48 protein-coding genes, 2 tRNA genes and 1 riboswitch (1 of these 51 running past the window's edge) are annotated in these 57,671 nt (G+C 42.2%); of the genes, 34 read left to right on the forward strand and 16 right to left on the reverse strand.

Translation table 11 applies throughout. The annotated features are described in order from the left end of the window. Window positions 1-35 precede the first annotated feature (35 nt). The 7 genes from L2703_RS04460 to L2703_RS04490 all read left to right on the forward strand — a co-directional run bounded on the left by L2703_RS04460 (window position 36) and on the right by L2703_RS04490 (window position 7,632). Window positions 36-111, forward strand: a tRNA-Glu gene (locus L2703_RS04460). Window positions 112-143: 32 nt separating this feature from the next. After that, window positions 144-219: transfer RNA gene (locus L2703_RS04465), tRNA-Ala, on the forward strand. Window positions 220-1,052: 833 nt separating this feature from the next. Next, window positions 1,053-2,072, forward strand: coding sequence for a TRAP transporter substrate-binding protein (locus L2703_RS04470; RefSeq protein ID WP_248969932.1), 1,020 nt, complete (start codon window positions 1,053-1,055; stop codon window positions 2,070-2,072). A 63-nt stretch (window positions 2,073-2,135) separates the two neighbouring features. Beyond that, window positions 2,136-2,792 (forward strand): TRAP transporter small permease, encoded by a 657-nt coding sequence (locus L2703_RS04475; protein WP_248969933.1) that lies wholly within the window; start codon window positions 2,136-2,138, stop codon window positions 2,790-2,792. After that, a complete protein-coding gene (locus tag L2703_RS04480; RefSeq protein ID WP_248969934.1) occupies window positions 2,792-4,189 on the forward strand; it encodes a TRAP transporter large permease in 1,398 nt (465 codons plus the stop codon). Before L2703_RS04475 ends, L2703_RS04480 begins: the two co-directional genes overlap by 1 nt. Before the next feature lie 270 nt (window positions 4,190-4,459). Continuing rightward, window positions 4,460-6,256 (forward strand): sensor histidine kinase, encoded by a 1,797-nt coding sequence (locus L2703_RS04485; protein ID WP_248969935.1) that lies wholly within the window; start codon window positions 4,460-4,462, stop codon window positions 6,254-6,256. A gap of 2 nt (window positions 6,257-6,258) precedes the next feature. Next, window positions 6,259-7,632 (forward strand): sigma-54-dependent transcriptional regulator, encoded by a 1,374-nt coding sequence (locus L2703_RS04490; RefSeq protein WP_248969936.1) that lies wholly within the window; start codon window positions 6,259-6,261, stop codon window positions 7,630-7,632. 18 nt (window positions 7,633-7,650) lie between these two features. Here the strand turns inward: L2703_RS04490 and L2703_RS04495 are convergent, their stop codons facing one another. The 3 genes from L2703_RS04495 to tesB all read right to left on the reverse strand — a co-directional run bounded on the left by L2703_RS04495 (window position 7,651) and on the right by tesB (window position 10,568). Next, a complete protein-coding gene (locus L2703_RS04495; protein WP_248969937.1) occupies window positions 7,651-8,886 on the reverse strand; it encodes an MFS transporter in 1,236 nt (411 codons plus the stop codon). 393 nt (window positions 8,887-9,279) lie between these two features. Next, window positions 9,280-9,678, reverse strand: coding sequence for a YbaY family lipoprotein (locus L2703_RS04500; protein ID WP_428848644.1), 399 nt, complete (start codon window positions 9,676-9,678; stop codon window positions 9,280-9,282). Between the two features lie 26 nt (window positions 9,679-9,704). Beyond that, on the reverse strand, window positions 9,705-10,568 hold the full coding sequence (gene tesB / locus L2703_RS04505; protein ID WP_248969939.1) for an acyl-CoA thioesterase II: 864 nt from the start codon (window positions 10,566-10,568) through the stop codon (window positions 9,705-9,707). 209 nt (window positions 10,569-10,777) lie between these two features. On the opposite strand from tesB, the gene L2703_RS04510 reads away from it, so the two are divergent. Continuing rightward, window positions 10,778-11,671, forward strand: coding sequence for a 1,4-dihydroxy-2-naphthoate polyprenyltransferase (locus tag L2703_RS04510; RefSeq protein WP_283107801.1), 894 nt, complete (start codon window positions 10,778-10,780; stop codon window positions 11,669-11,671). 73 nt (window positions 11,672-11,744) lie between these two features. Here L2703_RS04510 and gndA read toward each other — a convergent pair whose 3' ends face one another. Together gndA and L2703_RS04520 are read right to left on the reverse strand one after the other, a co-directional pair. Continuing rightward, the gene (gndA, locus tag L2703_RS04515; RefSeq protein ID WP_248969940.1) at window positions 11,745-13,274 is read right to left on the reverse strand and encodes an NADP-dependent phosphogluconate dehydrogenase; all 1,530 of its coding nucleotides are present in this window, start codon (window positions 13,272-13,274) and stop codon (window positions 11,745-11,747) included. A 245-nt stretch (window positions 13,275-13,519) separates the two neighbouring features. Then, the gene (locus tag L2703_RS04520; RefSeq protein WP_248969941.1) at window positions 13,520-15,442 is read right to left on the reverse strand and encodes a propionyl-CoA synthetase; all 1,923 of its coding nucleotides are present in this window, start codon (window positions 15,440-15,442) and stop codon (window positions 13,520-13,522) included. Between the two features lie 317 nt (window positions 15,443-15,759). Between L2703_RS04520 and L2703_RS04525 the strand changes: the two genes are divergently transcribed. The 8 genes from L2703_RS04525 (at window position 15,760) to L2703_RS04560 (ending at window position 24,375) form a co-directional block, all read left to right on the forward strand. Continuing rightward, a complete protein-coding gene (locus L2703_RS04525) occupies window positions 15,760-16,170 on the forward strand; it encodes a MerR family transcriptional regulator (RefSeq protein ID WP_248969942.1) in 411 nt (136 codons plus the stop codon). 126 nt (window positions 16,171-16,296) lie between these two features. Then, complete coding sequence (locus tag L2703_RS04530) at window positions 16,297-17,466, forward strand: isovaleryl-CoA dehydrogenase (protein WP_248969943.1); 1,170 nt, start codon at window positions 16,297-16,299, stop codon at window positions 17,464-17,466. 86 nt (window positions 17,467-17,552) lie between these two features. Continuing rightward, on the forward strand, window positions 17,553-19,160 hold the full coding sequence (locus tag L2703_RS04535; protein WP_248969944.1) for a carboxyl transferase domain-containing protein: 1,608 nt from the start codon (window positions 17,553-17,555) through the stop codon (window positions 19,158-19,160). A gap of 37 nt (window positions 19,161-19,197) precedes the next feature. After that, window positions 19,198-20,013, forward strand: coding sequence for an enoyl-CoA hydratase-related protein (locus tag L2703_RS04540; protein WP_248969945.1), 816 nt, complete (start codon window positions 19,198-19,200; stop codon window positions 20,011-20,013). Beyond that, window positions 20,013-22,043 carry an acetyl/propionyl/methylcrotonyl-CoA carboxylase subunit alpha gene (locus L2703_RS04545; RefSeq protein WP_248969946.1) on the forward strand — a complete coding sequence of 677 codons (2,031 nt, stop codon included), beginning with the start codon at window positions 20,013-20,015 and terminating at the stop codon, window positions 22,041-22,043. The genes L2703_RS04540 and L2703_RS04545 overlap by 1 nt, the downstream gene beginning before the upstream one ends. Beyond that, complete coding sequence (locus L2703_RS04550; RefSeq protein ID WP_248969947.1) at window positions 22,044-22,934, forward strand: hydroxymethylglutaryl-CoA lyase; 891 nt, start codon at window positions 22,044-22,046, stop codon at window positions 22,932-22,934. It begins immediately after the preceding gene. Between the two features lie 66 nt (window positions 22,935-23,000). Continuing rightward, window positions 23,001-23,705 (forward strand): CoA transferase subunit A, encoded by a 705-nt coding sequence (locus L2703_RS04555; protein WP_238102931.1) that lies wholly within the window; start codon window positions 23,001-23,003, stop codon window positions 23,703-23,705. 13 nt (window positions 23,706-23,718) lie between these two features. Next, window positions 23,719-24,375 (forward strand): 3-oxoacid CoA-transferase subunit B, encoded by a 657-nt coding sequence (locus L2703_RS04560; RefSeq protein ID WP_248969948.1) that lies wholly within the window; start codon window positions 23,719-23,721, stop codon window positions 24,373-24,375. Window positions 24,376-24,429: 54 nt separating this feature from the next. Here L2703_RS04560 and L2703_RS04565 read toward each other — a convergent pair whose 3' ends face one another. Next, a complete protein-coding gene (locus L2703_RS04565) occupies window positions 24,430-25,287 on the reverse strand; it encodes a universal stress protein (RefSeq protein WP_248969949.1) in 858 nt (285 codons plus the stop codon). A 267-nt stretch (window positions 25,288-25,554) separates the two neighbouring features. Between L2703_RS04565 and L2703_RS04570 the strand changes: the two genes are divergently transcribed. Further along, window positions 25,555-26,748: a cation:proton antiporter gene (locus L2703_RS04570; protein ID WP_248969950.1), complete on the forward strand. Its 1,194-nt coding sequence runs from the start codon at window positions 25,555-25,557 to the stop codon at window positions 26,746-26,748. A gap of 555 nt (window positions 26,749-27,303) precedes the next feature. Continuing rightward, complete coding sequence (locus L2703_RS04575; protein ID WP_248969951.1) at window positions 27,304-29,094, forward strand: acyl-CoA dehydrogenase C-terminal domain-containing protein; 1,791 nt, start codon at window positions 27,304-27,306, stop codon at window positions 29,092-29,094. Between the two features lie 79 nt (window positions 29,095-29,173). Here L2703_RS04575 and L2703_RS04580 read toward each other — a convergent pair whose 3' ends face one another. Then, window positions 29,174-29,752 (reverse strand): thymidine kinase, encoded by a 579-nt coding sequence (locus tag L2703_RS04580; RefSeq protein WP_248969952.1) that lies wholly within the window; start codon window positions 29,750-29,752, stop codon window positions 29,174-29,176. Window positions 29,753-30,014: 262 nt separating this feature from the next. On the opposite strand from L2703_RS04580, the gene L2703_RS04585 reads away from it, so the two are divergent. Then, window positions 30,015-30,164: a hypothetical protein gene (locus L2703_RS04585; RefSeq protein ID WP_248969953.1), complete on the forward strand. Its 150-nt coding sequence runs from the start codon at window positions 30,015-30,017 to the stop codon at window positions 30,162-30,164. A gap of 9 nt (window positions 30,165-30,173) precedes the next feature. Here the strand turns inward: L2703_RS04585 and L2703_RS04590 are convergent, their stop codons facing one another. The 3 genes from L2703_RS04590 to L2703_RS04600 form a co-directional block, all read right to left on the reverse strand. Then, the gene (locus L2703_RS04590; RefSeq protein ID WP_248970078.1) at window positions 30,174-31,733 is read right to left on the reverse strand and encodes a Na+/H+ antiporter NhaC family protein; all 1,560 of its coding nucleotides are present in this window, start codon (window positions 31,731-31,733) and stop codon (window positions 30,174-30,176) included. A 76-nt stretch (window positions 31,734-31,809) separates the two neighbouring features. After that, window positions 31,810-32,024: riboswitch (Lysine riboswitch) on the reverse strand. 269 nt (window positions 32,025-32,293) lie between these two features. Continuing rightward, window positions 32,294-33,217 (reverse strand): electron transfer flavoprotein subunit alpha/FixB family protein, encoded by a 924-nt coding sequence (locus L2703_RS04595; protein ID WP_248969954.1) that lies wholly within the window; start codon window positions 33,215-33,217, stop codon window positions 32,294-32,296. 1 nt (window position 33,218) lies between these two features. After that, window positions 33,219-33,968: an electron transfer flavoprotein subunit beta/FixA family protein gene (locus L2703_RS04600; protein ID WP_248969955.1), complete on the reverse strand. Its 750-nt coding sequence runs from the start codon at window positions 33,966-33,968 to the stop codon at window positions 33,219-33,221. Between the two features lie 437 nt (window positions 33,969-34,405). Here L2703_RS04600 and L2703_RS04605 point away from each other — a divergent pair, with 437 nt between their 5' ends. The 12 genes from L2703_RS04605 to L2703_RS04660 all read left to right on the forward strand — a co-directional run bounded on the left by L2703_RS04605 (window position 34,406) and on the right by L2703_RS04660 (window position 45,402). Further along, window positions 34,406-34,816, forward strand: a complete 411-nt coding sequence (locus L2703_RS04605; RefSeq protein ID WP_248969956.1) for an H-NS histone family protein — start codon at window positions 34,406-34,408, stop codon at window positions 34,814-34,816. Window positions 34,817-34,955: 139 nt separating this feature from the next. Continuing rightward, window positions 34,956-35,351, forward strand: coding sequence for an Rcs stress response system protein RcsF (gene rcsF, locus L2703_RS04610; protein ID WP_248969957.1), 396 nt, complete (start codon window positions 34,956-34,958; stop codon window positions 35,349-35,351). 107 nt (window positions 35,352-35,458) lie between these two features. Continuing rightward, window positions 35,459-36,238, forward strand: a complete 780-nt coding sequence (gene tsaA / locus L2703_RS04615) for a tRNA (N6-threonylcarbamoyladenosine(37)-N6)-methyltransferase TrmO (RefSeq protein WP_248969958.1) — start codon at window positions 35,459-35,461, stop codon at window positions 36,236-36,238. A 4-nt stretch (window positions 36,239-36,242) separates the two neighbouring features. Continuing rightward, a complete protein-coding gene (locus L2703_RS04620; protein ID WP_248969959.1) occupies window positions 36,243-36,854 on the forward strand; it encodes an acyltransferase in 612 nt (203 codons plus the stop codon). Window positions 36,855-36,971: 117 nt separating this feature from the next. Continuing rightward, complete coding sequence (locus L2703_RS04625; RefSeq protein ID WP_248969960.1) at window positions 36,972-38,687, forward strand: proline--tRNA ligase; 1,716 nt, start codon at window positions 36,972-36,974, stop codon at window positions 38,685-38,687. 671 nt (window positions 38,688-39,358) lie between these two features. Then, window positions 39,359-40,486 (forward strand): patatin-like phospholipase family protein, encoded by a 1,128-nt coding sequence (locus L2703_RS04630; RefSeq protein WP_248969961.1) that lies wholly within the window; start codon window positions 39,359-39,361, stop codon window positions 40,484-40,486. Between the two features lie 730 nt (window positions 40,487-41,216). Next, window positions 41,217-41,639, forward strand: coding sequence for a copper resistance protein NlpE (locus L2703_RS04635; RefSeq protein ID WP_248969962.1), 423 nt, complete (start codon window positions 41,217-41,219; stop codon window positions 41,637-41,639). Window positions 41,640-41,733: 94 nt separating this feature from the next. Then, window positions 41,734-42,621: a glucose-1-phosphate thymidylyltransferase RfbA gene (gene rfbA, locus L2703_RS04640; RefSeq protein ID WP_248969963.1), complete on the forward strand. Its 888-nt coding sequence runs from the start codon at window positions 41,734-41,736 to the stop codon at window positions 42,619-42,621. Beyond that, window positions 42,608-43,171 carry a dTDP-4-dehydrorhamnose 3,5-epimerase gene (rfbC, locus tag L2703_RS04645; RefSeq protein WP_248969964.1) on the forward strand — a complete coding sequence of 188 codons (564 nt, stop codon included), beginning with the start codon at window positions 42,608-42,610 and terminating at the stop codon, window positions 43,169-43,171. Before rfbA ends, rfbC begins: the two co-directional genes overlap by 14 nt. A 4-nt stretch (window positions 43,172-43,175) precedes the next feature. After that, window positions 43,176-44,207 (forward strand): dTDP-glucose 4,6-dehydratase, encoded by a 1,032-nt coding sequence (gene rfbB / locus L2703_RS04650; RefSeq protein WP_248969965.1) that lies wholly within the window; start codon window positions 43,176-43,178, stop codon window positions 44,205-44,207. Then, on the forward strand, window positions 44,204-45,085 hold the full coding sequence (rfbD, locus tag L2703_RS04655) for a dTDP-4-dehydrorhamnose reductase (RefSeq protein WP_248969966.1): 882 nt from the start codon (window positions 44,204-44,206) through the stop codon (window positions 45,083-45,085). The genes rfbB and rfbD overlap by 4 nt, the downstream gene beginning before the upstream one ends. Window positions 45,086-45,240: 155 nt before the next feature. Beyond that, a complete protein-coding gene (locus L2703_RS04660; RefSeq protein WP_041413129.1) occupies window positions 45,241-45,402 on the forward strand; it encodes a hypothetical protein in 162 nt (53 codons plus the stop codon). Window positions 45,403-45,550: 148 nt separating this feature from the next. Here L2703_RS04660 and L2703_RS04665 read toward each other — a convergent pair whose 3' ends face one another. Beyond that, a complete protein-coding gene (locus L2703_RS04665; protein WP_248969967.1) occupies window positions 45,551-46,948 on the reverse strand; it encodes a magnesium transporter in 1,398 nt (465 codons plus the stop codon). Window positions 46,949-47,099: 151 nt separating this feature from the next. Between L2703_RS04665 and L2703_RS04670 the strand changes: the two genes are divergently transcribed. Next, window positions 47,100-47,585: a glutathione peroxidase gene (locus tag L2703_RS04670; protein WP_248969968.1), complete on the forward strand. Its 486-nt coding sequence runs from the start codon at window positions 47,100-47,102 to the stop codon at window positions 47,583-47,585. A gap of 1,777 nt (window positions 47,586-49,362) precedes the next feature. On the opposite strand, the gene L2703_RS04675 is transcribed toward L2703_RS04670, so the two are convergent. The 5 genes from L2703_RS04675 to L2703_RS04695 form a co-directional block, all read right to left on the reverse strand. Continuing rightward, complete coding sequence (locus L2703_RS04675; protein WP_248969969.1) at window positions 49,363-51,150, reverse strand: M1 family metallopeptidase; 1,788 nt, start codon at window positions 51,148-51,150, stop codon at window positions 49,363-49,365. Between the two features lie 659 nt (window positions 51,151-51,809). Continuing rightward, a complete protein-coding gene (locus L2703_RS04680) occupies window positions 51,810-52,781 on the reverse strand; it encodes a PstS family phosphate ABC transporter substrate-binding protein (RefSeq protein WP_248969970.1) in 972 nt (323 codons plus the stop codon). Between the two features lie 298 nt (window positions 52,782-53,079). Next, on the reverse strand, window positions 53,080-54,375 hold the full coding sequence (gene phoR, locus L2703_RS04685; protein ID WP_248969971.1) for a phosphate regulon sensor histidine kinase PhoR: 1,296 nt from the start codon (window positions 54,373-54,375) through the stop codon (window positions 53,080-53,082). A gap of 167 nt (window positions 54,376-54,542) precedes the next feature. Next, window positions 54,543-55,232, reverse strand: a complete 690-nt coding sequence (gene phoB, locus L2703_RS04690) for a phosphate regulon transcriptional regulator PhoB (RefSeq protein ID WP_238102909.1) — start codon at window positions 55,230-55,232, stop codon at window positions 54,543-54,545. Window positions 55,233-55,419: 187 nt separating this feature from the next. Then, window positions 55,420-56,364, reverse strand: a complete 945-nt coding sequence (locus tag L2703_RS04695) for a porin (protein ID WP_248969972.1) — start codon at window positions 56,362-56,364, stop codon at window positions 55,420-55,422. 326 nt (window positions 56,365-56,690) lie between these two features. Here L2703_RS04695 and rdgC point away from each other — a divergent pair, with 326 nt between their 5' ends. Together rdgC and L2703_RS04705 are read left to right on the forward strand one after the other, a co-directional pair. Continuing rightward, window positions 56,691-57,602 carry a recombination-associated protein RdgC gene (gene rdgC, locus L2703_RS04700; protein ID WP_248969973.1) on the forward strand — a complete coding sequence of 304 codons (912 nt, stop codon included), beginning with the start codon at window positions 56,691-56,693 and terminating at the stop codon, window positions 57,600-57,602. Window positions 57,603-57,611: 9 nt separating this feature from the next. Then, a protein-coding gene (locus L2703_RS04705) for a glutathione S-transferase family protein (RefSeq protein ID WP_248969974.1) crosses the window boundary here: on the forward strand, window positions 57,612-57,671 show its 5' portion. The gene runs 498 nt beyond the window's last position; only the first 60 of its 558 coding nucleotides appear in the window; its start codon is at window positions 57,612-57,614; its stop codon lies beyond the right edge, outside the window.

A 57,671-nucleotide genomic window follows, 5' to 3' on the forward strand; every position in this document is an offset into this window, starting at 1 on the left:
TATTCACTCGATACAGAGTATAACGTATCAACTGTGTCCCATTCGTCTAGAGGCCTAGGACACCGCCCTTTCACGGCGGTAACAGGGGTTCGAATCCCCTATGGGATACCATTTTTAAGTTTTAGTTGTTAATACTAGAATTTGGGGTTATAGCTCAGCTGGGAGAGCGCTTCGCTGGCAGTGAAGAGGTCCACGGTTCGATCCCGTGTAGCTCCACCAATTAATTGGTACCAAATGCATTAATATGCATAATAAAAAAACCACCGGAAGGTGGTTTTTTTATGTCTATTTTTATATTCCTACTGCGCCACTTGTACCATTACAATCCACATATAAAACCGCTAATACCAATCAAGATAATGTAAGTGATCAGAAATTGCGTAGGAAAAATCGCTTTGAATAATACAGCAAGCGAGTTGTTCTACCTTCAAAATTGCTAACGATGCTACAAGCGATGTTATACCATTACGCATTAATAAGTGACTACTCAGAATGCGTCCAGCAGTTTTTGATTAAGGCGTCGCTATGCAGTAATAGTTGTTCCCTTTCAAATAGCGAGAACGTAAAGCAAAAGCGGCTGGGGCATTCCTTTCAGGCGAGTTTTAAAAGGGCTTATACTGCGTTGCATGACTTCGAAAGAGAATCACTATTCATTCAGTCATTCGCCTTGTTTAAGCCCTTTTAAATTCTCGCTGAGAGATCACTTGCTAACGCGCAATGGTATTAGCCAGTAAAATAGTCACATTTTTGTGCTGATGGTTATAGTCCATTGTGCGTTAATAAGTAATTACTGATTAATGCAGATTACTATAAATGTGTGACTTTCCACCCATATAAACAATGCAGCTGTGTGACAACTGACACATTAAATAGCTCTTGGCTGAGGGCGAAAAAAATTAAAACGTACAAAATCATGGTGTTACAAAAAGTTAACATTATGGCCCACTGCTTGCTATGTTTTATACATCCTCATAACGCGTTTATGGTGCACTTGTGCTGGAATAATTGCCCACCGTGAGGAATATATAACACTAAAAAAGGAAGCTAATCTCATGAAAAATAATACAAGTACCTTTACAAACCCGCTAAAGTCCATTGCAAAACTGGCGACTATCGCCTCTATTCTCGCGGCAAGCTTTAATGTTTTTGCCAAACCCACAGAAATTAAATTTTCACATGTGGTGGCCGAAAATACGCCCAAAGGGCAAATGGCCCTTAAATTTAAAGAACTTATTGAGCAACGTTTACCAGGCGAATATGTTGTTAACGTATTTCCGAACTCACAGTTATTTGGTGATAACAATGAGTTAGCAGCATTACTGCTAAATGACGTACAGTTTGTTGCTCCGTCATTATCTAAATTTGAACGCTATACCAAAAAACTACAAATATTTGATTTACCTTTTTTATTTGAAGATATGGCAGCAGTGGATCGTTTTCAACAATCAGAATCAGGTCAAAAACTACTCAACTCAATGAACCGCAAAGGCATTGTTGGTTTAGGGTATCTTCACAATGGCATGAAACAGTTCTCTGCTAATGACCCACTCACTCTCCCAAAAGATGCTAAGGGTAAAAAATTCCGTATTATGGCATCAGACGTTATTGCAGCTCAATTTGATGCAGTTGGAGCCATTCCTGTTAAAAAACCTTTTTCTGAAGTCTTTACCTTGCTACAAACACGCGCCATCGACGGCCAAGAGAACACTTGGTCAAATACTTATTCAATGAAATTCTACGAAGTACAAAGCCACATAACCGAAAGTAATCATGGCGTTCTGGATTACATGGTTGTGACATCTAATACCTTCTGGAAAGGCTTGCCTGCGGACAAACGAGCAGTATTTAAAGCCTCTCTCGATGAAGCCATTGCGCTGGGTAACAAAATTGCAGCAGAAAAAGACAATGAAGATAAACTAGCTATTTTAGATTCAAAACGATCGGAGTTAGTAACATTAACCCCCGCAGCTCGTCAACAATGGGTTAATGCAATGAAACCTGTTTGGGCTAAATTTGAAGATCAAATTGGCAAAGACATGATTGATGCTGCACAAGCTGCAAACACTAAATAGTCTTAATCCTTAATCAGGTACTGAACTTAACAGATCAGTACCTCCCTTTCTTATTCAAGGAGTATGACCGTGATTTCCAGACTATTTGGTTATTTTGAAGAAGGTTTTCTCAACCTACTCATCACTATGATGACCTTGCTGGTATTTGGCGAAGTGATTGCGCGCTTTTTCTTTAATACCGGTTTTTTATGGATACAAGAACTGACATTAACCTTATGCGGCTGGTTTGTTCTTTTTGGTATGTCTTATGGTGTAAAAGTCGGTGCACACATTGGTGTTGACGCCTTTGTGTCTAAACTCTCAGGTAAACCACAAAAGATTGTGGCCATTTTTGCATGCTTATGTTGCCTTGTTTACTGTGGGCTATTTTTAAAAGGCGCTTGGGAATACTTAAGCCAAATGTACCAAATTGGTATTCCAATGGAAGATATCGACTTTCCTGCATGGTTAATCCATCAGTTAGACCCAGATGATGCATGGGAAACCTGGCGTATCGATGTAGAAGATGGCGCCGTGCCTATTTGGTTGTCTCAAAGTATCTTATTGATTGGTTTCTCAATGTTGACCTGGCGATTTATTGAGTTATTTATTGCCATTTTAAAAAATCAAGCAGTTGGGTTTCAACTTGCTGATGAAGCAAAAGATAGCATGCACCTCATCGATGAAGCGGCAAAATCAATATCATCAGAACAAAAAAAAAATGATAAGGACACCAAATAATGACTATTGCTACATTATTTATCTCCCTACTTATCTGCATGATGATAGGTATGCCTATAGCTATCGCGCTAGGCTTTTCAAGCATGCTAACCATTTTGCTATTTTCTAATGACTCACTTGCCTCAATAGCATTAAAGTTATACGAATCAACATCTGAACATTACACATTACTGGCTATTCCATTTTTTATTCTCTCTTCAGCCTTTCTTTCTACTGGGGGCGTGGCAAGGCGGATAATTGATTTTGCTATGGACAGTGTTGGCCATATCCGCGGCGGGTTAGCAATGGCATCTGTAATGGCATGTATGTTATTTGCAGCGGTCTCAGGCTCATCTCCAGCAACAGTTGCAGCCATTGGCTCTATTGTTATTGTCGGTATGGTTCGTGCTGGTTACCCTGAAAAGTTTGCGGCCGGTGTGATTACCACCTCTGGCACACTAGGGATTTTAATCCCACCGTCAATCGTCATGCTGGTTTATGCCGCAGCAACAGAAGTGTCAGCGGCCAGAATGTTTATGGCAGGCCTAATTCCTGGCTTGATGATGGGCTGTATTTTAATGGTTGCCATTTACATTGTCGCGCGGATTAAAAAACTGCCTTCACGCCCGTTTCCAGGCATCAAAGCGCTTACCATTTCTAGCGCGAAAGCAATGGGAGGGTTAGCCCTCATTCTCATTGTGCTTGGATCTATCTATGGTGGTGTTGCTAGTCCTACTGAGGCTGCTGCCGTAGCATGCGTCTATGCATACTTCATTGCTGTATTTGGTTACCGTGATATTGGGCCCCTAAAAAATGTCGCGTGGCGTAACAACCAAGAGTCCATTACAGGGGCTTTACTGCGTAATATCGGTTACATGTTACTGGCCGTATTAAAAACACCTGCCGATAAAGAAATCCGTGATGTTGTGCGTGATGGCGCTAAAGTGAGCATTATGTTGTTGTTCATTATCGCCAATGCCATGTTATTTGCCCACGTATTAACAACAGAGCGCATTCCACACATCATTGCTGAAATGATTGTCGGTTTAGGTTTACCTGCATGGGGATTTTTAATTATCGTCAACTTACTGCTACTGGCTGCAGGTAATTTTATGGAGCCATCGGCAATATTGTTAATCATGGCCCCCATTTTGTTCCCAATTGCGACACAGTTAGGCATAGATCCTATTCACTTAGGGATCATCATGGTGGTTAACATGGAAATAGGCATGCTAACCCCCCCTGTCGGGCTCAATTTGTTTGTTACAGCAGGAATAACAGGCAAAAGTATGGGATGGGTAATACAATCATGTTTGCCCTGGTTAGTCTTGTTGTTAGGCTTCTTAATCTTAATTACCTACATTCCGCAAATATCCTTGTTTTTGCCAGAATATATCGACAAATTAAACGGCTATTAACTTGATATAATTTATACTATGAACGAGTCTTAAGTTATTGAGGCTCGTTTTTTCATCCAAAAGTTGTGTATCTATGGTGTTAAATGTTCACATTCAGTACGTTAATATCACAAATCAGATGACCTTTCGGCCACGACGATGGTGTAAATATATTTGATTAGGTTAACTAAAAAACAAGCCATACATTACACATTTACAGCTTCAACTAAGGTACATTCTATTAAGGTAACGAACCGATTTATCCCCCAATAATCACTCACGGTATGATGAATGCTTTCATTTTCTGCAATAAAAAAAACTAAAGTGGTCATAAGCATATTATTGCTTATTGGGTTACTACTGACACTTAGGATCACTCACTGGTATTTACTCGATCAAGGCAGCAAAACCATCGCCAAGCAGTCTGAAAAACAACTCAACGAATTAGTGATCTTTATCGATAATGCGTTGGCGCATTACGAAAATATCCCTGCTGTATTGGCGAAAAATCCTATTTTAGAACAAGGTTTACTCGATCAACAAAACCCTGCAACAATCAGTTCACTCAATGCATACCTGTCTGAATTACAGCAAGTCACAGAATCATCGGACATATATCTCACCGATGCATTGGGCGTTGCCATTGCAGCAAGCAACTGGGATAAGCCCAACTCATTTATTAATCATGATTACTCATTTAGACCTTATTTTATTGAGGCTATCTCAGGTAGATCAGGCCGTTATTATGCTGTCGGCACATCGTCTAATAAACGAGGCTTTTATTTTGCCAATCCGGTTTATCATAAAAATGTTGTTATTGGTGTGGTGGTTGTGAAAGTAGATATTAGCCAAATTGAACAACAAAGCACTGGTATCGCTATTGCTAGCCAATACGAATTTATGATCAGCGATCCAGATAACATTGTATTTTTATCAAGTGTTAGTAGTTGGCGTTTTAATTCATTAAGTCCATTGTCGCAAGCCAAGCGTTTCGCATTAAACTCATCAAAACGTTATGCCAACATGCCTATTGGCGAGCTAAGCTTTAAGCCTGCATTTATAAAGGCTGAGCCCAATCAAACTCAGGTTTACCAAATATCATCTTATGAAGGAAATGAACAATACCTAGAGCGTCATCAATTGATGCCTAATGCAAATTGGAGTGTGCATATTCTGGCACCTATGAAGCCCTTATATGAATCACTGCCCCCGATAATGTTACTCGCTGCAACGTTATATCTGTTATTAGCCTTGTTCATTGTTTACAGCTTAGAGCGGAGAAAAAACTTTTTCAGAATGCGCCAAGCACAAAACCAACTTGAGCAGCGTGTTAAAGAACGTACACTTGAGTTAGAACAAGCCAACACCCAATTAAAAGACACTCAAGACGAGCTTATTCAGGCAGCCAAACTCACTGTAATAGGTAGCTTATCAGCCAGTATTAACCATGAGCTCAATCAACCATTAGCTGCATTGAGAAGTTACGCTCAAAATACCCAAACATTTATTGGCAGAAACATGATTGAAGACGCCACCAACAACATCAAAACCATGATAGAACTCACTGATCGATTAGCCGATATTATTGGTCAATTTAAAAGTTTTACTCGCAAGTCCCAGGGCAAAGACAATGCCACAGAAATCAATCAATCAATTGAGCAAGCAATTACAATTGTACAACCTGAATTAGATAAACAAGGCATTAAGTTGACACTCACCTTACTTAAAGGAAAGTGTCAAATATGGGGCGACAGTGTCAGATTACAGCAAGTATTTGTTAACTTGATGAGTAATGCCATTGTTGCCATGCAGCAATCAACAGAAAAGCGTTTACACATAAAGGTGTGTTGCGATACTAAAGTCAGCATTAGTATTCAAGACAGCGGACCTGGGGTAAGAGAAAGTCAAATGAGCAAAATTTTCGAACCTTACTACACCACTAGTGAGCGCCAAGGGCTTGGGTTAGGCTTGTCTATATCGCAACGTATTATTGAATCAATGCAAGGGACTATCACTGTCGAGAATGCACAGCAAGGCGGCGCTATTTTTAATATTATGTTACCGCTTTATTTACGTGAGGAAATGTAAACGTGACTCAAATAAACAACATCAACGATTATCAGGTCATTATTATTGATGATGAACCCCACATAGGTACGGTACTACAGCAGTTATTTAAACTGGAAAACATCAGTGCGCTTGCCATAACCGATCCCCAATCCATTGCTCGCTATATTACGCCAAATTGGGGCGGTATTGTGATTTCAGACGTCAATATGCCACAACTCGACGGATTAAGCTTATTGCAGCAGTTAAAACAGCAAGATAATGACCTTCCCGTTGTATTGTTTACAGGCTTTGGTGACATAGCCATGGCGGTTGATGCATTAAAAAAAGGAGCTTACGATTTTATCGAAAAACCCTTTAATAACGAGCATATTCTTGATGTAACCAAACGAGCACTAGAAAAACGCACGTTAACATTAGAAAACCGCAAATTAAAACGAGAATTAGAATCACACATCGCACCTGGGCCACGTATTTTAGGCAGTAGCCCAGGCGTTATGAAAATGCGTCACCTTATCGAGCAAGTACTCGACACGCCAGCGGACATCATGATCGAAGGTGAAACCGGAGCCGGAAAAGAACTTGTCGCTCGATACCTGCATGATCATAGTTATCGTAACCAAGCTAATTTTGTAGCCATTAATTGTGGAGCCATTCCCGAAAGTCTCATAGAAAGCGAACTATTTGGTGCAGAATCAGGTGCTTTTACAGGTATCGATAAAAGGCGTATTGGGAAATTTGAATACGCTAACGGCGGCACACTCTTTTTAGATGAAATAGAAAGCACTCCCATGTCATTGCAAGTCAAATTACTTAGGGTATTAGAAGACCGTAAAGTTGAGCGTTTAGGCTCAAATACCCCTATCGAGTTAGACATTAGGGTAATAGCCGCCACCAAACTCAATTTGCAACAATTATGCGAACAAGGGCAATTTAGACAGGATTTACTTTACCGCCTCAATTTAGTGACGATTACCATTCCACCGCTGCGCGAACGTATTGAAGACATACCATTATTATTTTTGCATTTTGCACGAATAGCATCAGCACGTTATCACAAGGCATTAATCGCATTAACACCCGAGCAAACCATGATCCTGTCATCTCATGATTGGCCTGGCAATGTGCGTGAACTACGTAACTTAGCTGAACGTTATGTTTTATTGGGGGCAGACGCCGCTTTTGCTGGAAACTTAGATAACGCAAGCTCCATGAATACCAGCATGTCATTACAACAAAGGGTCGAGTTCTTCGAACGAATGCTGATTGAAGAAGCCCTAAGTCATAACAAAGGCAGTATCAAACTGACCATGGAGCAGCTCGAACTCCCCCGTAAAACCCTATATGACAAAATGCGTAAGTTTGATCTTGATCGCAAGCAATATATTGAAAGCTAATCTATAGCACGATAACCACTATTTTTTAGTGAGGAGTATGACGCTACCGTGCTGATATACTCCTAAACGCCATAGTGTCAGCATGAGTAAGGCGAGCAAACTCAATGAACCCATCACAACACCTGCCCAATGTGCTTTATGCCAAAAGATCATTAGATAAGGCCCGCCTAATGCCGCACCGAGATAGTAGCAGCATAAATACAATGACGTTGCTTTAGCTCTATGCCCAGTTGCGCGCATCGCCACAAATGAATTACAACAACTGTGAGTTAAGAAAAAACCACACGCACTAATCAAAAAGCCAGCCACAATCGCAACTAACGTATCAAATAATGTGAGCAAGGTTCCTGCAACCATTAGGCACAATGCCACTCTAAAAATCGACATAGAACCAAAACGCATAATCCACTTAGCAGACAAATAAGAAGCAAACGTGCCACTTGAATAGCATAAAAATATCAACGTCGCTTGAAACCGGCTCACACCATAAGGATCTGCCATAAGATGGAGCTGAATAAAGCTAAACTGATTAACCATCATCATAAAAGCCAAGCCGCCAATAATATAAGCTAAGCGCATTTGCGGATCAGACAAATGAAACCAAAAGCCATCAACATCTTGTTTAATTTTGCGAAACAATGACACCTTTTGCTGTATTCGTGCAGGTTTAATCTCTCGTCTAGGCAACAAATACGTAACCAATGCGACGCCCATTAACGAGACTAAAAACACCAAGCCCATCGATGCTTGCCAGGTCAAATATTGCGCCATTAAACCACCAAAGATTCGTCCCGCAATCCCGCCCATACTGTTAGCCATAATGTAAACCGCAGCGGCTTTTAACATAAAACTAGGGGCTAATTGCTCTTTAAAGTAAGCCATCGAAATGGCAGGCACGGCAGCCAACAACACACCTTGAAGCAAACGTACCCAAACTAATTCATCAAAGTTTTGCGCGAAAATTAATAGGATATTTGATGCGGCTAAAAGCCATAAACTGACAACGATAGGAGCTAAGCGTCCGACTCTATCAGACAGCACAGCATAAAAGAGCAAAGAAAAAGCAAGCGTAAAACTGGTCACCGACAAGACTAACGTCGCCTGAGCGCCTGACACATCAAAATGCTCCGCAATCGATGGCAACATGCCTTGCACTGTGTACAAATTGATGTAAATCACTACTGATGCAATACATAATGCCCAAATCAAACGGGTTTGTGCATCTGTACGGTAAGTCGGCGCTAACTCTGTCATAAACATCCAAACAACATATTAGGATAAAACCAGATTATTACTCGTCAAAGATAAAGATCAATGACAAGTCAATAAGAGTGTGAGCTAGGGCCAGCTGATCTTTGCGGCTTAAATTTTGTGCCAGTTAAAAACGTATTAATCGAGGCGAACGGATTGACGCCTAGTCATCTAAGCTACTTTTTATTCGCAAAGACTCATTCAACAAGGAGTAACACGTTTTTAACCGAAGCTTACTGGCAGCGTTTGTTAGCCATTTTTACTGCGTTATCGACTTTTTATGTAGAATAACGACACTTCAACGTCTCTGCCTTGTCGTTCATGTTTAAGCGATGGCCAACAATTCGCTGCAAAAACAACCTTGATAGTTCATCAGGCCCAAGGTAAGTCAAATTCCTATTGGACACGTTTCATTAAAACATCTGTGGTGTATTTGCCATTATTAATCACAGGGTATCGCTCGTAAGTTTGAAAAATAGCATTACCATTAAAGGTAATCATTGCCACAACACCATAATCCACACCACTGTTAATAACCTCTGCAGGTAAAATAAATTTAAAAGGTACTGGAGCCGTTGCAATATCAAACGTCTTCTGCGAAATAATCACACCTGGGCGATTAAAATCGATTATCGCAATGTTAATTTTACACCCTTTAGGCAATGCAATCTTTTCTGTGTAACCTGCATAGCCATTCACAATTACAGGTTTAGGCGGCTCAACTGTCACACACGCACTGAGCATAACCGCAATGACAGTACACAAACTGACCTTCATCCATCGCGTTAATTTCATCATTACAATATCCTCACCTGTTATTTTCACTTGTTGGTCATCCGTAACAGACCTTCTTGCGTTGCCGAGGCAACGAGGCGCCCTTGCCTATCAAAAAATTGGCCTTTAACAAACCCACGTCCCCCTCCCGCATTGGGGCTTTCTATGCTGTAAAGTAACCACTCCTCCATGTTAAATGGCCGATGAAACCACATCGCATGATCTATGGTAGCCATTCGCATACCTGGGGTTAAAAACGACACACCATGGGGCTGGGCCGCGGTCACTAAAAAGTTAAAATCTGAGGCATAAGCGAGCAAGTATTCTTGAATATTATGATTATTAGGAACCTGACCATTTGCTCGAAGCCATACATATCTTTTGGGTTCGTTGGTGCCAGGGGCAAGCGGATTGATGGGGTTCACAAGACGCATTTCAATAGGAGAGTCAGCCATAAACTTTTCCAGCATCTGCTTAGGCACTTTATCACGCATAGTCATGGCTAACTCTTGCTGGTTCAATAACCCCTCAGGGCCCGGAACATCAGGCATTACCGCTTGATGTTCAAAACCTTCTTCAAATTTTTGAAACGAACAGGTCATGTAAAAAATTGGCCGACCTTTTTGTATTGCCTTAACTCGGCGAGCACTAAAGCTGCCTCCATCACGCATATTTTCTACATCGTAAACAATAGGTTGCTTTTCATCGCCGGCTCGCAAAAAATATGAATGTAAAGAATGCACATGCCTATCTTCGCTGACCGTTTGTTTTGCAGCACTTAACGCTTGCCCCATTACCTGGCCACCAAAAACATGTCCAAAACCTAAATCTTGGCTTTGGCCACGAAACAAACCATCCTCAAGTCGTTCTAGTGATAATAATGACAATAAATCGTTTAATACTTGGCTCATAACACCTTCTATACAGCAAAAATTAACATCTAAGGTTACCTTAGTTAAGCCGATGTTTTCTAGCTTATTCGTTGCCAAACACTTGAATAAACATCATCAGAAAACAATTCGTAAAATAGTGATATAACGCAAAAATTCATTTAAGCAGCTTAATTGAATATTTGATATGATATTAGCCATGGCTAATCCACTCTTTGTGTCACAATATTATGCAACCTAGTTCAATGCAATCATGGGTTATGGCTATTCGCCCACGTACTTTACCAGCCGCTATTGGCCCTTTACTTGTCGGTAACATGCTCGCAATTGGTTTAAGCCAATTTAGTTTTCTCATCGCATTTACCTCAATGTTATGCGCAATTCTTTTACAAATATCAGTCAATCTTGCTAATGATTACTTCGACTTTAAAAATGGTATCGATACCGAAGAACGGATTGGACCTGTCCGTGTCACTCAAAGCGGGATCATTGAGCCACATCATGTAAAAAATGCGATGATAGGCTGCTTACTCACAGCATTAGCTGTAGGTTCAGTATTAATTTTTCATGGCGGTTGGCCTATTGCCATCTTAGCTATTGCATCTATTTTAGGCGCACTTTGCTACAGTGGTGGACCTTATCCTCTAGCCTCTCACGGATTAGGAGAAATTGCTGCATTTGTATTTTTTGGATTGGTCGCAGTGGTAGGCAGCTTTTATTTACAGGCCGGCACAACCACAATCACAGCTTGGCTACTTGGCTGTGCCATCGGTTTTTTCAACGCTGCGATTATGTTAGTTAATAATACAAGAGACATTTCAACCGACACTAAAGCAGGCAAAAATACCCTTGCGGTTCGCATAGGCGAGGCGCAAGCAAAAGTGTTATATCAAAGTTTTGTATACTTACCCTTTGGGATCATCATTGCCGGATTTTTATTAGGTTCACTTGATGGTTTACCTGTTTTACTTGCAGGCATTTCATTGGTTATTGCACGTAATTTAAGTCGAGAGTTTCATCATAATTCTGGCGAAGCACTCAATCCAATCCTTGGGGAAACGGCCAAGCTCACCATGATTTTTAGTGTCCTGTTTAGTGTTGGTTTTTTCTTTTCTTTGAGTTAACAGCGTTTATTTTATCGTTAAATAAAAAAGGCGCCTCAACATTGTGAGGCGCCTTTTTGCAGACTTAAAATGCCTAGACTTTAGCTAAGGTACGCTGTTTAGCGCTCCAGTCTAAATGGTATTTCTCACCAGCAGGCTTATCGGTTCGCTCAAAGGTGTGCGCCCCAAAAAAGTCACGCTGACCTTGCAGTAAGTTAGCTGGTAAAGTCTCACAGCGATAACTGTCGTAATAAGCGATAGCAGAGCTAATACATGGGGCTGGAATACCCTGCATAACTGATGCTGCAACGGTTTTACGCCAGTTGAGGTGTTTTTGTGACAACATCTCGCTGAATGTATCAGCCATTAACAAGTTTGCAAGACTTGCATCATCTTGATAAGCCTGAGTAATTGATTGCAAAAACGTTGCACGGATAATACATCCTGCACGCCATATTTTAGCAATTTCAGCAAAGTCCAAAGCCCAATTCTGCTCTTTAGCCGTCATGGCCATCAACTGAAAACCTTGCGCATAGCAGCACACTTTGGCGCAATAAAGTGCATCTTCTAGGTTGGCAATAAATTCAGCTTTTTCTGCATCGTTTAATGTCACTAAAGTAGGACCTGCAAGCTTTGAGCTTAACTGCATTCTCAAGTTTTTCTGAGTACTCACAGCACGCGCATACACGGCCTCTGCAATTGTTGGCGCTGGGCAACCAATTTGCAAGCTACTTACCGCCGTCCATAAACCCGTGCCTTTTTGGCCGGCTTTGTCTAAAATCATTTCAACTAAAGGCTTACCAGTAAGAGGATCATCTTGCTGTAACACCTCAGCGCTGATGCCCATTAGGTAGCTGTTAAGCGAGCCTTTATTCCAGCGATTAAAAACATCGCCAATATCGTGGGCAGACATGCCTAAGCCATCACTGAGTAATTGGTACGCTTCACAAATAAGTTGCATATCAGCATATTCAATACCGTTGTGCACCATTTTAACGTAATGACCAGAACCTGCAGGGCCAATATAAGTGGTACAAGGTTCGCCTTCTGTGACCGGGTTACCTGGCTCAAATCGCTCAATAGGTAACCCTGTTTTAGGGTCAACTTTAGCCGCAATAGCTTTCCAAATAGGTTCGACATATCGCCAAGCGCTTTCGTCACCACTAGGCATCAACGACGGACCAAAACGGGCTCCGACTTCACCGCCAGAAACGGCTGAGCTAAAAAAAGTAAATTGCCCTTTATATTTAGCTTCACGCTCTACTGTGTCGGTCCATAAACTGTTACCAGTATCAATCACAATATCTTTTGCTTCGATACCGGCTTCGATTAATGACTTACATACGCCATCAACAGGAGCGCCAGCCGGAACAGATAATACGATAACGCGAGGTTCAACTAAATTGGCGAGCATTTCTGAAAGATTATTACAAGCTTGCATGCGCGCCGCTACACCCGCTTTTCGCTCACTTGTTTCTTGCGCAATGGCAGTATTTACTTTATGGGTGTCTAGATCAAAAACGGCCACATGATAGCCGTTATCAGCGATGTTGAGCGCGAGGTTCTTGCCCATCACACCAAGGCCAATAACGCCGACGTGAGATTGTTGGGTGTGGTTATTCATAGTGTGTAATTCCACAGGTCACAGAGATTAATCGCATAGTGCGAATCCATTTGGGTGGCAATTATAGCGATTCTTGTAACTAAATTACCAGTAACAAAATACGGAAACGCTGTTTTTTACAAAGTAAGCCCAAACACCAAATCTACAAGTAACATATTGACCACTATGAAAAAACCATAAAAAAACAGGGCTTTTATGGTTTTACTTTTAAGCTCAATAACCGCTAATTTGTGTTACAAAATGATTTAAGCACCTGTATGCTCTGTTGTGAGTGCATTGGCATAACCCATTTTTGTCAACACGTTACGAACGACCTCCAAGGTGTGGGGATCTTCAATAGTCGCTGGCATGGTGTAATCTTGGTTATCTGCAATTTTACGCATGGTTGCTCGCAAAATTTTACCAGAACGAGTTTTAGGCAGTTTTTGCACAGCACTGACTAATCGAAATGAAGCGACGGGGCCTATTTCATGGCGAACTAAAGCAAGCAACTCTTTGTAAAGCACATCATCAGCTAACGTCACCCCATTTTTAAGCACCACTAACCCAAGCGGTACTTGACCTTTAAGCTTATCTTGCACACCAATAACCGCGGCCTCTGCAACGGCCTCATGCTGACACAATACTTCTTCAAAACGCCCCGTTGATAGACGGTGACCGGCGACATTTATAATGTCGTCAATGCGGCTCATAATATACAAATAGCCATCTTCATCGATATAACCTGCATCTCCCGTCAAATAATACCCTGGGTACATAGACAAATAGCTATCCACATAGCGTTTGTCATTTTGCCACAGTGTAGTGAGCGTACCGGGTGGTAAGGGCAGCTTTATCACCACATTACCACTTTCATTTGCCGCCACTTGCTCGCCCATGGCATCTAAGATTTCGACCTGATACCCCGGTACAGCCCTTGCTGGCGAACCGGCTTTAATATCAATTGGGTGAGTTCCCATTAAGTTGGCAGCCACAGGCCAACCCGTTTCGGTTTGCCACCAGTGGTCAACAACAGGCTTACCCAGTTGTTGCTGACTCCAATTGAGTGTTTCGGGATCGCAGCGCTCGCCTGCTAGATACATTTGTTTAAGGCATGTGAGATCAAATTGCTTAATCAATTCGCCTTCAGGATCTTCACGTTTAATTGCACGAATGGCTGTTGGTGCAGTAAAAAAGCTGCGCACTTGCTTTTGTTCAATAATACGCCAAAAAGCGCCTGCATCTGGGGTGCCTATCGGTTTGCCCTCATACATAATCGTAGTCGCGCCCACCAACAAAGGCCCGTAAACAATATAAGAGTGGCCGACCACCCACCCTACATCTGACGCAGCCCAAAATACATCACCAACATCAATGTCGTAAATGTGTTTCATCGACCAAGCTAACGCAACAGCATGGCCACCATTATCACGCACAACGCCTTTAGGCTGCCCCGTTGTTCCTGAGGTATACAGCACATATAAAGGGTCTGTCGCATCTAATGATACGCAGTCAACATCCTGAGCATCGACCAAGGCTTCATACCAATCAAGATCACGAGGAATATGGAATTCAGCCTGGTATTCAGTGCGATTTAAAATAATGCAATGCTCCACTTTATGCTGCGCTTGCGATAGCGCATCATCGAGTAGAGGCTTATAAGGCACCACACCTGATGGCTCAATACCACATGAAGCCGATAAAATTAACTTAGGTTTAGCATCATTAATACGGGTTGATAATTCATTTGCAGCAAAACCACCAAACACCACAGAATGAATCGCGCCAATTCGCGCACACGCTAACATGGCATAAGCGGTTTCTGGCACCATTGGCATGTAAATGACGACACGATCGCCTTTACTCACACCTAAAGAAACCATTAATCCAGCAAGACGCTTAACTTGAGCAAGCACAGATTGATAACTAATAGAATATTCATTTTGAGTCACAGGGCTAATATAGTGAATAGCCGTTTGCTCACCGCGCCCAGCAAGCACATGACGATCTATCGCGTTAAAACAGGTGTTCATTTTGCCATCTGCAAACCAGCGATAGAATGGCTTGTTACTATCATCTAACACGGTATTCGGCTCATGGTCCCAGCTAATAGCTTGTGCGGCTTGCTGCCAAAACATATCAGGCTCGGCAATGGATTGAGCGTGCATTGATAGTCCTAGATCCGCCATGTTTCTCTCCGTTAATCAATTTGTATTACAATGATTATGAGCAGAATTCATGTAATAGCCCTATTAGACAAAGGGATAATAACGCAATAAACGCGCAAAACACCTTTGAATTCAATCAAGTGTTTAACTGGACATCTTTTGAGGTGGGATAAACATAAAAATTTTATATAACAGATGGTTACTATATAATACTGCATTATGTGGAAAGCATAATTAACACAGTAACTGTCGATAAAAAACCAAAATAACCCGCACAAACTTTACCTTTACGTAAACTTCATATATCTTGCATCAAAAGAAACACTTTTGGTGACATGATGAGCACAATCCACAGCCCTCAATCAACATATTCAATTAGCGACTTATCAAAAGAATTTGATATCACCACTCGCAGCATTCGTTTTTACGAAGACCAAGGGTTAATTAAGCCTAAACGTCGTGGGCAAACTCGCATTTACAGTTTAAAAGACAGAGTACGCCTAAAACTCATACTCCGTGGTAAACGGCTTGGGTTTTCATTGGCAGAGACGCGTCGCCTATTTGAGCTCTACGATGCTGACAAAAGCAGCTCCACTCAACTGCAAACCATGCTTGATTTAGTCAATGAAAAGAAAACGGCGCTTCAGCAGCAAATGGACGACATTAAAGTGGTGCTAATGGAGCTTAACTCTGCGGAACAACAATGTAAGGCTGCATTGGCTGATAATTTGCTAAAAAAGAAATCATAATAAAACACAACACAAGGCCGACTCAATTCGGCCAATGATAGACCCTATTGCCAAAAGCGCATCCATAAAGCGTTGGCAGTATATGTTTTGCCAGACAATAATAAAAATTCAACAGGACACATGCAAATGAGCGACTTATATACCAGCCTAAACTTTGGTTTAGGTGAAGATGTTGACATGTTACGTGACGCAGTTCGTGGTTTTGCCGCCAACGAAATAGCCCCTATTGCCGCCAAAGTCGACCTCGATAACGCCTTCCCTAATCAATTATGGCCAGTGCTTGGCGATATGGGGTTACTTGGCGTCACCGTCGATGAGCAATATGGTGGAGCTAACATGGGCTACCTTGCTCATGTGGTCGCAATGGAGGAAATCTCCCGCGCATCAGCCTCTATTGGGTTAAGTTATGGCGCTCATTCAAACTTATGTGTAAACCAAATTAACCGTAACGGTAATGACGCGCAAAAAGAAAAATACTTGCCTAAGCTTGTCAGTGGCGAGCACATTGGTGCATTGGCCATGAGCGAACCTAATGCGGGTTCTGATGTTGTGTCAATGAAACTACATGCCCGTAAAGAAGGCGACCGCTACATTCTTAACGGTAATAAAATGTGGATCACCAACGGTCCAGATGCACACACCTATGTCATTTACGCCAAAACTGACCTCAATAAAGGTGCTCATGGCATTACCGCATTTATTGTTGAACGTGGCTACAAAGGCTTTAGTCAGGCGCAAAAACTCGACAAATTGGGTATGCGAGGTTCTAACACCTGTGAACTGGTATTTGAAGACTGTGAAGTGCCAGAAGAAAACATATTAGGCGGCCTCAACAATGGCGTAAAAGTGTTAATGAGCGGCCTCGATTACGAACGCGTTGTTTTGTCGGGCGGGCCATTAGGCATTATGTCAGCCTGCATGGACATCGTAGTACCTTACATTCATGAGCGTGAACAGTTTGGGCAATCCATTGGTCAGTTCCAATTAGTGCAAGGCAAATTAGCTGACATGTACACAAGGATGAACGCTGCTCGAGCTTATGTTTACAGCGTGGCAAAATCGTGCGATCGCGGTGAAACCACGCGTAAAGATGCTGCCGGAGCCATTTTATACAGCGCCGAACTTGCCACCCAAATGGCATTAGATGCAATTCAATTACTGGGCGGTAATGGCTATGTTAATGAATACGCCACCGGCCGTTTATTACGTGATGCTAAGCTTTACGAAATTGGTGCTGGCACCTCTGAAATTCGCCGTATGCTCATTGGCCGCGAATTGTTTAACGAGTCAAAGTAACCAGCATTTCAGTATAAAGGTGGCATACCAAGCATGTTATGTCGCCTTAATTAAGCCCCTATTTTTGCTTCATTAAGGATATAGAAATGACGCAACTGAGCAGCCGTATCAATCCTCGCAGTGACGAATTTAAAGCCAAGTCAGACAGCATGGCGTTATTAGTCGACGATCTTCAACAAAAACTCAAAAAAATCGAACAAGGTGGCGGCCCTGCGGCCTTAGAGCGCCATTTATCTCGTGGTAAGTTATTGCCGCGCCAGCGCGTTGAAAAGCTGCTCGACCCGGGTTCACCCTTCTTAGAAATATCGCAATTTGCCGCTTTTGAGGTCTATGACGAAGAAGTCCCCGCAGCGGGTGTTATTGCCGGTATCGGCCGCGTCAGTGGCGTTGAGTGCATGATTATCGCCAACGATGCCACCGTAAAAGGCGGCACCTACTACCCTATTACGGTTAAAAAGCATTTACGGGCACAAGATATTGCCAGCCGTTGTCATTTACCCTGCATCTACCTTGTCGACTCAGGCGGAGCCAACTTACCTCGCCAAGATGAAGTCTTTCCTGACCGCGATCATTTCGGGCGTATTTTTTACAACCAAGCCCAAATGTCTGCCAAAGGTATTCCGCAAATTGCAGTGGTAATGGGCTTATGCACCGCTGGCGGAGCCTATGTACCGGCCATGGCCGATGAGTCAATTATTGTTAAAGAACAAGGCACCATCTTTTTGGCTGGCCCACCACTTGTGAAAGCCGCAACGGGGGAAGAAGTCAGTGCAGAAGAGCTGGGCGGCGCTGAAGTACACACCAAAATATCCGGTGTAGCCGATCATTTAGCCCAAAATGATGAACACGCGCTTGAGCTTGCTCGCCGTGCCGTACTGCGCTTAAACCATCAAAAAGAAATCAAAAGCTTATTAAGCCCAGTCAAACCACCTAAGTTCGACATCCATGAATTGTATGGCATTGTCGGCACCGATCTTAAAAAGCCGTTTGACGTAAAAGAAGTGATTGCCCGTGTGGTAGATGACTCTGACTTTGACGAATTTAAAGCTAACTACGGCGCAACATTGGTGTGTGGTTTTGCACGGATTCATGGTTACCCCGTTGGTATTGTTGCCAATAACGGTATTTTATTTTCTGAGTCGGCGCAAAAAGGCGCTCACTTTATTGAACTGTGTTGCCAACGTAAAATTCCATTACTGTTTCTACAAAATATCACCGGCTTTATGGTGGGTAAAAAGTACGAACACGAAGGCATTGCCAAACATGGCGCTAAAATGGTGACCGCGGTGTCTTGCGCCAAGGTTCCTAAATTTACCGTAATTATTGGCGGCAGTTATGGCGCGGGCAACTACGGCATGTGCGGCCGTGCGTTTGAACCCACCATGATGTGGATGTGGCCTAATGCGCGTATTTCGGTCATGGGTGGCGAACAAGCCGCTGGCGTATTAGCCACAGTGCGCCGCGATGGTTTAGCGCGCAAAGGCGTTGAATGGTCAGCAGAAGATGAGCAAACCTTCCGTAAACCCATTGTTGAACAATACGAAAAAGAAGGCCACCCATACCATGCCAGCGCCCGCTTATGGGACGACGGCATTATTGATCCGGCACAAACCCGTGACGTGGTCGGACTCGCCTTATCGGCAGCATTAAATGCGCCAATTGAAGACACCCACTTTGGGGTGTTCCGCATGTAATTATGCGGTTAATTCAGTGAATAAGGAGTCATGAATCATGTTATCAAACCAATATAAATTTATTGAATGCCGCCTTGAACAAGGGGTGGCAGAGCTTATTTTAAATCGCGTTGACGTCCACAATGCCTTTGATGAAGTGATGATCAGCGAGATGATCCAAGCTATCGAACACTTTGCCAAAAACAGTCAATGCACCATGTTAATATTGCGCGCCAATGGTAAAAACTTCAGTGCTGGCGCCGATCTAAACTGGATGCGCAAACAAGCACAAATGGACTTTGAGCAAAACCTCACCGACGCGCACGAACTTGCTAAGTTAATGCACGTACTCGACAAATTTCCAAAGCCAACCATTGCCCTTGTGCAAGGTGCCGCATTTGGTGGTGCATTAGGCTTAATTTGCTGCTGCGATATTGCCATTGCCACCACTCGCGCCAGTTTTTGTTTAAGTGAAGTGAAGCTAGGCCTTATTCCGGCGGTCATTAGCCCTTATGTGGTTCGCGCTATGGGTCATCGTCAATCACGCCGTTTTATGCTAACCGCAGAACGTTTCAGTGCTGATGTAGCCTTAACCCATCAAGTCATTCACGAGATTAACGACGACCTAGATGCCGCAGCAGCCCCCTTTATTGCTGCATTTAATGCCAACAGCCCTCAAGGTATGGCATGGGCAAAAAATCTTGTGGCGTATTTAGAAAACAGCGTGATTGACGACGCAACGCTCAATTTTACCAGCGAGCAAATTGCTCGTATTCGTGTATCAGATGAAGGTCAAGAAGGGCTTAATGCCTTCTTTGAAAAACGCACGCCAGCATGGCAAACCGCTAAATCTGATCCACAAGGAGCCCAATAATGTTTACCAAATTACTGATTGCTAACCGTGGTGAAATTGCCTGCCGTATTATTAAAACTGCGCAAACCATGGGTGTTCGCACCATCGCCCTATATTCTGATGCCGACAAAGATGCGCGCCATGTGGCCATGGCCGATGAGTCATTTTACTTAGGCGGCAGCGCCCCGGCCGATTCATATTTAAAAGCTGACTTGATTATTGAAATAGCTAAAAAATCGGGCGCAGAAGCCATCCACCCAGGTTACGGTTTTTTGTCAGAAAATGCCGAATTTGCTCGCAAATGTGAGCAAAATGGCATTGCATTTGTCGGCCCTGGTAGCGATGCCATTGATGCCATGGGCAGTAAAAGTGCCGCCAAAAAAATCATGTCAAACGCCAATGTGCCCTTAGTGCCCGGTTATCATGGCGACGATCAAAGTGATGCAACCCTAATGGCCGAAGCAAAAGCCGTTGGCTTTCCTTTACTGATTAAAGCGGCTTACGGCGGCGGGGGTAAAGGGATGCGTATCGTTGAAAACGAAAACGAAATACTTGAAGCCATTAAGTCTGCACGTCGTGAAGCCATCTCGTCATTTGGTAATGACAAGCTACTCATGGAGCGCTATTTACGCCAACCGCGTCATGTCGAATTACAAATATTTGCCGACACACATGGCAACGCCATTTATTTATCTGACCGGGACTGCTCTATTCAACGTCGCCATCAAAAAGTGGTTGAAGAAGCCCCCGCGCCAGGTTTGTCAGACGAGCTGCGTGCCCAAATGGGTAATGCTGCCGTGGCGGCTGCTAAGGCGATTGATTATGTTGGCGCAGGTACCGTTGAGTTTTTACTGGATACCGACAACAGCTTCTACTTCATGGAAATGAACACCCGTTTACAGGTGGAACACCCTGTAACCGAAATGGTGACAGGCCAAGACCTGGTGAAATGGCAGTTAGTGGTCGCCAGTGGTGGTGAACTGCCGCTACGCCAAGATGAAGTGCGTATCCATGGCCACTCGTTTGAAGTGCGAATTTACGCTGAAGATCCGCAAAACGAATTTTTACCTGCCAGCGGTAAACTCAACTTTTTACGCGAACCAGAGCAAAATCGGCACGTACGGATTGATTCAGGCATTCGTGAAAACGATGTCATCAGTAACTTTTATGACCCCATGATTGCCAAACTAATAGTATGGGATGAGTCACGCCCTCGCGCCCTGCAACGTTTAGTGCATGCGCTTGAGTCTTATCAAATTAGCGGCCTTAAACATAACATCGAGTTTTTAGCCAACATTGCCGAGCACCCCGCCTTTGCTGCTGCCGACTTCTGCACTGACTTTATTGAGCGCTTTGGCGACACCTTAATTGGTGATGCGGCCATTGAAGCCGATACCGCGTTAGCACTTGCAGGCCTGTTTCAAGTGCTGTCTCGCAAACAAGCGGCTAAAACATTGGCAATTAATAGCGCCGACCCTCACTCACCTTGGGGCTTGGTCAGCGGATTTAGACTTAATAGTTCAAGCGTACACCATGTGTCGCTGTTAACAGATACCGCAACGGTCACTCAACAGCATGATCTCGTTATTACCGCCGTGGGTGAACAATATCAATTATGCTTAAACGAGCAAGTGCTGAACCTAGCGGGTGAGCTTAAAGCAGACTTACTTTTAGCCGAAATTAATGGCCATAAAAGTAAAGTACCAGTGAGCCATCAAGGTGACGACTTTACGCTATTTTTGCCATCAGGCAGCTATCACTTTAAAGCCATATTGGCTCAAGTAGCTGAAGAGGTGGTAAACCATGCAGATAAGCTTAAGGCACCAATGAATGGCACTGTGGTGACGCATTTAGTGGAAGTGGGCGAGCAAGTTAAAGCAGGCCAAGGCTTATTAGTGATGGAAGCCATGAAAATGGAATATACCATCGAAGCACCATATGACGGTGTGGTCAGCGAATTTTATTTCCAAAGCGGTGAGCTTGTCAGTGACGGGGCACAACTGTTAAACGTTGAACCATTAGCCAGTGAAGCTCACGTCGAGGAAGCATAAATGTTACCGACAAAAGTCAGCATTTTTGAAGTCGGTGCCCGTGACGGCCTACAAAACGAAGTACCGGTGACCACGGCCGACAAACTCACGCTTATCACCCAACTTAGCGATGCTGGTGTTAAGCGTATTGAAGCGGGCAGCTTTGTGTCACCTAAATGGGTGCCACAAATGGCCGACTCTGATGTGGTATTACAGCAACTAAAACGCCAAACGGGTGTGGTTTATAGCGCCTTAACCCCTAACCTGAAAGGGTTTGAACTGGCGTTAGCGGCTGGCGCCGATGAAGTGGCTATTTTTGGCGCAGCCTCTGAAAGCTTTAGCCAGAAGAATATTAACTGCTCAATTGATGAGTCAATCGAGCGCTTTGTACCACTAATGGAAGCCGCCAAACAGCATGGAGTCGCTGTGCGCGGCTACGTGTCTTGTGTGCTCGGTTGCCCATACGAAGGCGACATTGCGGTGAGTGACGTCGCAAGAGTATCTGAAATCCTTTATAAAATGGGCTGTTACGAAATTTCATTAGGCGACACCATAGGTGTTGGCACGCCCACTAAAGCAAGGCAAATGCTTGACGCTGTCGCCAAAGTGGTGCCAATAGACAAGTTAGCTTTGCATTTTCACGACACATACGGCCAAGCCTTAGCCAACATACTGGCGTGCCTTGATACCGGCATCAGCGTGTTTGATACCTCGGTTGCTGGTTTAGGCGGTTGTCCTTATGCCAAAGGTGCGTCGGGCAACCTTGCCACTGAAGATTTAGTTTTCATGCTCCATGGCATGGGGATTGATACCGGTATTGACCTCACTAAGCTTGCGCTTGCAGGCGATACCATTAGCCGCGTGTTGGGGCGCACTAATGGGTCTAAAGTGGCAAATGCAATCAGAACATAATCACATATACTCACAGGGGTGAGGCAAAACACTCCCCCTTGTGAACATAACAATAAGGACAACAAGATGGCAGGATTCAATAAAGTCGTCCATAGCTATGACGAAGCACTAGCAGGACTGAGTGACGACATGACCATTATGGTCGGCGGATTTGGTTTGTGTGGTATTCCTGAAGGGTTAATTAACCACATGGTTAAATTGGGTGTAAAAGGCTTAACCGCCATTTCAAACAATGCTGGTGTTGATGATTTTGGTTTAGGTTTGTTACTTAAACAGCATCAAATTTCGACCATGATAGCCTCGTATGTTGGCGAAAACGCCACCTTTGAACAACAAATGTTGTCTGGTGAGCTTAATGTCATACTCACGCCACAAGGCACATTGGCCGAAAAAATTCGCGCTGGCGGCGCAGGCATACCGGCATTTTTTACCGCAACAGGTTACGGCACACCCATTGCTGACGGCAAAGAAACCCGTGAAATTAAAGGTCGTCACTACGTATTAGAAGAATCATTAACAGCAGACTTTGCCTTAGTTCGCGCCTGGAAAGCCGACACCATGGGTAATTTGGTATTTAGAAAAACCGCCGCTAACTTCAATCCAATGATGGCCACCGCAGGTAAAATTACCGTGGTTGAAGCTGAAGAGATTGTTGAGCCAGGTGAGCTCGACCCAAACCATATTCATACACCGGGTATTTATGTTGATCGCGTTATCAAAGCCAGCTTTGAGAAACGCATTGAGCAACGCACCGTCAAAGCGGCGAAATAAGGGAGACAACACCATGGCACTGACCAGAGAACAACTCGCCCAGCGCGTAGCAAAAGAATTACAAGACGGTTTTTATGTCAACCTTGGTATCGGCATTCCAACCCTTGTGGCCAACTATATTCCACAAGGCATGCAAGTGATGCTGCAATCTGAAAACGGTTTACTCGGCATGGGCGAGTTTCCGAGTGAAGAAAACATTGATGCCGATCTTATCAACGCAGGCAAACAAACCGTCACCGCGGTTGCTGGCGCGTCATTCTTTTCATCAGCAGAAAGTTTTGCGATGATCCGTGGCGGCCACGTCGATCTTACCGTACTAGGCGCATTTGAAGTCGATGTTAACGGATCTATCGCCTCGTGGATGATCCCAGGTAAACTGATTAAAGGTATGGGCGGCGCAATGGATTTAGTCGCTGGGGCTGACAATATTATTGTCACCATGATGCATGCAGACAAACACGGTAATTCAAAATTATTATCTCAATGTGAACTGCCATTAACCGGTTATGGCTGTATTAAGCGGGTCATGACCGATTTAGCCTTTATGGAAATTAAAGATGGCGCATTCCATCTTTTAGAGCGCGCACCTGGCGTATCAGTTGAAGAGATCGTCACAAAAACAGCCGGTAAGCTAGTGGTACCAGATCATGTACCCGAAATGACGTTTTAAGGTTTGCTTATCAAAATCAATAAAGCCCGGTTTTTACCGGGCTTTATGTTATCGTTAGTCTTGTGCTGGAATAACCAATACATTACTGCGCATCCGGCTTAAAATAGCTTCTGCTGTATTACCAATAATTCGCCCTAACAAGCCTTGACGCTGCCTTGCACCGACCACAAAGTATTGACTTTTTAAGCGGCAGGCTAATTCAAATAAACACAATTCAGGCTCACCAGTAATGATGTGCATACAATCGGCATCTACGCCTATCTCAGCAATTTTTTGTTTATGCTCCGCATACGCTTTTTTCACCAAGGCATTGATATCAAGTATATCCATATCGCGTACAATTTGCGGAATTCTGAGTACGTAAGCGACATGCAGCTTTGTGCCAGTTGCTTTAGCAAACTGCTTACCATGGGCAATAACGGCATCATTAAGGCGCTGTTTTGCAGGATTACTGGTACCCAAGTCAATTGAAATTAACGTCGTGTTGCCGTTATTAAGCGGATTGTTAGTGAGCAACAACAAGGGCACTGTTGTATGGCGAATAAGCTGCCAGTCGGTCGGTAAATAATGCTCTGCATGGTGCACCGCTTTAACCATCAAATCAAAACCATGACGCTGAGCATGGCTGCAAGCATGTTCAAAAAGGTATTTACTCCAAATCACATGTAATGGCACATCTTCAGCATCGAGGCTATCTAAATGAGCTTGTAATTGTATTTCGCGTTGAGTCATCAAGGCTTTTTGTGCAACGCCCGCCAACCTAGGATTGTCCCGGTCGGCACCACTTAAATAAGCATAAGTATAAGCAAACACTTCGGCCTGCTTATTTAATTGCTTCGCTAACGCTAACCCATGAGCAACAGCATCTGTGTGCGCGCTTTCCATTTGAGCAATAACAAACATTTTGTTCATTTAAATCTCCTTTATGGGACGTGTTAATGATTCATTGATACCCTAAACACATTTACAGGTACTTATCGCATTATCATCTCACTAAAAACGCATCAAAACGGCTTTTATATTCCCGAAATACATTGTCTAAAAACGTGAGCCAGTAACTATCTTTAGCTTAGCCAATAGCGTAAGTTTGTGCATAAATATCGGTATAAAAATTGATCAACATCAAGTTTGTTAGATCAAAATAATCAAATACATATTGCCCAACTTAAGGAAAATGAGATGGCAATAGACAGCTTTGTAATAGCACTGTTTCTCATTCTGGTGAGCGGTCGTTTATTAGGTGAGTTAAGTGCACGATTAGGATTTCCAAGCGTGGTTGGCGAAGTGACCGCAGGGATTATTATTGGCCCATCGCTGCTCAATTGGGTTACACCGCACAGCACCTTAGCCCTCATTGCCGAATTAGGCGTAATATTGCTGCTATTTGATATTGGCTGTGAAACCTCAATAAAACGTTTGGCTCATTCTGGTCACAAAGCAATGAGTGTCGCGTTACTCGGCATCGGGATCCCGTTAGTGACTTGCGGTATTGCCAGCATGTATTGGCTGTCTATCCCGCCCTTTACTGCACTTTTTTTTGGCTGCGCCCTTACAGCAACCAGCATTGGCATTTCAATGCGGGTATTAAGTTTAAACAATCAAACGCAAAGCATTGCAGGTCACATCATTCTTGGTGCTGCCGTAATCGACGATATTGTTGGCGTCATTTTATTAAGCATACTGTTTAATTTTGCCTCATCGGGCGAGCTTGCTATAGGCTCAACCTTAATGTTACTTGCCATGATTGCCGTATTTATTATTCTTAGCCCGCCGTTAGTGAGAACCCTTATTTATTTAAGCCGCTGGTTACACCTTAAAGCCAGCATTCCTGGCTATGAGATCATGGTCGTCATGGCGCTCATTTGTTTGTTTGCTTGGTTAGCCCACGGGTTTGGCACACCCGCCATTTTGGGCGGGTTTGCTGTCGGCATGGGCTTATCAAGGCAGTTCACCTCCCCTTTTAATCGCTATCTCAAAAACCCATTTGCCTTTACTCATAAACTCGAAGAGTCAGCCAAACCATTAGTGCAATTATTTAGCCCCATCTTTTTTGTGTATGTGGGGATTAGTCTTGATCTTGAACAACTCGATTTGAGCCTAATGGGAATGCTGTTATTACTAGGATTAACCTTAATTGCGGTCGCGGCCAAGTTTGTTGCCGGCGTGGTAGCCAGTTCAAATTGGCAAGAAAGATGTATTGTCGGCTCGGCAATGGTCCCACGAGGTGAAGTGGGGTTAGTATTTGCCGAGATGGGCCGTCAACTTGGGGTTATTCACGCCAAAGAATTTGCGATTTTAGTGATGGTAATCGCCTTAACGACGCTTATTGGGCCGCTCATGTTAAAACTGACGTTACATCAACAAACCCAATAAACTGCCTAGTGGTTGCAGTATATGATCGCTTTGGTTGATGAGCGGTTACACAGCATGAATTGTAGTTTGGTAGCGGGTATACCTTTGACCTTATAAGACAGCCACTTCATTGCTTTTATCTAACCTTGTCATCCCAATATTAAGTAATGTTGTGCAGAAATTGCATCAGTGTCTTGATTAAAAAATACCTAATTGTTGTAAATCGCTACCTTGATATTTGACGCCACGTTTTACAATAGCGGCATAAGTAAAATATAACGACCTCATTTCCACCATTAACTTCTCTAATATTTATTAATGATATAAAAAATTCGATGCCTACTGTTGTGTATTGATACATTTTTGATCTTTTACAAATGAATATCAGTATGAATATCCACAGTTAACCAATCGTGACATTAACCAATAACAAAATAGTTTACGTTAACGTAAAAATAATGCTGAGTTTTTACTCGAAATTGGGTATGTTAGGTGATTAACAAAACAAACATCGGACCAGTGACGGTTACGTTGGTCACTCAAACCGTAAAGCAATAACTAACCAAGGAATGACTTATGCCTATCTACCAAGCTCCTTTACGTGATTACCAATTCATTTTGTCTGAATTGCTGAACATCTATCAACAAACTGATTTACGCGGTTTTGATGAAATAGATGCAGATCTCACTGACGCGATTTTGCAAGGCGTTGCAGACTTCACTACCGACATTATGCTACCAATCAATGCCAGCGGTGATTTAGAGGGATGTAAATTGGTCGATGGAAAAGTCATAACGCCAAGTGGTTTTAAGCAAGCATACAAACAATATGTTGAAGATGGTTGGGCCACATTAACCTGCGACCCAGAATACGGCGGCCAAGGTTTACCTGAAGTTATCGGCACTTTTGCTACCGAAATGAAAACAGCAACCAACATGGCATTTGCGATGTACCCAGGGTTAACGCATGGTGCATATTCAGCAATTCATGTACATGGGAGTGATGCACTAAAACAAAAGTACCTTGCGAAATTAGTCAGCGGCGAATGGACAGGTACCATGAACTTAACCGAGTCTCATGCCGGAACCGATTTAGCCTTACTTCGCACCAAAGCCGTTGCAGTTAGCGATGGCTTATATGCCATTAGTGGTGAAAAAATCTTTATCTCATCTGGCGACCATGACTTAGCAGAAAACATCATTCATTTAGTCTTAGCGCGTTTACCTGATGCGCCAGAAGGTGTTAAAGGGATTTCGTTATTTGCGGTACCTAAATTTTTAGTCAATGCCGATGGCAGCTTAGGTGAGGCCAACACACTAAGCGCAACAGGGCTTGAGCATAAAATGGGGATTCACGGTAACTCGACCTGTGTAATGCATTTTGACGGCGCAATAGGTGAACTCGTTGGCGCGCCACATCAAGGTTTAAAAGCCATGTTTACGATGATGAACCAAGCCCGTTTAGGTGTCGGTATTCAAGGTTTAGGTGTATCAGACATAGCCTACCAAAATGCATTAGTTTATGCCAAAGAGCGTATTCAAGGCCGTGCATTAAGCGGTGTCAAACAGCCAGATCAAGCGGCTGACTCATTATTAGTACATGGCGATGTACGTCGAATGCTGCTGTCACAAAAATCGTTCAATGAAGGGACTCGCGCGCTAATGGGGCAACAAGCATTATGGCTTGATGAAGCAGAGCGTCATAGCGACCCAGTTAAAGCCAAACAAGCCTCGGCGTTAGCCGCACTGTTTACGCCAATCGTTAAAGGCTTTGTTACTGATCAAGGTTTCAAAGCCTGTGTCGATGCCCAGCAAGTATACGGTGGCCATGGCTATATTAACGAATGGGGCATGGAGCAGTTTGTGCGTGATATTCGTATCGCCATGATTTACGAAGGCACCAACGGTGTGCAGGCGCTCGATTTAGTCGGTCGCAAGTTGCTTGGTGATAAAGGCGCTGCATTAACCATTTGGTCTGGCATGGTCAAAGCACTCGTGCAGCAACATGCAACAAATGATGCGATGAAGCCTTATCTTGCTGGGTTAATGGATGCGGCGGGCGATCTTGAAAAAGCCACCGGGTTTATTGTGCAAGCAGCCAGCAAGGATCCCGATCTCATTGGTGCTGCGTCAATGGCCTACATGCAGTTATTTGGTATTACCGCCCTCGCTTGGATGTGGACCCGCGTTGCAGCAACGTCATTAGCCGCATTAGAAGCTGGTGCTGAAGAGACAAGCTTTTACCAAGCTAAACTTAAAACCGCACAGTTCTTTATGAGCTATTGGGGTAGCCAAACTCGAAGCTTACGCAAACAAATTGAGGCAAGCAGTGCCGATATTATTGGTTTCGCTGATGCTGATTTTTAATCGTTAGATGTAAAAAAGCCGCGTTCATTTCATGACGCGGCTTTTTTTAAGTTGATTAACTAGGTTATAGCATTGGGTATTAATCCCACAAAAACTCTCTAAAATGCTTACGACACACTGACTCGTAGCTTTCATTACCACCAATAGCAACCTGCTCACCTTCGCGCATTGGTTTGCCTTCGTGGTCCAGTCTTACCACCATATTGGCTTTACGACCACAATGACAAATGGTCTTAAGCTCAACTAATTTGTCAGCCCAGGCCAATAAATATTGGCTACCTGGAAACAGTTCACCTTGGAAATCATTGCGCAGCCCATAGCACAACACGGGAATGTCCATATTATCGACCACATGTGTTAACTGACGAACCTGCTCTTTACTCAAAAACTGACTTTCATCCACCAGCACACAGTGAATTTTTTGTTCTGCATGGGATGCTGAAATTAATTCGATTAAGTTATCATCATCCTTAAAAACCTGCGCGTCCGTTTCAATCCCGATACGAGATGACACTTTACCGACACCATAACGATTATCTATCGATGCCGTCATCACTAAGGTATGCATACCACGCTCACGGTAATTATAAGAAGACTGCAGTAATGAGGTTGATTTACCGGCATTCATTGCCGAATAATAAAAGTACAGTTGCGCCAAAATTTAGTGTCCTAATCGTTGGTCAGTTTATGCCGCTTATAGTAACTGGTTTGATGCCAATCCGCATTAGAATGTGCTCTTTTAGCGAAATTATCAGTGTGACATTCGCCACAATCAAAGCATAGAGCGCTCGGTAACTGCTCCTGCGTTACTCTACCTCCTGCATCCATGCAGTCGTCGGTAACTGCTCCTGCGTTACTCTACCTCCTGCATCCATGCAGTCGTCGGTAACTGCTCCTGCGTTACTCTATCTCCTGCATCCATGCAGTCGTCGGTAACTGCTCCTGCGTTACTCTATCTCCTGCATCCATACAGTTCTGTATCAAGAAAACGAGCAAAAAAATGCCGTATTCGTGATGAATACGGCATGTTTAATCGCGATACCGTTACCGGTATTGCTGGCATGATTTAGCGATAAAAGCTACTTTTTAGCCCAAAAGTGCAAAACCACAATACTGATAATAAACAGTACACTACAACAGAATAAACCAGCCATCAAAGAACTGGTAAAACCTAACACGGCGTAGCCTACTAAACTAATCGCAGCTGCAATTAAGGCATATGGCAGTTGCGTCATAACATGGTCAATATGATGGCAACTGGCACCGGTTGATGACAAAATAGTGGTGTCCGATATCGGCGAGCAATGATCGCCAAAAACAGCACCAGAAAGCACTGCGGCTAACATAGGTAACATCATGGTGCTGTCACTGCCCATTGCCATATCTGCTGCAATAGGCAACATAATACCAAAGGTGCCCCAGCTGGTGCCGGTTGCAAATGCAGTGACGCCTGCCAGTAAAAACAACACCGCAGGCAACAACGCAAATGGGATATTATCCGTGGCTAAACTTGCCATATACTTACCGGTTTCAAGCTGACCAATCACACTCGAAATTGTCCAAGCAAACAGCAAAATGTAAATCGCAGGTAACATTGAACGGGCACCAACTAGAATACCTCTTAACAACATTGACAATGCAACTTTTTGTTGTACAGCAAGGCCAAGAGTGGCCACAAAGCCCACTAGCGAACCAAAGAAAAGCGAGGAACTTACATCGGTATTCTCAAATGCGCCTAAAACACTAAAAGGCAGCTCATTTGATGCTAATGCTTCAGCGCCGCTAGACACCATAAAATACACTGTAGCAAACACTAATATCGCGATAGGTAAAAATAGCCCCATCACCTTACCTGTATCGGCTTCTGGCAAATCAGTTGTTGCTCCTGGGGGGTGGCCTTTAGAAGCGTCAAATAAATCACCACGCAGCGCATTGAGCTCATGCTGACGCATAGGACCAACATCCAAACTCATGGCGGCAACACATAACAATAGCAACAATGAAAACATGGCATAAAAGTTCATTGGTATCATTTGCACAAACACACTTAAATGGCCTGAGTCAGTAAAACCATGTGTGGTTAAAATGCCACCAATTAAGGCAATAATATACGCGCCCCAGCTCGATACAGGTGAAATCACACACACAGGTGCAGCGGTAGAATCAAGAATATAGGCCAGCTTTGCCCGAGAAATATGATAACGGTCGGTAATGGGTCGTGAAATCGAGCCGACAACTAAACTGTTAAAGTAATCGTCAATAAACACGACACAACCTAAAAACATGGTCATTAATTTAGCATCGCGTTTGTTACGGATACGTAATTTGGCCCAGTCAGCAAACGCGCGTGCAGAGCCGCTAACAGTAATCAACGCAGTGATCATGCCTAACACAATTAAAAAGCCAAGAATGTATACATTCCAGCTATTTAACGCAGCATCTTTCCACACCAATTGGCTCACAGTAGTCGCAATATATTCAGCGCTGCTAACGACAGCAAAATCCGTTAATAACAATGCACCTAAAATAATCCCTACCCCCAAAGATAACAGTACTTTACGGGTAAAAATAGCCAATGTAATTGCCACAAGGGGTGGCAAAACTGACAGTGCCGAATCGGCATAACTTATGATCATAATTTATTGAGTTCTTCGTTGGATACGAATGGAGAAAACTAGAAAAAAGATACACATATGCAGACATATATGCATTAACTTAACTAGTAGCACTCCACAGCAATATCCATTTAATTTGAATATTATTTTTTATCATTATGATAAAAACACTATGACAGTGCAGTCCCTTTCGAGAACTGCCCCAACAAATGAGGTTGATAAGCCCATTTATTTCGGCATTACATCCTTTGGTGTTGAATTATTGGCATCACCCAATTCAACATTACTCTTATGCAATGCACCTCTACTTCTGCTTCTTGTAAAAACACACATTACAATTGGCGCCGACATACAAACATAAATTGCACATAGTTCGCCAGCAATAAGCGCTCAATTGCAGCATAAATAACAATAGCGACACCTTAAGCCACAATTTAACATCATTAGTTTAACGTTTTTAAAGCAAATAAACACTAGCGCGCTGAATACAAAAACAGCAACTAATCCCAATAAAAAAGGTTTCTACTCATCAAGTAGAAACCTTTTTGTTAATGCTCTGCAAATCGCTAAATAGATTAATGCCGTTACACTAAATTATTTAAGGCTGGAACCGCCTCAAATAAATCAGCCACTAAGCCGTAGTCAGCCACTTGGAAAATGGGCGCTTCTGGATCTTTGTTAATAGCAACAATCACTTTTGAGTCTTTCATACCTGCAAGGTGTTGAATGGCACCTGAAATACCAACCGCAATGTATAAGTCTGGTGCAACGATTTTACCCGTTTGACCCACTTGTAAATCATTAGGCACAAAGCCAGCATCAACAGCTGCACGTGAAGCCCCCACAGCAGCACCTAACTTATCTGCCAATTGCTCTAAAATAGCAAAGTTCTCACCACTGCCCATGCCGCGGCCGCCTGATACGATTATGCCAGCATTGCCTAACTCAGGACGCGCAGATTCTGTTAATGCTTGTGATACAAACTCAGTACGAGCAGCAATCACTTGCGTAAGGCTAACCGTGTCAGCACTGCCGGTTGAAGCCACAGCGTCAAATGCACTTGAGCGCACTGTCATGACTTTTTTCGCGTCTAAGCTTTGCACAGTCGCTAATGCATTACCGGCATATATTGGGCGAACAAAGGTATCGCTACTGACCACATCAATCACTTCAGAAATCTGCGCAACGTCTAATAGTGCAGCAACACGAGGCAAGGTATCTTTACCCACACTTGATGCTGCAGCTAAAATGTGCTCGTAATCGCCAGCTAATTCAACTACTAACTTAGCTAGGTTTTCAGCAAGCTGTGCAGCATACTCCGCACTGTCGGCAACCAAGACTTTACTCACGCCAGCCAGCGTTTGTGCCGCAGAAACCGCAGCACTGCAATTTGCGCCAGCCACAAGCACGTGGACATCACCACCAATGGCCGTTGCAGCGCTAACCACTTTGGCTGTATCAGTTTTTAAACTAACGTTATCGTGTTCTGCTAATACTAAAATGGCCATGTTAGATCACCTTCGCTTCGTTTTTTAACTTTTCAACCAACTCTTCAACTGAAGACACCATAATACCGGCTTTGCGATCCACTGGAGGGGTCACTTTAAGCACAGTTTGATGTGCTTTTAAGCTTACACCAAGATCGGCCACGGCTAAGGTCTCTAATGGCTTACGCTTAGCCTTCATAATGTTAGGTAGCGATGCATAACGTGGCTCATTTAAGCGAAGATCCACGGTAACAATAGCAGGCAAAGGCATGGTTAACGTTTGTAAACCACCATCAATCTCACGTGTTACCGTGACCTTGTCGCCATCTAATTTCACTTCTGAGGCAAACGTGGCTTGTGGCATATCTGCCAACGCTGCCAACATTTGACCGGTTTGATTGTTATCACCATCAATCGATTGCTTACCAAATATAATCAGTTGGGCTTGTTCTTTTTCTTGCACCGCTTTCAATAGCTTAGCAATCGATAACGGCACAAGTTCGTCGTCAGTTTCAATGTGAATAGCTCTGTCAGCACCAAGTGCCATAGCCGTTCTCAATTGCTCTTGAACCACTTTGGCCCCAACACTCACCACCACAACTTCTGTGGCAACGCCAGCTTCTTTAAGACGAACGGCTTCTTCTACAGCAATTTCACAAAATGGGTTTAACGCCATTTTAAGGTTCGTCGTATCAACATTTGTGTTATCAGCTTTTACCCTGACTTTCACATTAGCATCGACTACGCGTTTCACAGGCACCAATACTTTCATAGGTTTTCCTTCTTACACCTTCAATGTATGTGGACAACACACTGGCGTTTGCCAATGCAAGATGAGATCACTTTACGTCCTGTTAACGTTAACGTCAATCAAAGTCAAACGCTTGTTTAGATTTTTTTATCATTTCACTGTTCATCTCACTTAACAGCATTAATATAAAAAAGCATAAAATAATAAAATAAATGACAAATTTAACTCATATTAAAGGTAATTTAATTTGATCCTATAGCAAATAGTTTCTATTATTATGCTTAGTATTCAGTATTAATAAATGTGTATCGGTAACCTGATGAGATTTCATCTCATCAATATTATTAAAAACAACCTAAATAAACCATATGCAGTACTGGAATTTACCTTGTAAGTTGAACAATTTATCTTATATATGTCTTTTATTTTTAAAATAAATCATTAGGAAACTAAACAACATGAGTGACTTTTTAGATATTCTAACCCACGGTCGTCGTTTCAAAGCTGCAGTAAAAGAACTGTCTCTTGATGATTTACGTGATACCGCTGCGAAGCTAGAAAAAATTATTGCCGATCGTGAAGAAGAAGAGAAATTAGAACTTGAAGCGAATGCAGAGCGTAATGCTCGTATTGCCGAAATTTTAGCGCAAATTGAAAACAGCGGTTTATCAATTGAAGATTTAGGCGATGTGACATCGGCACCTAAAGCGGCTAAAGCGAAACGCGCTCCACGTCCACCTAAATACCAAATTACTGTAGATGGCCAATTAGTCCAATGGACGGGTCAAGGCCGTATGCCAACGGTATTTAAAAACCAAGTTGATAGCGGTAAAGATATTAAAGAATTTTTAATTCCTGGTATGGAATAATAGGTTAATTACCTACTTTTGATTCACAATAACAAAGGGCTTATTTAGATAAGCCCTTTTTATTTGTTTGCTTTATCATCATCATCAGACAGGGTAAACTTAATCAGTTGGCTCAATTCATTAATTAAAGGCTACGGCTATGGTTTTTTCTGTTAAGCAGGTATTGGTTGTTTCGGGTGTTGCACTTTTATTGAGTGCCTGTGCAGGTGATTATGTATTCAAAAGTAATTTAGACGGTAAAGCTATCAATGAATACTTTAAAGTCGGCGATGTAGTGTTATACGATGGTGAAGTGCAACCTAAAGGACAATTTGAGGTATTAGGCCTAGTTGAAGGCGAAGCTTGCCAAGAAACCTCAAAAGACACCCCACCACAATTAGCTGATGCGAGAACCAGCGCGAGAAAGGCGGCTGCTGAACTTGGTGCCAATGGATTTGTGGTAAAAAGCTGTTTTATGATAACAGAAGCTGACAACAGTTGTTTTAGCCGCGCATTTTGTGTTGGGCAAGCAATTAAAACAACTGAGGTAAAATAATCCGCGTAATTTAACGTTTATTAGCGTTAATCAAAATAGGGTGAGTCATCCACAACTGACTCACTGTTTATATTTATGTCTACTCATCGCTTATTGTTAGGTATTGCATGACACCAGATGCCGCTCAAACTCATATCAATAAACAAGACAGTAAGGTCTCTTTCAATAGTCAAATCAACGCCGTTGCGATTTGCAGAACCCCATATAAACAAAAATTTGGCATTCCACGCCAACCTGGTTTAGTAAATGCCACTGGCTACATTGAATTTGAACCCCCTTTTAATCATATTGACGCCGTTAGAGGGATTGAGCAGTATTCTCATATATGGCTGTTATTTTGCTTCCATGAAAATTTAGCCCAAGGCTGGAAAACCACAGTACGCCCGCCTCGGCTTGGCGGAAATGAAAAACTTGGCGTGTTTGCCACTCGGTCAACATTTAGGCCAAATGGTATCGGTCAATCCGTTGTCAAATTACACGGTATCGTTAACCGCAAAGGCAAAATATGTTTAGCCATATCGGGTATGGATCTGTTAGACGGCACACCAATCATAGATATTAAGCCATATATTCCATTTTCAGATGCCATTGTTGATGCTAAAGGCGGAATTGCGCAAGAAGCGCCAGTGTTGATCCCTGTCAGTTATAGTCCTCTTGCTCAAAAGCAAATTGCACAATATGCCGCAAAGGAGCAATATCATGGCTTAAATGAGCTCATCGAAGGTGTATTGTCTCAAGACCCTCGCCCAGCTTACAAAAAAGCCAAAGACGATCCTAAACTGTATCAAGTAGCCTTATATGATCTGGATATTTTTTGGCGTATCGATGCAAACACAATTGAAGTGCTCGAACTAAAACCCACTAACGTTGATCTGCTAAAGGACTAATACCATGGCAGATGTAGACTATCAAACTCAGCATAAAAAACGTTTATCTTGGATGCCCTGGTTATATTTTTCACTCAAACCCAAACATTTATCCTGGGCAAAGCCTTGGCAAGAAGATATCCAGCAACAACTGAAGCTACTTGAAACCATTTATATTGGTGAGCATTGTTTTATTGCTCCACAAGCGCAATTATTTGCAGAGCCTGGGCGAGACATCATTATTGGTAACCACTGCATGATCAGCGCAGAGGTATTTTTGCATGGTCCAATCACCCTTGGTAATGAAGTGGCCATTAATCACGGTTGCAGCCTAGATGGTGGCAGAAAAGGCATTACAATTGGCGATCAAACCCGAATTGCGAATAACGTTACTATTTATGCGTTTAATCATGGTATGTCACCAAATACGCCAATATACCAACAAGCTGCCACGTCTAAAGGCATAGTAATAGGAAACGATGTTTGGATTGGCGCACAGGCTGGGATTGTGGATGGCGTAACCATAGGTAATCATGCTGTTATCGGCATGGGATCGATTGTCACAAAAAATGTCGCCGATTATGCCATCGTCGCGGGTAATCCTGCACGAGTCATAGGTGATCGCCGGGATAAATAATCCCCTAAATCAAATAAAGCACAATAAAGCCATATTTAGAGTCGAATTAGCAGGTGACATCATGTATGCAGGTGCTAAAATGGCGTTTATTCATAGTAATTATTTTGGACATTGGGAATGCGAGTTAGTAAGTACCTGCTTTCAACACAAAAAGAAACCCCTGCAAATGCAGAAGTGATTAGTCATCAGTTAATGCTTCGTGCGGGTATGATCCGTCGTAACGCATCAGGTCTTTACAGCTGGTTACCCTCAGGCTTACGTGTATTACGTAAAGTTGAAGCCATTGTTCGTGAAGAAATGAACAAAACAGGCGCAATCGAAATTTTAATGCCATTAGTACAACCTGCTGATCTATGGGTTGAAACCGGTCGCTGGGAAAAATTCGGCCCAGAATTATTACGCTTTCAAGATCGCCATAACCGCGACTTTGTCCTTGGGCCAACCCACGAAGAAGTGATTACTGACTTAGTGCGTAAAGAACTGAGTTCTTATAAACAGCTTCCGTTAACACTTTATCAAGTACAAACCAAGTTCCGTGATGAAGTTCGCCCTCGTTTTGGTGTGATGCGCGCTCGTGAGTTCTTAATGAAAGACGCCTACTCTTTTCATTTAGATCAAGAAACCATGGACAACACCTACCATGCAATGCATACCGCTTATAGCAATATTTTGACTCGCATGGGCTTAGAATTCCGCCCTGTGCTTGCCGATACAGGTTCAATCGGTGGCAGCATGTCACATGAATTCCACGTATTAGCAAATAGCGGTGAAGACTTAATTGCCTACTCGACCGGTAGCGATTACGCCGCTAACATTGAAAAGGCGGAATCGCCAATGCCAACGGTTGCTCGTGCTGAGCCGACACAGGCAATGACACTCGTTGACACGCCTAATGCAAAAACCATTGCAGAACTTGTTGAGCAATTTGATTTAGCCATTACTAAAACAGTTAAAACATTAATTGTTAAAGGCGCTACAGAAGAAGCACCATTAGTGGCACTGGTCATTCGTGGCGATCACGAGCTTAACGAAATCAAAGCAGACAAACTTGAATTAGTCGCTTCACCGTTTGAATTTGCCTCTGAAGCAGAGATTCGTGAAGCCGTTGGCGCAGGTCCTGGTTCTCTTGGACCAGTAGGCTTAAACATGCCAATCATTATCGATTACAGTGTAAGCGTCATGAGCGACTTTGCGGCGGGTGCCAATACCGAAGATAAGCATTATTTTGGGATCAACTGGGAACGTGACTTACCACTAGCGACTGCAGCTGATATCCGTAATGTTGTTGAAGGTGAACCGACACCAGATGGCTTAGGTACATATGCAATGGCACGTGGTATTGAAGTGGGCCATATCTTCCAACTTGGCACCAATTATTCAACAGCCATGAATGCAACCGTGTTGGATGAAAACGGCAAAGCGCAAATTCTGTTAATGGGTTGCTATGGTGTTGGTGTAAGCCGTATTGTTGCCGCTGCCATTGAGCAAAATAACGATGACCGCGGTATTATTTGGCCAGAAGCCATTGCACCGTTTACTGTCGGTATTTTACCGATGAACATGCACAAATCACATCGCGTTGCTGATATTGCCGAGAAGCTTTATCAAGATCTGGCAGACGCAGGTGTAGAAGTGTTAATGGACGATCGCAAAGAGCGCCCTGGTGTGATGTTTGCTGACATGGAACTTATCGGTTTACCTCATGTTGTCGTGATTGGTGATCGTAATATCGATGCGGGTGTATTTGAATACAAAAACCGTCGCACGGGTGAAAAACAAGATATCCCATTCGACCAGATTGTTGAATTTTTAACAAATGCCGCGAAAGGTTAATCACCTTAACGGCAATCAACAAACACCAACAAAACGCACTTTATAGTGCGTTTTTTTATTAGAGCCTGATGATCTTTGCTGCTTGAATGTGGTTCGAGTTAAACATGTTAATCGAGGCGAATTGATTGATGCCTAGTCACCTAAGCAACTCTTTATTTGTAAAGCATTGTTCAACAAAGAGTAAAACGTTTTTAGCCGAACCCTGTGGGCAGCGTTTGTTGGTCATTTTTACTGCGTTATCGACTTTTTATGTAGAATAACTACACCTCAAAGTCTCTGCCACGCACTTGTATATGAGTCATGGCCAACAATTCGCTGCAAAAACAACCTTGAAAGGTCAACAGGCCTAAGTAACCTCAGCTCTGGATAACAAACGCCTTTCAAGCAGTCCTTTGCCTTCCTCACTGCGTTGAATTAACTTGCAATAGGCTGGCTATTGACGCGTTAATTCGCCTTGTTAGCAAAACAAATCACAAGCTTGACAGTGGATTTTAGTCAATCTATTGATTTATATCGTTATCAATACATCTCTTATCCAGAGTTGAGGTTAAGTAGATGTAAGCAAGACACAAATTACAGTGCAGTTATTGACCATAGCTACTGGTGCGCAATAAAAAAAGAATTCATACTAGTATGGTTTCTTACCTACACACAAAGGATAAAGATTACCAGTGTCTACAGCATTAGTACTAGGAGGGGGTGGCGCTAGAGCGGCATATCAAATTGGTGTGCTAAAGGCGCTAGTTCAATTTTACCCACGCAACCATCATGTTCCTTTCGATATCATCTGTGGCACTTCAGCAGGGGCCATTAATGCCACCTCTTTAGCCACCCACGCTTCCTGTTTTCATTTGGGTGTCAAAAAACTTGACTGGGTTTGGCGCCACTTCGAGACAAAGCAAGTGTATCGCACAAGTATTCCAAAAGTCCTTAAGCATCTTGGCCGCATGGCCATCAAAGGATTACAAGACGATAAAGTCAGTACCGACGCGGGAAGCTTGTTAGATAATCAACCATTGCGGGAACTACTCAATAAGCTCATTGATTTCAAAAGAATTGACAGAAATATTAGCCACAATGCATTAACCGCAATTAGCGTTGATGCATCATGCTATAACAATTCCCGTTCCTATAGCTTTTATCAAGGTAATGCCCACATCGAAGACTGGCAAAGGGCAAGAAGAGTCGGCACACGCAGTTTACTTAACACAGAGCATTTATTAGCCAGTTCGGCAATCCCGATGGTATTCCCCTCAATAAAGCTCAATCAGGCATACTATGGTGATGGATCTGTCCATCAATTATCACCACTTTCAAGCCCTATTCACCTAGGTGCAGACAAAATATTTGTGATTAACCTGGACAGCCCGCACAAACATTTTCCCATTGAGTTTGAATACCACCCCAAAACAGCCACCATTGCAGGGCATCTGTTAGATACTATTTTCTCAGATACACTCAATAGCGATTTAGAACGACTACAAAGAGTCAACAACACATTATCAATGATATCGGCACAAGATAAGGCAATATTAAATTTAAGACACATAGATACACTTGTGATTAAACCAAGCCAAGACTTAAGCCGAATTGCAGCCCGCTTTTATGATGACATGCCATATGCCATTAAAACCTTATTAAAATTATTTGGTATTAACCGTCAATCAGATTCAAGTATTGTGTCTTATTTGTTATTTGAAAAAAGTTACACATCGACCTTAATCGATCTTGGTTATCAAGATGCAATGGATCAAATTGATGAAATCAAAAAATTTTTTAATATCACAACTAAAGTATAAGCACAGCTAAAGATTATCTATGCTATAAATGAAAGCATAATTGGCAACCGATTCTATCCGCAGCGAAGGGATAGCATATTAAACGTATCAACCAAGTCAAATACACGGTAATGAGAGGCCTGTTTTCTTTGTTGGTTGAATATTGTTAGCGTTAAAACGTGTTAATCGACGCGAATGGATTGATGTCTAGGCATCTAACTAGCGCTTTATTCGCAAAGCGTCATTCAGCAAAGAATCAAGCGTTTTAGCCGAACCTTAAAGCAGCGTTTATTGGCCATGTTTACTGCGTTATCGACTTTTTAGTTAGAATCACTACACTTCAACGTCTCTGCCACGCAGTTCTATCTATAAGCCGAGGTCAATAATTCGCTGCAAAAACAACCTTGAAAGATCAAAAGGCCCTAGGGCCTGTTGATCTTTGCTGGTTGAATTTTGTTCGAGTTAAAAACGTTTTAATCGAGGCGAATGGATTGTAGCCTAGTCTCCTAAGCAAAATCTGTTCAACAAAGAGTAAAACGTTTTTAGCCGAACCCTGTGGGCAGCGTTTGTTGGTCATTTTTACTGCGTTATCGACTTTTTAGTTAGAATCACTACACTTCAACGTCTCTGCCACGCAGTTCTATCTATAAGCCGAGGTCAATAATTCGCTGCAAAAACAACCTTGAAAGATCAAAAGGCCCTAGATAATGTAATCAATATAGCGACAATGTGATGTCTAAAAGGATTTTAGATGAAGCGTATAGGAATATTATTGGTCATTTTTGCGCTGATAGCGTGTGATCAGCCAGAGCCAACAGCTAATGATATAACAGCAAGCAGCAAGCACAGTATTCAGTGGCAAGGCGTGTATCATGGCGTGTTTCCTTGCCCCAGTTGTGAAGGTATGGACACCACCATTGAATTATCCCTTCCCAATAACTACATCATAGACACTGTCAGGCTAGGTAATGATCCCCTTTCGTATAGTGGAAGCGGTACATTCCAATGGGATAAGACTGGCAATATTATTATTTTAGATCGTGGCCACATCTATCAAGTATACGCAGACCACCTCTACTTACTCGATGTAGAATTCAAGCGTATTAAAGGCCCAGATGCTGAGCGGTATCGTGTCGATAAAATAAAAGGCTTAGGTAGCATTTCACCTAATTAACCTTAACTTTGGACAACGAAATACACCAATGTACCATGCTTAATTGGCTTTAGCTGTGTTAAAATCGCCTGATTAGACAATTAAAGACAGTAACATGAGAAAAGGTATTATTTTAGCGGGTGGCACAGGCACACGACTTTATCCCATTACACAAGTTGTCTGTAAACAATTATTACCGCTATACGATAAACCCATGATTTATTACCCGCTTTGCACGTTAATGCAAGCAGGGATCACTGACATTTTAGTCATTTGCACCGAAACAGATCGCCCTCTTTTTCAATCACTTTTAAAAAATGGTCATCAATGGGGCATTAATATTGAATACACCATTCAAGCTAAACCAGAAGGTCTCGCCCAGGCACTCATCCTAGCCGAACCTTTTCTCGCCAACAGCCCTTGTGCACTAATTTTAGGGGATAACCTTTTTTACGGTCATCACCTGCAGGCTACATTGCAGGCAGCAAGTAACATGACTGGCGCATCCATATTTGGTTATCATGTAGCCAACCCACAAGCCTATGGTGTTATTGAGTTTGACCAATATAATCAAGTTAAATCCATTACAGAAAAGCCTGCAATACCAAAATCAAATTACGCTATGCCTGGATTATACTTTTTTGACAATAACGCCTGCCAATACGCTAAAAAGGTTTTGCCGTCACCTAGAGGTGAGCTTGAGATTGTCGATGTGATCACCCAATACTTAAACAACAATAATCTTACGGTTAATATTTTAGGCCGGGGTACTGCATGGTTAGATACAGGTACTCCTGATGCCATGGCAGAAGCGACTCAATATATTGCTGCTATCGAAAAACGCCAAGGATTAAAAATTTCCTGTCCTGAAGAAGTGGCCTTTTCAATGGGCTTAATTGATCAACAACAGCTAACAGAGCTTGCAAATCAACTCATCAAAAGTGGCTATGGCCAATATTTACTATCATTACTCAATAAGAATTTTCCTGATGAAATGCATTAATACTGAACTCGCTGGAGTCTTGTTATTTAGCCCGCAAAAGTTTATCGATGAACGTGGCTTTTTTATGGAAACCTTGCGCCAAAATGTGTTTAATGATGCCTTCACGCAACGAGATTTGACCGTTCCTCAATTAGTTCAAGAAAACCAGTCTCGCTCAGTGAAAAACGTATTAAGAGGGCTTCACTTTCAGCAACATTTTCCTCAGGGTAAATTAATCCGCGTATCGCGTGGGTGCATCTTCGATGTTGCCGTAGATTTAAGACAAGAGTCGAGCACTTATGGCCAATGGATAGGACAACAACTTTCCGATGAAAATGGCTATCAAATGTGGATCCCTAAAGGATTTGCACATGGTTTTTACGTATTATCTGACGTCGCTGACATTATTTATAAATGCTCAGAGTATTACCAAGCTGATGATGAACAAACCATGGCATGGAATGACCCAACCTTAAATATTCAATGGCCGATCCCGGCAAATGTGGAGCCCATCGTCTCCCGTAAAGACAACCCTAATATAAACCCTAATATGATTACATTTGGTGCTTAAGCTAATGACTGAGCAAAATCGGCAACCGCTGACAATACTAATCACAGGAGGATGTGGTTTTATTGGCTCGGCACTGATCCGCCATATTATGGCCCACACACCACACAAAGTTATCAACCTTGATAATCTCACCTATGCTGTTAACCCCTTGAGCTTATCTGCAATCAAAGATAACCAACGATACCGTTTTATTAAAGGTGATATTTGCGATGGCAAGTTAGTTGAAACCGTTTTTGCCCAGCACCAACCGGATGTCGTAATGCATCTGGCGGCAGAAAGCCATGTTGATCGGTCTATAGCAAGTCCAGACTCCTTCATACAAACCAATATTGTGGGCACATTTAATTTGCTTGAAGCCAGCCGTATGTTTTTATCGGATTTACCGGCACACAAGGCAACACGTTTTCGATTTCATCATATTTCCACCGATGAAGTCTTTGGTGACTTACCTAAAACAGGTTACTTTAATGAAAAAAGTGCCTACTCACCAAGTTCACCATATTCAGCGAGCAAAGCCTCAAGCGATCACCTTGTAAAAGCATGGCATAGAACATACGGGCTCCCAACGATAATAACTTATTGTTCAAATAATTATGGGCCATATCAACACCCAGAAAAATTAATCCCGCTCACCATCACTCGTGCAATATTAAGCGAAACCATACCGATTTATGGTAATGGGCAACAAATTCGTGATTGGTTGCATGTTGAAGACCACGTTGAAGCGTTATTGGCAGTATTAACCCGCGGCCGGATTGGAGAGTCATACACTATTGGCGGTCATAATGAATATACGAATCTTCAAGTAGTACAGTCTATTTGCCAGCATCTAACCACTTTGCTGCCAGAGCACCATCTTGCTAAAAATAACGGATTTGAGTCGCTAATCCACCACGTAAAAGACAGATTAGGCCATGATCAACGTTATGCTATCGATGCAAGCAAAATAACAACAGAACTCAACTGGACGCCAAAACAGTCTTTTGACGTTGGTTTGCAAAACACTGTTCAATGGTACTTAGCAAATAACCAATGAAAATTCTCACATTTGGCCAAACGGGGCAATTAGCTAACGCACTAAAATGCACTCAACCTGACACAATTGAGCTGATCCAATTAACTCGTCAGCAAGTTGATATTACCCAGCCTCAGCTTATTTATGAGGCGTTAGCTCATTACCGTCCAGACATTATTATTAATTGCGCAGCCTATACCGATGTAGAACGAGCCGAATCGAATACCACGCAAGTCATGCAAACAAATGTTGATGCAGTTCGATTTATCACGCACGTAGCGAGGCAATTAGGTATTAGGTTTATTCAATTATCTACTGATTATGTGTTTAATGGATGCTCACCCACACCTTATTCAGTTAGCCAAATACCCTCTGCGATTAATGTGTATGGGCATTCAAAATTACTCGCCGAAAACGTTATTTTACAGCAGCAATCGAATCAATTTTGCATCGTCCGTACTTCTTGGCTTTATCACCATAGTGGCAAAAACTTTGTTTCGACGATGCTACATCTCATGTCACAAACCTCAGAAGCACTCCCCAGCATAAACATTGTCAATGACCAAACAGGAAGCCCAACCTTGGCAGAAGGGCTTGCACACTTTTTATGGAAACTGTGTTTACAAAATCATTGGTCGCCGATTTACCATTGGAGTGATGCAGGAATGTGCACTTGGTATGAATTTGCTCAAGAAATACAGTCACAGGCCTTTGCGTTAGGGCTCATCTCATTAAAAGTGCCATTAATACCTGTGACATCTCAAGCATATCACTCTCGCGTTAAGCGCCCTGCTTTCAGTGTGTTAGACACAAAGGCATCACACTTCATATCCAAGCCTAAACCTTGGCAACAGCAATTAGCGCAATACCTTTATTCATGCTCACTCAAAAAAAAGTAAGCCGTAACAGTAAAAATACTAGCGTCATCTGATTGTCATTTTTACGTGCAATAATTTTTACCGTCAAGAATGAAATATTTCGCTTTAGCTTATTATTAACTTTAGGTAAAAAGAGGCTGTACCAACAGCGGTACAGTTATCTGGAATGTTGAAAAATGTCACACTCATTTGAATTTGATGAAGATGATGCGCCATGGGGCGATAACATCAAGGGAAAACCAAAATCGAAAAAAGTAAAACAACGTCGTCGTGATACCAAGCGCCGTTACTTTGACGATAATGCTGAAATGGAGTTCGCACCTGCTAAGTGGAAATAGTTTAACAGGATTTTCTCATCAAGTTTAAAAAGCAAGTTGCTCGCAACTTGCTTTTTTGTTGCCAAAAAAATGGCCTTGAATAAATCAAGACCATCTTCATATCAAAACACATGTTATTGTTAATTGAGTGTAAAGCCTAAGACACTTTTTACAGATAAAGTATTGAAGCTAAGCCTAAAAAAGTGAAAAAACCAACAACATCTGTAACCGTGGTTAAAATAACAGAACCCGATAACGCAGCATCCTGATTAAAACGCTGCAAAATCATCGGCACCATAACCCCAGCAATAGCCGCTACGGCCATATTAATCAAAATCGCACAGGCAATCACAATACCCATCACGTTATCATCGAACCACCAACCGGCAATAATACCGATAACAATCGCCCATAACGTACCATTTAGCGCGCCAATACCGAGTTCATTTTTCATTAACGACATCACGTTACCAGCAGTGATCTGCCCCATTGCCATACCACGGATCATTAGTGTTAATGATTGGCTCCCTGCAATACCGCCCATTGAGGCCACTATTGGCATTAATACCGCTAAGGCCACCACCTGAGATAACACGTTTTCAAACATGCCAATGGTGGCAGAAGCTAAAAATGCTGTCAGTAAATTGATCCCAAGCCAAACGGCACGACGTTTGGCGCCAACAACGATAGGTGCGAATAAATCGTCATCTTCATCCATACCAGCAGTTGCCATCAACTGCGCTTCATAATGCTCACGCACTAAAGCCGTTGCCGTACGCAGTGTCATACGACCAATCAAAATGCCGTCTTCATCAACCACAGGCAGTTCTAATTCACGACTATGCTCAATGGCCTCTGCTGCCTCTATTAGTGAAGAGTCAGCAGAAATCACCCGACTGTCATCCCACTTTAATGTGTGTAACGGCGTATCTGTATCCACCGTCTTAAACACATCATAACGACGCACAGTACCAAGGTACTTATCATTGATATCAACTAAAAATAAATGATCATTGCAATCTAAATCGATACGTCTAAAAAAACGTTGGCCCTGAGCAACAGTTGAGGTTGGACTTAATGCCAACATTTGATGGTCGGCATAACGACCGATTTCATTTTCAGTATATTGGTTGTAAAGCTCAAAGTGTTTACGCTGACGCTCACCCATCTGTGCCAATGCACGATCAGTAATATTGTCAGGTAACGAATCACTCCATTCAATGAGATCTTCAGGACTTAATTGCGAAAAAAGTAAATCCAGTTCCTCATCTGGCATTTTCTTTAAAATGCCTAAACGAGGATCGGCGCGCATTAAGTTAAGGACATCCACACGTTCTTCTACATCGACTTGTTGCCAACGTTCATAACGCTCATCAAGCGGTAACGATTCGAGTAATAATGCGATGGTACCAGGTTCAGCGTCGATCAATATTTCACTGAACACTTCGGCTTGTTCTTCACCTTCAGCTTCGGTTAATTGAAGCACAACTTGGCTGACGTCAGCCTGAGGTAAAGAGTTCGTTTCGATTTCATCTTCAGAGTTAAGTTCGTTCTTTAAATCATTCATAAGCCCGCCCCTAATTCTTCTCAGTAAATAAGCGCAAACTATATTGAAATTGTCATTAATAAGCAAACAGATATATTAAATTGCACACAACTCAATTGCCAACAACAAAAAAGTGCATTATAGTGGATATTTTATCCTTAGGAGTTATCTGATGAGCAGTGCAATATATCCAATCACAGTCAAAGACATTAAAGGTAATGATATCGTCATGGAAACCTTTAAAGATAAAGTTTTGCTAATTGTAAATACAGCCAGCAAATGTGGGTTTACCCCACAATACCAAGCACTTGAAGCATTACACCAAACCTACAAAGATAAAGGGTTAGTGATTTTAGGGTTTCCATGCAATCAGTTTGGTAAACAAGAGCAAGGTAACGAAGCAGAAATAAGCCAGTTTTGCGAACTCAATTTTGGGGTAACATTCCCATTATTCAGTAAAATTGAGGTTAACGGTGCTAACGCCCACCCACTCTATCAACACCTTAAAAAGTCTGCAAAAGGCCTGCTTGGGAGCGAGTCTATCAAATGGAACTTTACTAAGTTTTTAGTCGATAAACACGGTAACGTTGTCAATCGATATGCGCCAACCACCAAACCTGAAGAACTTAAGGCAACCATCGAAAAGCTCTTGGCATAGCGTTAATACTAGCTCTTGGTATAAACCCTTAGCATTAGCCCTTAGCATTAGCCCTTAGCTTTGACTTTGGCCACTAAGTATTAACCCAGAGTATCTAATGACAGTGCACTGGTATCTTGGCGCATAATTACCAATGGCCAGTCAATTATTTTTTAATCTAAGCAAATGATTATTATAACGTTTAAAAAATTTTTTCACTGTTTAGGTTAAAAATGCAATTATTTTTGAACTTTTTGTCTCTTTGCCGCTCAAAATAAATAACAGTGAAATCCTTTTTATTGTTCATCATCTCCCTGGGACTTCTAGCGCGGTCCCCTTGATCGAAAAATCGATCGATAGGCAATCAGTTGATTGCCTTTTTTTATGCTTGTCGCTAAAGCAATATCAGTTGCACAATCATGAAAATTACGCCTTGCTATGAGCATCACCCTTTCACTTAGACTTAAACCTAGGCTTAGGCTTAATCTTAACCTCAAAGTTGATGCTACACAGCCAAAAAAACTTAAGTGATTGTTTTAGTAACATTTATAAAATATTTAATTTCTTGGTAGAAAATATTTTATAAAAAATGCAAAAGTGAATGAACTTTATCGCATTCGCTTAGTCAGAATATATGTAGCAAGTAAGGACGCAAATGAGAAAATGTCTACCTCCAACTTTTCTGGTTTGCACTAAAGCATATCTCAACGCTTTTACTGACTTGCCACAACAGATTTATGTTCATTGTTCATCATCCCTATTTGGGGCGCCTTAACACGCTAGCGCACTGTTAATGACACTCCGTAAAGAACGACTTAGGCAACCTTATTGGTTGCCATTTTTTTGCCCTAAATTTGCCCTCTGCAAATAAAACAATCAGTCAGAACCTTTAACGCAGCACAAAAGCACACATAAAAAATAATTTTAAAAAAATATCATTCTTTCTGTGAACTTTTAGCTTAATGCTCGGTCTGATTATATGTAACGAATAAGGTGTGGGTGATGTGAGTTGCAATGTCATGATTTAACCTTCTCCCCCGAAGTTAAATGCTACATAGCAACACCATTTATCCAGTTCACCTCAAAGTTGGTTTGGATTGCGTTACTGCTACAGTTTTAATGTTTATTGTTCATCATCATCCCCATTGGGCAGTATTAACACGCTAGCGCATTGTTAATGACATCCCGCAAAGATTTATTTTGGCAGCCAATAGGCTGCCATTTTTTTATGTGTTTATTATTATCCTAAATAACCTGAGCTCGGGATAATAAATGCCTTTCAAACAGTTCTTTGCCCTGCTCACTGCGTTGAATCGACTTACAATAGGCTAGCTATTGACGCGCCAATTCGCCTTGTTAGCATAACAAATAACAAGCTTGAAAGTGAGAATGGGTAACATGTTGATTTTAAATAGTATAAGTTCATCCCTTATCCCGAGCTCAGGTTAAATAAGATTGATTTTAGGCTGCGTCACTAGACCCAGTACAATGAAAATGACTGCAGGTGTCGTCATCTACATCAACGTCATTTAAAGCCGTAATGGGGGTTGTGACGCAACTGCGAAGGGCGAATTTATCAGCGTGGTATTCTTTGTTAGCCTTTTTTAACCTAGTGCACTATAACCTAGTGCACTATAACCTAGTGCACTATAACCTAGTGCACTATAACGTAATGCACTATAACCTAGTGCACTATAACGTAATGCACTATAACCTAGTGAAATATGCCCTCAAAAGGCTGCCTCGATACCTCACTGATAACTTTCGCTTAAAGAGCACACTCTAATGCGGATTGGTATTACTCATCATAGTGCAACAATGAATCTAATTGCACTTGCAATGAGGGATGGTAGCCTGGTCGAGCTTGGGCATAAATGGCCTTGAGTTCCTGATGATACCCAGCTATTTGCAGCTCAATAAATAATGGTCTTACAAATTTACCTCTGCCTATTTTACACAAATACTCTGTTAACGCAGGCAATACAGGATCAAATAAATTGCGGATCGCAACACGATACCAATCACAGGCAATTTCCGCATTGTGATGTCCGGTAAAGTTAAATACTTCATCTAAATCCAACAACATGGCTTGACTCACCCTTAACGGTAATTTGCTTAAAAAGTATTGCCAATGATGAACACGCCATTGTGCCACACACAATTCACTTGCCCCAATGCCGCTAATCAATTGCGAAAGTGCTAGGTCAACTTTGTCAAAACTCCTTGATGTGGGTGCCACAAACCAGGCAGGAAGTCCTTGACCATACACCCACTCGGTTAATTCCTCGAGGTTTAGCTTATCAAAGTGCTCCACTAATAATGTTTGTTTTGCATAATCAACGAAGGTTTCAGTCGTGATTGCAGTAAAAGCAAAATGATTAACATACTGAAGTAAAAACTCATCAAAAGCGACGCGCCCAAGCCTATGTTCAAGCTCATGGACAAACATCGACGCCTTGTCATAAGTAAAACGATTAAATGCCAAATTAGGATCGCGATTTTGCACATTGGCAGGCAATGTTTGCTCACCTAAAGGCATAGATAGCATTTCTTGTTGTAAGCGGCCAAACTCAATCACCCACTCAAGTTCAGCTTGTTCGCGACCATAAACCTCTTCAACAATGCGATTAGTAAAGTATGTCGTAAACCCCTCATTAAGCCACAAGTCGCGCCATGTTGCGTTACTGACTAAATTGCCTGTCCATGAGTGCGCCAGTTCATGAGGAACCGTTGATACTAAACTTTTGTCGCCAGCAATTAATGTCGGTGTCATAAAAGCCAACATTGGATTTTCCATCCCACCAAAAGGAAAGCTTGGGGGGAGTACTATCATGTCATAACGTCCCCAGGCATAAGGCCCAAGGAGTGACTCAGCAACCCGGATCATCGACTCCGTATCTTCAAATTCATTGGCCGCTGCCTCAAGCATGCCAGGTTCAGTATAAACCCCACTTCGAGGCCCTGTTGTTTGAAAAGCCAAATCGCCCACCGCAATGGCAAGTAAATGAGTGGGAATAGGTTTATCCATCGTAAAGGTAAATACCCCATCATCTGGCATTACAGGATTATTATTGGCACTCATTACCGTACGAAGCCCTAATGGAGTTTTAACGCTGGCATTAAAGGTCACTCTGGCTTTTAGGGTATCTTGAAGCGGTATCCAACTGCGGGCATTAATAGGCTGAGATTGACTAAAAAGGTAAGGTAATTTTTTGCCCAAGGTTTGCTCTGGCTTAAGCCATTGAAGCCCCTGTGCACTTTTTGATGTATGATAATAAATCACCACTGAGGTTATTTTCTCAGCCACATCGATAATAAGCTTTTGCCCTAATGTGTCATTCACATCAATGATATTAAATGACAATGTAACTCCGTCGATATCAGTCACGTTATCAACAAAAAGATCGCGGCAATCTAACACTAATGTGTTGCTAGGCATATTACGGATAAAGTCTAACCGAACGACACCATTGAGTTGTTGTAAGTCAAAATCAACCGCGATATCTAGCTCAAAATGATAGACACGTAATACATCTGTATTGGCGCTTGAATGATAATCGTGTTGTAAATTCAGTTCGACTGCCACAAAAAATCCTTATCGGTAAAATAATCCTCAAATATAGCAAAAATACTCATATTTCTGCCTGAAAATCATGACGTGAGCGATAGCTTGGATTTATACCAAACCACTTAAAATCACCTTAAAAATAACCGACTGATAAATAAGCTAAAAAATAATATTACTCGTTTCGATTGCTCATGTTATTTGAATTTTTTAAAAAATTTTATATTTTTTGCAATTAAGGGGGAACTAACGGCACACCACGCAGTCTGATTATATGAACCGAATTTGCATTACTTATTTTTAATCTAGTAGCGTTTTTTTGTTCATCATCATTCTCCTAATTAGATAGTTTTTTCACTATCAACCGTATTGCCTATAGCAATAGCAGCAACCTCTTAGTTAGGTTGCTTTTTTTTGCTTGTTAGCTCAAGAATACTTACGCGTTAATCATACCTATCCGCATTAGAATGTGCTTTTTTAGCGAAAGTTATCAGTGAGGTATCGAGGCAGTCTTTTGGTGGCATAGTTCACTAGGTTAAGAAAGGCTAACAAAGAATACCACGCTGATGGGGCATATTATTTACGGGAAGGGGATCAAACAAGACATATCAAGATTTACGTTGTAGATTGGTAAAAGCAAAAAGGCCTCAAATGAGGCCTTTTGTCAGTAAGCTAAGCGATTAAAGCTTAATACCCACTTTAGCTAAATCTTTAGCAACAACCGCAGTTGGAACTGGAACATAGCCATCTTTTTCAACAATTTGCTGACCTTGCTTAGACAATACAAAGCGCAAGAACTCACGATCCATTGGCGACAATTCTTTATTTGGGTGCTTGTTCACATATACGTATAAGTAACGTGATAGTGGGTAAGTACCGTTGGCGGCATTGGCCGCTGTCGCTTCGACAAACTTATCACCTTTTTTAGACACAGCAACCGCTTTCACACCCGCTGTTTTGTATCCAATACCTGAATAACCAATCGCATTTAGAGACTGTGATACAGATTGCACAACAGACGCTGAGCCTGGTTGCTCATTCACGTTTGGTAGGAAGTCACCATTACATAATGCTTTTTCTTTAAAGTAACCGTAAGTACCAGATACAGAGTTACGACCGTAAAGCTGAACGTCTTTCGCGCTCCAGTTACCGTCTAGGCCTGCGTCACCCCAACGGCTAATTTCTTTACCACCACACTTGTGTGTAGAAGAGAAAATACTGTCAATTTGTTCAATGCTTAGGCCAGTGATTGGGTTATCTTTGTGAACAAATACAGCAAGTGCATCGATTGCAACACGAATAGCTGTTGGCTGGTAACCATAATGCTTTTCAAATGCTTCAACTTCATTAGGCTTCATCTTGCGGCTCATTGGGCCAAATTGTGAAGTACCTTCAGTTAATGCTGGTGGCGCAGTAGAAGAACCAGCAGCTTGAATTTGGATGTTTACGTTAGGATAAATATGTTTAAACTCTTCAGCCCATAACGTCATCATGTTTGCTAAAGTATCAGAACCAACAGAAGACAAGTTACCTGACACACCGCTTGTTTTTTCATATACAGGTAAAGTTGGGTCTATAGCAGCCATTGATGCTGCTGAGAATACACCAGCGGCTGTAAGGGTAATCGCGCCGACAAGTTTGTTCAGTTTCATTGTATTGCTCCAGAATTAAGCGTACTAAGTTTTTAAAACGTAGTCAGTATCGACCTCATTGATGACAAGTCTATGACTTTGATATGACAGTTATATGACAATAAAGGTAATATTGTCATATTTGCATCAATAAACTGCCAACTTAAGTTTATCAATAGCTTAGTTAACGCTTAGAGCAAACAGTGAGTCATTTAATATTAACTTAACTGTCTTAATTATTTACCTAACCATATGCATCACAAGCGCTTTTTATAGATAAAAAAGCAGCATAAATGCTGCTTAATAATAACCACAATAATTATTGTCTTTCTAATAAATGTGTCGGAATAATAAAACTAAATGTACTGCCTTTGCCGTATTCACTGGTGACATTAAGTTCACTGTGATGATGGCTAAGTGCATGCTTTGCAATAGCTAACCCAAGCCCTGTTCCGCCTGTTTTACTAGAACGAGCATTATCAACCCGATAAAAACGTTCTGTTAAACGGTTAATATGCTGCGGTGCAATCCCGACACCTGTATCTTTTACTGAAAACAACGCTCCCGTTGCAACACTTCGCCAGGTAACTGAAATAACACCACCAGGCGCGGTGTATCGAATAGCATTAGATATAAGATTAGAACAGGCGCTTCGCAGTTGTAATTCGTTGCCATGGGTGTTTAACCCTGGCTCACAATTAAATTCTAAGGTGTATTCACTTCCGGCAAGTGCAACCGCTTCCTCTTTAAGCACTTCCATCATGGCTTGCATATTGACCATTTTTGATAAATCAACGTCAATGGCATCTTCAATACGTGACAATGCCAGTAATTGTTCGACCATCGACTGCATACGCGAGGTTTGTTGTTGCATAAGTAATAATGGCTTTTGATTGGGAGAATCGTCATCTTCCATTCCTTGCATTATCTCTAAATACCCTTGTAAAACAGTAAGTGGTGTCTTTAATTCATGTGACACGTTAGCCACAAAGTCTTTGCGCATCCCTTCAAGTTGATGGATCCGGGTAATATCTCGCGCAATCAGTAATAATTGCCGATCGCCATAGCTCATGATACGAATTTCGAGTAAACGTTTATCTGAAACAGGCGATGGGATCTCAAGAGGGTCTTTATAGTTGGCTTTTTTAAGGTAGGCAGAAAAATCAGGATGGCGTATTAAATTGTCAATCCGTTGCCCACTGTCTTGGGGCCAAACAAAACCTAAAATCAATTGCGCTAGCTTGTTGCACCACAAAATATTATGTTCAGCATCGAGCACCACTGCGGCGTCAGGTAAGGCTTCAGCACCTTGCCTAAAACGCGCTAACAAAGTCGCTAACTGCCCTACACGGCGGCGGTTTTTCCCTTGAAGTCGGTAAATACCATTAAACACGCCCTCCCAACTTCCTTGCCCTTGAGGTGGGGTTAATTTTTTGTCTTTCCACAACCAAAAATTAAGCCGAGCAATTTGCCGATAATGCCATACAAGCATGAACGTGGTCCCTAACAGCATCACAACCGCAATATGACCGACTAAGGCACCTACAAAGAAAAATAAAATCAGAAATAACGCTAAACGAAAAAATAACCGAAAAGCAGAATAAGAATTAAGCATAGGCAACCTAATTGATAAAGTAACGCAGCCAACACCCTTTAGTGTCGTTACTGATTATTAGGACTAACGAGGAAGCACAAGATAGCCTAAATTGGCGATGTTGGCTAGGTAATAAAAACAAAGAAACTCTGCTAACTAACACAGAGTTTCTATGGTTTACCACTGGACTACATTCTGGTTGAAAAACGGTAGCCAGCCCCGCGAACGGTTTGAATCAACTTATCGTGACCGCCTTGTTCTACGGCTTTTCGTAAACGACGAATGTGCACATCAACAGTACGATCTTCAACATACACATTGGTTCCCCACACGTTGTCTAACAATTGCTCACGGCTATACACCCGTTCCGGATGAGTCATGAAAAAATGCAATAATCTAAACTCGGTTGGGCCCATATCAAGCACAGACTCACCGACTGTGACTCGATGGCTAACAGGATCTAATTGCAACCCTTGTACGTCGATAGTCTCTTCTAAGCGTGTCGGTGCGCTTCTGCGCAACACTGCCTTTATTCTTGCCACCAGCTCTTTTGGAGAAAAAGGTTTGGTAATATAGTCATCGGCCCCGACTTCAAGTCCTTTGACTTTATCTTCTTCCTCTCCACGCGCTGTTAACATGATGATAGGGATTTGACGAGTAAACTCATCTTGCTTTAAACGTTTTGCTAATTGAATTCCACTGCCACCAGGGAACATCCAATCCAACAAAATTAAGTCCGGATATGGCTCTTGAAGCAACTCAATTGCTGAATCGAAATCTTCAGCTGCAGCTGTCGTAAAACCATGTTGATCCATCACAAATGTCAGCATCTCACGAATTGCTGATTCATCTTCTACTATTAATATCCTAGCTGTCATATTGGGTTTCTACTTTAATTTGCCACATCAGTATTATTGGACACTTTTATTACAATTTCATGACCCTAAGCGCGATATTGCCATTAAAAAGCGCTTTTTGTCATAAAAACTTAATTACCATTATCAAAGTCTGTTGCAAAAAAAAGGGCCTAAGCCCTTTTAATCATAAAACTGTATCAAACCAAGATTAAAACTTATGCTCGACACCCACACCCACATAGTTATCATCTTGATCGTTTGAATCAAATGAGTTTGCAGTGAAGAATGCAAATAGTTTTGTTGGCTTGCCTAGGCTGTAGTCTGCACCAACTGACCATGAATCACCTTTGTTTTCCATATCAGCAAACTGGGCTTTAAGGGTAACTTCGTTGATATCATAAGCGGCACTCAATAAGAAACCGTTATCGCTAACACCGCTGTCTAGCGCTTCTTGTTGCTGGTACATACCACCAAGCACAACACCAGCAACTTTACCTTGAACCGTTGCACGAGCAGTGTCATAACCTTTCACTTTTGAGTCATAGGCAATCGCTGCGTAAATAGCAGACGTTTTTAAACCTGCATCGCCATACATAACAGCCATACTCACGCCATCTTCACCAGTTGTGTTATCTCCAACAACTTGATCAGAGTCACCAGATGCAACATAAGTAACACCGGCCTGAATATCACCAAACATTGGCGTGTAATAAGTTAACGTTTGAGCCATACGGTTTTCACCTTTAAATATGGTTTTAACGTCACCAGAAAGGTCGTTAAACTGGTCAACCTTACCTTGAGATACTTTTAAAATCGTGTCATTGCGACCAACAGAAACCGCACCGAAATGACCTTTTAATCCTACAAATTGGTTACGAGCTAAAAAGTTTTCTTTGTCTTCGTTACCTGTATCGACTTCGTATTCGATGGTGTAAAACGCTTCTAATGAATTGCCAAGCTCAAAGTCTCCGGTTACACCAAAACGTGATGCATTACTTTGAATCGTCGTTTCTGTTTCATCTGAAACATCGTTTGACTGTGCTGTAACATTTAATTTGCCATACACTTTTAGAGGTTCTGCAGCGTATGCACTTGATACTAAAGAAGCGGCCATAGCAGAAGCTAATAGAGTTTTACAAAAAACGTTCATCATTTCATCCTTTCGACGATTATCTCGTCATGGTTATTCAGGTTAGTTGTATCGGAACGAGCGGAATTTTGCCTTGCTAATGTTTCAGAAATATTTCACTAGTTAATTAATTACTGATATTCACCGCTAAAAAACTGCAAAAAAAGCCTTAAATGCAGCTACACCAATGGTTTTGAAGCACATAAAAAGATTATGACAATTTGATGAATTCTCCTTTCTATCAAGTTATTCATCATGCAATTAGCATATTTTTGTAGGTTTACCGCTTTGCATCTATCCCGTAAACTGCAGGGACTGATTTATTCCTGTTAATTAATTGAGAGCATTCTATGTGGTTTAAAAATCTCACCCTTTACCGTTTCAACAAACCGTTTACCACCGATACCGAAACCTTAGAAACAGCACTTGCTGATTTCACTTTTTCTCCCTGCTCTAGCCAAGACATCAGTAAGTTCGGATTTTCAAATGCCTTAGGCAAAAAAGGCCATGCGCTAGTGCACAGCGCTGAGAATCGCCATTTGATTTGTGTCACAAAAGAAGAAAAGATCCTACCCGGCCAAGTGATAAAAGAAGCACTAGATGAAAAAGTTGCTGAAATAGAAGAGCAAGAGAATCGTAAAGTCACTAAAAAAGAAAAAGACACCATTAAAGACGAAATCACCACAACCCTACTGCCACGAGCTTTTTCTCGTCGCAGTCAAACCCGCGCATTGATCATGCCTGAGCTAGAAATGATTTTAGTTGATAGCTCTAGCGCCACCAAAGCAGAAGAATTGCTGGCGCTATTGCGTAAAGCACTAGGCAGCCTGCCTGTTATCCCATTAAGTTTTGCAACGCCAATAGAAACCACGCTCACGCAATGGTTACAAGCAGGAGAAGCTGAAGCGCCTTTTGAAATGCAAGATGAAGCCGAGTTAAAATCGGACTCAGATGAAGGCGGCATTGTTCGCTTTAAACAGCAAGTGCTTCAAGAAGACGAAGTGTTGGCACATATCGCCACGGGTAAACAGGTTCATAAATTAGCGTTACATTTTGGCCAATCGATTGCTTTTTTAATGCAATCAGATGCCAGTGTTAAACGCATTAAGTTCTCAGAAGAATTTAGAGCAGGTAACGACGAGGTGGGTACTGAAGACCCTATTGCTCGTTTAGATGCTGATTTCGCGCTTATGGGCAGTGAATTGGTTGCTTTTATTAATGCACTCAACAAGGCATTTGGTCCGCTTGAACAAAGCGTATAAGGACATGATATGAAACTATATGGTAGCTATACTTCGCCATTTGTGCGCCATTGTCGCATTGCATTACTT

Origin of the sequence: Shewanella basaltis, assembly GCF_023283885.1 — a bacterium.
GTDB lineage: Bacteria > Pseudomonadota > Gammaproteobacteria > Enterobacterales > Shewanellaceae > Shewanella > Shewanella basaltis.

What these genes read in the sequence shown, in the direction of transcription:
- L2703_RS04470 (WP_248969932.1), top strand. Translation starts at nt 1,053, where the DNA reads ATGAAAAATAATACAAGTACCTTTACAAACCCGCTAAAGTCCATTGCA.
- L2703_RS04475 (WP_248969933.1), top strand. Translation starts at nt 2,136, where the DNA reads ATGACCGTGATTTCCAGACTATTTGGTTATTTTGAAGAAGGTTTTCTC.
- L2703_RS04480 (WP_248969934.1), top strand. Translation starts at nt 2,792, where the DNA reads ATGACTATTGCTACATTATTTATCTCCCTACTTATCTGCATGATGATA.
- L2703_RS04485 (WP_248969935.1), top strand. Translation starts at nt 4,460, where the DNA reads ATGCTTTCATTTTCTGCAATAAAAAAAACTAAAGTGGTCATAAGCATA.
- L2703_RS04495 (WP_248969937.1), bottom strand. Translation starts at nt 8,886, where the DNA reads ATGACAGAGTTAGCGCCGACTTACCGTACAGATGCACAAACCCGTTTG.
- L2703_RS04500 (WP_428848644.1), bottom strand. Translation starts at nt 9,678, where the DNA reads ATGAAATTAACGCGATGGATGAAGGTCAGTTTGTGTACTGTCATTGCG.
- tesB (WP_248969939.1), bottom strand. Translation starts at nt 10,568, where the DNA reads ATGAGCCAAGTATTAAACGATTTATTGTCATTATTATCACTAGAACGA.
- L2703_RS04510 (WP_283107801.1), top strand. Translation starts at nt 10,778, where the DNA reads ATGCAACCTAGTTCAATGCAATCATGGGTTATGGCTATTCGCCCACGT.
- gndA (WP_248969940.1), bottom strand. Translation starts at nt 13,274, where the DNA reads ATGAATAACCACACCCAACAATCTCACGTCGGCGTTATTGGCCTTGGT.
- L2703_RS04520 (WP_248969941.1), bottom strand. Translation starts at nt 15,442, where the DNA reads ATGGCGGATCTAGGACTATCAATGCACGCTCAATCCATTGCCGAGCCT.
- L2703_RS04525 (WP_248969942.1), top strand. Translation starts at nt 15,760, where the DNA reads ATGAGCACAATCCACAGCCCTCAATCAACATATTCAATTAGCGACTTA.
- L2703_RS04530 (WP_248969943.1), top strand. Translation starts at nt 16,297, where the DNA reads ATGAGCGACTTATATACCAGCCTAAACTTTGGTTTAGGTGAAGATGTT.
- L2703_RS04535 (WP_248969944.1), top strand. Translation starts at nt 17,553, where the DNA reads ATGACGCAACTGAGCAGCCGTATCAATCCTCGCAGTGACGAATTTAAA.
- L2703_RS04540 (WP_248969945.1), top strand. Translation starts at nt 19,198, where the DNA reads ATGTTATCAAACCAATATAAATTTATTGAATGCCGCCTTGAACAAGGG.
- L2703_RS04545 (WP_248969946.1), top strand. Translation starts at nt 20,013, where the DNA reads ATGTTTACCAAATTACTGATTGCTAACCGTGGTGAAATTGCCTGCCGT.
- L2703_RS04550 (WP_248969947.1), top strand. Translation starts at nt 22,044, where the DNA reads ATGTTACCGACAAAAGTCAGCATTTTTGAAGTCGGTGCCCGTGACGGC.
- L2703_RS04555 (WP_238102931.1), top strand. Translation starts at nt 23,001, where the DNA reads ATGGCAGGATTCAATAAAGTCGTCCATAGCTATGACGAAGCACTAGCA.
- L2703_RS04560 (WP_248969948.1), top strand. Translation starts at nt 23,719, where the DNA reads ATGGCACTGACCAGAGAACAACTCGCCCAGCGCGTAGCAAAAGAATTA.
- L2703_RS04565 (WP_248969949.1), bottom strand. Translation starts at nt 25,287, where the DNA reads ATGAACAAAATGTTTGTTATTGCTCAAATGGAAAGCGCGCACACAGAT.
- L2703_RS04570 (WP_248969950.1), top strand. Translation starts at nt 25,555, where the DNA reads ATGGCAATAGACAGCTTTGTAATAGCACTGTTTCTCATTCTGGTGAGC.
- L2703_RS04575 (WP_248969951.1), top strand. Translation starts at nt 27,304, where the DNA reads ATGCCTATCTACCAAGCTCCTTTACGTGATTACCAATTCATTTTGTCT.
- L2703_RS04585 (WP_248969953.1), top strand. Translation starts at nt 30,015, where the DNA reads ATGCAGTCGTCGGTAACTGCTCCTGCGTTACTCTATCTCCTGCATCCA.
- L2703_RS04595 (WP_248969954.1), bottom strand. Translation starts at nt 33,217, where the DNA reads ATGGCCATTTTAGTATTAGCAGAACACGATAACGTTAGTTTAAAAACT.
- L2703_RS04600 (WP_248969955.1), bottom strand. Translation starts at nt 33,968, where the DNA reads ATGAAAGTATTGGTGCCTGTGAAACGCGTAGTCGATGCTAATGTGAAA.
- L2703_RS04605 (WP_248969956.1), top strand. Translation starts at nt 34,406, where the DNA reads ATGAGTGACTTTTTAGATATTCTAACCCACGGTCGTCGTTTCAAAGCT.
- rcsF (WP_248969957.1), top strand. Translation starts at nt 34,956, where the DNA reads ATGGTTTTTTCTGTTAAGCAGGTATTGGTTGTTTCGGGTGTTGCACTT.
- tsaA (WP_248969958.1), top strand. Translation starts at nt 35,459, where the DNA reads ATGACACCAGATGCCGCTCAAACTCATATCAATAAACAAGACAGTAAG.
- L2703_RS04620 (WP_248969959.1), top strand. Translation starts at nt 36,243, where the DNA reads ATGGCAGATGTAGACTATCAAACTCAGCATAAAAAACGTTTATCTTGG.
- L2703_RS04625 (WP_248969960.1), top strand. Translation starts at nt 36,972, where the DNA reads ATGCGAGTTAGTAAGTACCTGCTTTCAACACAAAAAGAAACCCCTGCA.
- L2703_RS04635 (WP_248969962.1), top strand. Translation starts at nt 41,217, where the DNA reads ATGAAGCGTATAGGAATATTATTGGTCATTTTTGCGCTGATAGCGTGT.
- rfbA (WP_248969963.1), top strand. Translation starts at nt 41,734, where the DNA reads ATGAGAAAAGGTATTATTTTAGCGGGTGGCACAGGCACACGACTTTAT.
- rfbC (WP_248969964.1), top strand. Translation starts at nt 42,608, where the DNA reads ATGAAATGCATTAATACTGAACTCGCTGGAGTCTTGTTATTTAGCCCG.
- rfbB (WP_248969965.1), top strand. Translation starts at nt 43,176, where the DNA reads ATGACTGAGCAAAATCGGCAACCGCTGACAATACTAATCACAGGAGGA.
- rfbD (WP_248969966.1), top strand. Translation starts at nt 44,204, where the DNA reads ATGAAAATTCTCACATTTGGCCAAACGGGGCAATTAGCTAACGCACTA.
- L2703_RS04660 (WP_041413129.1), top strand. Translation starts at nt 45,241, where the DNA reads ATGTCACACTCATTTGAATTTGATGAAGATGATGCGCCATGGGGCGAT.
- L2703_RS04665 (WP_248969967.1), bottom strand. Translation starts at nt 46,948, where the DNA reads ATGAATGATTTAAAGAACGAACTTAACTCTGAAGATGAAATCGAAACG.
- L2703_RS04670 (WP_248969968.1), top strand. Translation starts at nt 47,100, where the DNA reads ATGAGCAGTGCAATATATCCAATCACAGTCAAAGACATTAAAGGTAAT.
- L2703_RS04680 (WP_248969970.1), bottom strand. Translation starts at nt 52,781, where the DNA reads ATGAAACTGAACAAACTTGTCGGCGCGATTACCCTTACAGCCGCTGGT.
- phoR (WP_248969971.1), bottom strand. Translation starts at nt 54,375, where the DNA reads ATGCTTAATTCTTATTCTGCTTTTCGGTTATTTTTTCGTTTAGCGTTA.
- phoB (WP_238102909.1), bottom strand. Translation starts at nt 55,232, where the DNA reads ATGACAGCTAGGATATTAATAGTAGAAGATGAATCAGCAATTCGTGAG.
- L2703_RS04695 (WP_248969972.1), bottom strand. Translation starts at nt 56,364, where the DNA reads ATGATGAACGTTTTTTGTAAAACTCTATTAGCTTCTGCTATGGCCGCT.
- rdgC (WP_248969973.1), top strand. Translation starts at nt 56,691, where the DNA reads ATGTGGTTTAAAAATCTCACCCTTTACCGTTTCAACAAACCGTTTACC.